Source organism: Amphibacillus xylanus NBRC 15112 (assembly GCF_000307165.1).
Taxonomy (GTDB): Bacteria; Bacillota; Bacilli; order Bacillales; family Amphibacillaceae; genus Amphibacillus; species Amphibacillus xylanus.
This window is the reverse complement of record NC_018704.1, coordinates 1-57,671: the sequence shown is the minus strand read 5'-3', so window position 1 is coordinate 57,671 and position 57,671 is coordinate 1. Positions and strand designations below refer to the sequence as shown.

The following is a 57,671-nucleotide window of genomic DNA, read 5'->3' as shown; positions in this document are numbered from 1 at the left end:
ACTTTCACAAATAACAAATACATCCGCTTCATTAGGATGATGATAATAAATCATCTCTCGTTTTTCCTCGTCAGTCAATTGATTGAATCCTAATTGTTCCAAATTTAACCGGTCATGACTTAATTCGGCTATTGTTGTATAACAATGCTTACACCGATAATGGATCAACACAAATAATGACCTCCTTATTAACAATACAACTATTATTTCCGATAAAAAGGTCATTATACATCCTATATAACTTAATTTTGCTATTATCATAAATTATGCATTTGTTTTAATTATATGCATTCATGACGTCAAGAAATGGTTTATCCATCCAGGCTTCACATGCATCAGCTGCAATACTTATGCTATCAGATACAAGGCCATTCTCTGCCTTGGAGAACTTGCCTAAAACATAATCAGTAACAGTTATACCTGTCTGTGGTCGATCAATCCCAATACGAATACGATTAAACTGTTTCGTTCCAACTGTCTGGATAATTGAGCGCATTCCATTATGGCCACCGTGACCACCTGTTTGTCTTAATCTCACTTTACCTATTGGCAAATCAAGATCATCATATATGACTAGTAATTGACTCGGTTCAATCTGATAAAAATCTAGTAACGGCTTTACTGAATCTCCCGACAAATTCATATATGTCTGTGGCTGTAGTAAAACGACTTTCTCTCCATGAAGCGATTCTAGACAATAGTGACCATTGAATTTTTTCTTATCTAGCGACCAACCATGGCGATTTAATAATTCATCAATTACCATAAAACCAACATTATGTCGTGTTTTTTGATATTTCCGTCCTGGATTACCTAATCCAACAATACATTTCATCATTTTCCCATCTTTCTATCAAGCGTATATATGCATCATATTTTACTTGCTTTTCAGCTAAAAATAAAGCAATACCATTTAAAATAGGCTAACGGGGATCTCCCATTAGCCTACTATTACGATATTATTCTGTTGCTTCTTCGCCTTGTCCACCTTTTTGGTCAACAAGTTCTGGTTCAACATCCCCATCTTCTGCTGGTTCTAGAGTTTCCTCAGCTTCAGGTGGTGTAATTGTAACGATTGTTGCATCAGGATCTTCAGTTATTTCGTAGCTATCTACTTTTTCTAAATCGCCAACTGAAATTGCATCACCTATTTCTAATTCCGCTACATTAACCGTAATAACCTCTGGTATATCAGCAGGCTTTGCTCTTACTTGTAATTCATATAGCGGTTGTTGTAGGACACCACCGTTAGATACTCCTACCGGCTCTCCTTCTAACTGAATAGAAACAGTAACATCCATTTCTTGAGACATATCAACAACATAAAAATCTGCGTGAATTAATTCATCACGGAGTGGATCCATTTGATATTCATGAAGCATGACTTGAACTGCTTCACCTTTATCAACGTCAAGTGTAATAACGGCGTTTCGTCCTTCATCACGAAGGGTTTTCAATAATTCAATGTTTTCTACCGCTATAGTAACTGGTTCTTTATCTTTACCATATACAACTGACGGAACAAAACCTTTATCTCTTAACTGTTTCGTGTAGGATTTTGTTAAATCATCTCTACGTTCTGCCTTTAACTTCACTGCCATAATTCCCATCCTCCATATTTAATTGATATTCATTCGCAATCATCATGTTATATAATAAGCGCGAAAATCTATTTTCTCACCAACAAGTTTGTCCAACTTGTCGATTGGTGAAAACTAATAATAATAACTGATGTTCCCGTTGCCTATATCTATTAAACAGGTTTTTGAGTAATTAATCAAATAAGACACTTACAGGTAACTGTTCGTGCACTCTAATAATCGCCTCGCTAATCAAAGGCGCCACTGATAATACCGTTACTTTATCTGTCAATTTCTCTTCTTGTAACGGGATCGTATTGGTTACAACTAAATCTTTTATTGGGGATTGTCCAATTCTCTCCATTGCTGGACCTGATAAAACAGCATGTGTACAGCAAGCGTAAACTTCTTTAGCACCATTTTTAATCAATGCGTCTGCAGCTAGACTAATTGTTCCAGCCGTATCGATCATATCATCAATTAAAATTGCTGTCTTACCTTGAATATCACCAACAATATTCATCACTTCTGCAACATTTGGTCGTGGACGTCTTTTATCAATAATCGCAATTGGGGCTTTTAGACGTTCAGCTAACTGACGTGCTCGTGATACTCCACCGTGGTCAGGTGAAACAATCACCAGTTCATCTAATTGCTTACTTTCCCAATAATCGCCTAAGATCGGTACGCCTACAAGCTGATCTACTGGTATATTAAAGAATCCTTGAATTTGTGGTGCATGTAAATCAATTGTAATGACTCGTGAAGCCCCAGCCACTTGGAGAATATCAGCAACTAGCTTTGCTGTAATTGGCTCTCTTGGCTTTGCCTTTCGATCTTGACGTGCATAGCCGTAGTATGGAATAACAACGTTAATTGTTGCAGCTGACGCTCTCTTTAAAGCATCAATCATAATGAGTAATTCCATGATGTGACGGTTAACAGGGGCACATGTTGATTGAACCACATAGACATCACAACCTCTAACACTTTCCTCAATATTAATTTGAATCTCGCCATCACTAAAGGTTGAAACAGAACACTCACCTAATGGCACACCTATTAGTTTTGCGACGTCCATCGCTAACTCCGGATTTGAATTTAGCGTGAAAACTTTCAACGTACGATCTTGATATCCCCTCGACATTTAGTCAAACCTCCATAATACTTATTTTGATGTTTTTTTAATTTTTTTCGCATAGTTTTCTTTATTTATTTGTTTTGATCTAGCAATTGATAGAGCGTCATCCGGTACATCTTTATTGATTGTTGATCCAGCAGCAACTAAAGCACCTTCTCCTATCGTTACTGGAGCAATTAAATTGCTATTACAACCAATAAAAGCACCATCTTTAATAGTTGTCTTGTACTTATTTTCCCCATCGTAGTTAACAGTAATCGTCCCACAGCCAACATTTACATCTTTACCGATTTCTGCATCGCCAATATAACTTAAGTGTGAAACTTTACTTGCATCTTGAATCAATGATTTCTTCACTTCTACAAAATTACCAATTTTAACATGATCATGAATTTCAGATTGCGGTCGTATATGAGCAAATGGACCAATGTGAACATTTGACCCAATTTCACTTTGGTGCACGACACTATGCTTAATCGTTGTAGAATTGCCAATGTGACAATCTTCTATCTCTGAATTTGGTCCAATAACAGTATCACTTGAGATCGTTGTCTCACCTCTAATAATTGATCCAGGTTCAATTATTACATCTGGGTCTATTTTAACAGAAGGGGAAATGTAAGTTTGATCAGGATCAACTATCGTTACACCATTCCTCATATGATACTCATTTACCCGTTTTTTCATAAGTTTTTCAGCATGAGCTAATGCGACGCGATCATTAACCCCGATTGTTTCATTAGCATCATCCGTCATATATGCACTTACTTTTTCATTTCTCATCTTAGCAATCTCTATTACATCTGGCAAATAGTACTCGCCTTGTGCATTCTCGTTAGTCACATCACTTAATGCATTAAAAAGAAATTGATTGTCAAAGCAATATGTACCTGTATTGATTTCCGTTACTTGAAGTTCTTCTGAAGAGGCATCCTTATGTTCAACGATTCTCTCTACGCCGCCATGTTGATTACGTAGAACACGTCCATATCCAGTTGGATCTGACATTTTAGCTGTTAAAACCGTTACCTTAGCTTCAGTTTGCTGATGGTAGGTATAAAGTTGCGCTAGAGTTTCCTTAGTTAATAAAGGTGTATCTCCACATACAACGAGCGTGATACCTTGTTTATCTTTAAGTAAGGATTCTGCCTGCTGTACAGCATGACCAGTACCTAATTGTTCAAGTTGATTTGCATAAAGAGTCCGGTCACCCAGTTGCTCTTTAACCTTCTCTGCTCCATGACCAACAATGGTAATAATTCTATCCAAATTTAAAGCTTCTAACTGATTGATCACATGCTCCACCATCGGAATCCCCATTACAGGATGAAGAACTTTATAAAGTTTAGATTTCATCCGTGTTCCTTGACCTGCAGCAAGTACAATTGCATACTTATTTGACATTCTAGGAAACCTCCATCAATTAATTTACTTCACACTAAACTTACTTAACTTCAAAACAACTAGATTACAGTCCATCCAACTGTAATTAAAGTAATTGTTAAATAAAATTATACCATTAAAAAATATATCTTAAAAGAACACGAATTTCAACAGCAGCTACAAATTATCTACTTTTTGGCATAGAAAAAGTCTAATCAAATTGATTAGACTTTTGTACAAATAAAAATTATGACACACTTGCTTCTTCATACTTTTCGGCTTGTTTGAGAACGCTCTCATATTTAGCCAATACAGCATCTTGAATTTTCGCTCGCATATTCGAATTAATTGGGTGAGCAATATCACGAAACTCCCCATCAGGCGTACGCTTCGATGGCATTGCAACAAATAGGCCATTGTTACCATCGATTACCCGAATATCATGAATAACAAACTCATCATCCAAAGTTATCGAGGAAATTGCTTTCATCCTGCTGTCACTTTTTACTGTGCGTAATCTTACATCTGTTACTTCCATTATGTTCACCACCCTTTTCTTTGCACTTGCAGTTCTAAAGTTATAGATTCAACAAGATAAGGCAAAAATCCTGCTTAATTTGATAATTTTGAAAAAAACTTTAATTTTTTCTCTCTTTTTATCGCTTTAATGGAATTTTCATACAAATCATTCAAAGGTTTGGCCTACATAATCGTTATTTGATTCGAACAGCACCAGTGATTAACACTAATTAATTGAAATAATTTCCTCTTACTACTTCGATCTCTTTATTTCGATCATCTACATGCGCAATCTTCAGTAATGAAGTATAATCCGTTACAACACGCTCATCTTCTTCGTCCTCTGCTTCAGCTAATACACCTATAGCAGCAACAGTTGCATCAAATTCCTTTAATAAACTCTTCATCCCATCAATCGTCCCGCCAGCTTTCATAAAGTCGTCAATAATACAAACTGTCGAGCCTTGTTTTAAACTACGGCGAGTTAAGACCATCGACTGAATTTTCCTTGATGAGCCAGATACATAATTGATACTAACTGTAGATCCTTCAGTTATTTTTGGATCCCTACGGGCAATGACTACTGGAACATTTAAAAATGAAGCAACGGCATAAGCTAGCGGAATACCTTTTGTCGCAACAGTAACGACCACTTCAATATTTAATGAGGCAAAAGCTGTCGCAAATAAACGACCAATTTCCCTTACTGTTGTAGGTTCGCCAAGTAAATCACTCATAAATAAGTAACCACCAGGTAATATTCTTGACGGGTCATTAAGTCTTTCTGCTAATGAATCGACAAATGCCATGCTCTTTTGTTGATCATACTTAGGTATATAGCGAATCCCACCTGCTGCACCAGGAATAGATTCCAAGTATCCAATGCCCTCAAACTTAAACATATTATCTATTATCGTTAAATCTTCGCTTATTGATGATTTTGCAGCATCATATCGCTCAGAAAAAAAAGGTAAAGAAACAAGATCTAGTGGATGTTCTAATAGATAGTTCGTCATTCCGACTAAACGATCACTTCTTTTCATTATTTCACCTCTCAAAACCGAATATTTTTTAATAAATATATCATTTTATTCGTATTTGTTCAAGCTAATAATCAAGTTACATCTAATATCTCCGTAACTGTTGAAAAATAAGCAAACAAAAAGAGCAGTAAATTTACTGCTCATTAGCTGGTACTGCTTTTTTCTCTTCAATGAAGTTTAATTCTACTGTCTCTGTTAAGATGTCTGCATAGCTATAAGACACACGTTCAAATGCATTCTCATCTTGATCTAAAGCAACGATGAAAACTGAAGGATATGTCTCCGCTAGAACTCCATGACGCTCTACTGTCTTTCTTCTTCCGCCATTTGCTATCAGTTTTAGGCGTTTTCCGATCTGATCATCTAAGGCACTCTTAATTTCAGCTAAAGTTTTTGCCACTATACTCCACCTCTCTGATCCAATTATAGCACAAAAAAACGTAATAGTCAATAAAATATTCAATTATAACAGGATACTATTTTGATTGTCAATACATTTTTTCATTTTGCTATAATTCAAAACTCTGGCGATTATTTGTTAGTATTATGGCTTCAGCTAGTTAAATTATTCATCAATCTGGTAAATCGCATTACAATTGTTCATTCTTCTGTCAAATATGGCATACCCGTCCGTAAAAATCCACGAGTCTCAATACCACCTAATCCCTTTTCTCCAGTTAGTGTATTTCTAAGCACATCAGACACTGTAACTTTATCCATAAATGAGGTATACGCAAGTTTAGCTGTTATATAAACCGGATCAAGTGCATGAATATTAACCCTTGAAGGTGAGCTGGCAAAATTTGCACCTGCTCGAATAATCGATTGAAAATGTGATTGACATGCTCCAGCAAAAATAACAAGCTGGTCTAGATTTGATTCAACTCGACGCGCCTCTCGAACTGCTTCAACAAAGTATTTAGAATGTCGGTAAGCTTTTAAATCCTTCTTACTACCCCTTTTTTCAGAATAAGCGTCATGACCAGTAATGACAAGTAAATCTGGCTGTATACGCTTAATTAAGCCAGCGATCTCTGCTGGCATATCTGCTTCTAAAATATGAAGGCCATGAACCTGCAAACCAATTCTTTGGTAAAGATCTATACATTTCTTTAAATAATTCCGATCTCCATCTAAGTGGAGCACGCGAGCAGGCAGTTGAAAGTAACTTTGCTTCTGATAGCCATCAGAAGCTTCGTAGTTGCGTTTTTCTTTCATCAACTGATAATCCTGTCGAAATAGTCGAAATGAATAATCGACCTGTTCTTTCTCGGTTTCCAGATACCTTTCAATTTCTCGATCTGCTACCTTTTCTAAATCCGATAAAGGTGCATCCGCCTCTAAACGTAGATCCTCACCATGAAGAATCGCTGTCTCACCTTCAATTGATCCGATCCGAAAGATAATATCGTGCTTGTGTGACCTGCGCGTAACAAGATCACCAATAATAAAGTCCATCCCCCAACGCCTCCTTCCCATCTAACCCTAGCTTATGTTAAAGATGAATACGAGGTGCATTGCCTAAGTCAAAATAATTTAATTAGTGGATCCCTTAAACTGATTCCTAATTTCTCTATAAAAGCTAAAACACCTCATTTAAACTATTGACAATAAATACCTAAAAGTTATAATGTCTATATATTACAAAAGGAGGGATAGTATGGGTAATTTGAGAAGAATCACCTTATTGCTATTAGTTATTGTATTTGCAACAAATATATTTAATTCAATTACTGTTGAAGCTGCTATAAGTAAACCAACAAAAACATGGGATTTAACAGAAGAGGGACAATATAAATTTTCAGGTAAAGCTTCTGGATCTATGCTTTATACAAATTACAAATTTACTAACGCATCTAAAGTGCGAATCCATGTAAATAACACGCACAAAACAAAAGACTTAGAAGTTAAAGTTGTTAAAGACAGTGGCTTGTTTCCAACTCAGAAAAAGGTTAAAGTTCCTTCTAACGGAAAAACAACATTTGATATTTCACTAACCAAAGCAGATAAATATTTCATTAGCTTTAAAGCACCAAGTAACTTTTCAGGATATATTAGAAAACAATGAGTTTAATCGCTACCTATTTACAAAGCATGTTTATATATAGCTTAATTGGCTTGTTTATATATGGGGTTCCTAGAATTATCCTCATTAAAAAGAAACAATTAAAAATCTATTGGCTCCGCGAAATAATACTATCTCTATTCGTAGCTTATCTGAGTGGCTTGCTTTCTCAAACAATTATGCCAGACTTCACATTTGGGGTAGATAGTCTTACTAGGGAACTGTACTTTTGGTTTAATTTTGATAATATAAATGCCAATATAAATCTTATACCGTTTAAGTCAATTACTGAATACCTTTATACGACTAACTCTGCAGTTGATGATTGGGGAGCAATATCCTCACTAAATCTATTAGCTAATTTAATGTTATTTTTACCTTTAGGTATTTTTGCACCACTTTTATGGATAAAGCTACGTTCATTTAAAAGCATTTTGTTATTAGGTATTGGCTTTGTTACAACAATTGAATTCATTCAATACTTTATTGGTCGTAGTTCTGACATTGATGATATTATCCTCAATAGCCTTAGTATCTTGATTGGGTTTAGTATCTTTAGACTATTACAGCTTGGATACGATAGGTACAATCAGAAAACGAGGTCAACGAACTTAGCAACAGACAAATCCTAATTGAGATAGGGGGAGGTGACTAACCTCCGTCCCTCTCACACCACCGTACATACGGTTCTCGTATACGGCGGTTCCAAATTATGTCGAACGCAGAATCTCATATCTTGCAGATATGATCTTTAACCCTAGGTTAGCCCAGTAGGCTTTGCCTAGGGTTCTGTGTAGTATTGGACTTTTCGCGATACGCCAGTATGCTTTTCGAGAGTTTCCCCATTCATAAGCTTTCTGTGGAGAAATCCCTAACGATATTAGATTCCTTACTTTCGTTCTGGGTAATTTCCATTCTTTCCAGCGTATCATTCGAAGTCTTCGACTTAGCCATGATTCTAATATTGTTAGATTGCTTGGTGTATCAATTAATTGATAATAACCCAACCAACCGACTAGATAGCTATTTAGTTTATCAATACGTTGCTCCATAGATATACGTTATTTCCTTGATGTTAATTGTCTTATACGAGCTTTGAACCGCTTGATGGTTTCTTCTGCTAATCGGATTTTAGGTTGCTTCTTATTCCATGTAAAGCTAAATCCCAAAAGTTTACGTTTCCATGGGCGGTCTACTGCGCTTTTCTCACGATTTACCTTGAGGCGTAGTTTCTTTTCAATGAAAGTCGTGATCGATTCCATCACACGTTCTCCTGCTCGGCTTGACTTCACATAAATATGGAAATCATCGGCATATCGGACAAATTTATGACCACGCTTCTCTAGTTCCTTGTCTAATTCATCCAGTACGATATTTGAAAGTAGTGGACTTAACGGGCCACCCTGAGGTGTTCCTTCTGTCATTGGGCTGACGAGCCCATTTTCCATTACACCCGCTTGTAGAAACTGACGAATGAGATGCAGTAATACTTTGTCCTTAATTCTAGTCGCAAGTCTCGCCATAAGGCGATCATGATGCACTTTATCGAAGAACTTCTCTAGATCCATATCTACAACCCAGCGATATCCTTCTTCAATGTAAGCTCTTGCCTGTTTGACCGCTGTATGCGCCCTTCTATTTGGACGGAATCCATAACTGAATTCTGAAAATGTCGGATCAAATACTAGCGTTAGTTGTTGGGCAATTGCCTGTTGGATAAGACGATCTGTCACTGTAGGGATACCTAATTTTCTAACTCCGCCGTTAGGTTTCGGGATTTCGACCCGTCGCACGGGTTGCGGTTGATAGGTACCAGATAACAGTTGTTCACGCATGGTATGCCAATTCTCCATCACATACACCCTTAGGTCTGTTGTGGGCATTTGGTCAATACCATGGCTTCCCTTATTCTTTTCTACGCGTTTGATTGCTTTTAAAAGATTTGGTCGTGACAGAATCTGTTCCATCATTTGATATTCCTCCTGCGTGAATCACGGTTCTTCTTGTGCCATTCCATTCTCCACCCTCTTTAAGTCCCTGATGGGATTCACCATCTCCTCCTTAAAGTAGGTTGTTATCTTTTACTGCTTCATTGAACGGAATGAACGCCTAGATGTGATTCTTCATACTTGGTTCAGTCCTTCCCTGTTTCCTTAAGTAAACAGGTACTATGACGTCTGCTGACGCCTGTTGTTCAACAACCCTTCACGGAGTTGCTTACCATGTGTGCATGGCGTTCCAACAGGTTCTCCCCAGGTAAGGGTACAGACTTTCCCTCCATGTCCCCGCCTCATTTACTCTATAATACCTTTGACAGTAAGGACTTTGTTTTGTGTTGCAAACTCATCCAGTATTACTTAGCCTTATATGAGGTTCGTGTTCCTCGGAGCGGAGGTTTGCCGCCGACTTCCTTCAGATATGACGGTCACTTGTCATATCCTTGTCTTAAGCTACAGCTACTACTGCCTTCACTGTTCGGGACTTTCACCCTAGAGTCTGCACCCATGCTGGGCACACAACAAAACGAGTGATCATTTAAAATGGTCACTCGTTTTATTTGCATTTATCATGGAAGATCGCGGATTAGAATTAACAAAAAGTATTTGCCAAATTTGCGAACTCCCCAATCGATAATGTTTCAGCTCTGCGATCGCCACTTATTTCAGCTTGCTTTAATTTTTCCTCAACCATTTCTTTATCATACTTGCCTTTAAAAAAGCTCACTAAATTATTTCTTAACGTTTTTCGTCTTTGTGCAAAACTCGCCCTAACAAGACTAAAGAAAAATGGCTCATCTTCAACATGGACTGGTGGCTCTTTACGGAACGTTAAATGTAAAACAGCTGATTCAACATTAGGTTGAGGCATAAATGCTGTTTTTGGTACATTAAACGTATGTATCGCCTCTGTATAATACTGAACCGCGATTGAAAGTGAACCATAACTTTTACTATTTGGCTCTGCCGCCATTCGCTCTGCAACTTCCTTTTGAATCATGACCGTAATACTTTCAAGTGGTAATCGTGACATTAACAATTGCATAATAATCGGTGTTGTAACATAGTATGGTAAATTCGCTACCAGCTTAATCGGCTGACTAGGTTTAAAGTGTTGATTAATTACTGCTTGCACATCTGCTTTTAGGACGTCTTCAAAAACTATTGAAATATTATCATAATCAGCAAGAGTCTCTGCTAAAATAGGCTCTAAACGTTGATCAATTTCAAATGCAACAACGTGATCAGCTGCTTGTGCAAGTTGTTCGGTTAATGCCCCCATGCCTGGACCAATTTCAATCACACCAACATCTTTTGTAACACCCGCAACGTTTAATATATTATTTAAAATATTGACATCAATAATAAAATTTTGTCCTAAACTTTTCTTAAATGAAAAACCAAACTTATTTAAATAAGCCTTCGTTTGGCTTGGTGTTGCAATTGCCTTTTCTTTACTCATTGTCTTCCTCCTGAAAAATAATCTCCATCTCAGCTTTTAATTGCTCAGGTGTAATATCGAACATCTGGAGCCTTTTTAGTAATTGCTTACCATTTGCGTAACCAATTCGCAACCGCTCGGTTAACTTTTCACGTCTAGCCTTAGCCTTTGTTCCACCAATTAAACCAAACTCAATTAAATCATCTCGACTAATTAATTGTTCGTCGGTTTGAACAAGTTCATATATATCAGCTAGAGCCGCTTCAAGTGATGCTTTAGTTGCATGTTCAATTCCAATCCCTTTATCAGATTTTGCTCTCGCTTCATCCTTCGTTAGAAAAGCATGCTTACATCCTGGTATAGCCTGATCAATAATATGACGAATCCGCTGTCCGGGATAGTCTGGATCAGTAAAAATAATCACACCACGCTTTTTCTTTGCATGCTGAATTTGATCGAGTACATATTGATCAATTGCAGAACCATTTGTTTCAATTGTATCAACATTAAAAAACTGTTTAAGTTTTGCTGTATCGTCTTTACCTTCAACGACGATAATTTCTTTGATTCGCATTTAAAAAAACTCCTGACCGTAATAAAACTTCTCCTGTATTATAAACTTCCGATTTTAACAAACGCAAGTAATCATCACAAATAAGAAAACCCTTGTTAATCTATTCATTAACAAGGGTCGTTATATTAATCTAAAATAGTGACTTTAACTGTCTTACGTCCCCAACTTTTAGCATCTGCTTTAGTTGGTACATGAACATCAATTTTATTTCCTTTAATTGATCCACCTGTATCACCGGCAATTGCTTCTCCATAGCCTTCTACATAAACGCGTGTTCCTAAAGGGATCACACTCGGGTCAACTGCAATAACTTTCATATTAGGATTGTTATTTAAGTTAATCCCTGTCGCTGTCACGCCACTACAACCACTGCAACCCGCTGTATAAGCAGTTGAAGACATGGTAAAAGTTTTTGAACCGCTCTTTGCACTTGTCGAGCTAGAGCTTCCACCACGAGAAACAACCTTTTGGATGACCTTAGTTCCAACAGCTACTACTCGTTGCTCACTTTGCTTTTTAACTTCTTCACTGACTAATTCACGAGACACTTCTTTACCATTTTCAATGATGACTTTATATTTCTTCTCAATTAAACCATCTGAACCAGATGCTATAACCTTCTCTTTACCTTTTTCAATTGATGCATCATTTCTACGAACAGTAGAAAACTCTATTTTTTCTTCAATGACATCTGTAACTTCTTCAACTCTTGTAATACTTACAGTCATGTCCTGTTCTAGTTCAGCCTCTTTCTTTGGCTCAAGACGATCAAGTTCATTTAATTCAATCGCCTCTGATTCTAATAATTCACCAACTGTATTCGCAGTTGTCCAGACAGACTCTTCTTCTGTCGCATCTTTAATTGTCACTTCAATCGCACGATTTAAAATAATATTAAGTTCTTCTACAATCGCTTGATTAGGTGATAAGTTTAAATCGTCGTGCTCATTTACAGTTACATTAATTGCATTGAAAAAGTCTTTAACTGTATCCTCAGTTGTATAATGAACTTCATCCACCGAATCAATCGTTAAGATGATCTGCTTTGCTTTTTCTAAACTTAAATTCATACCAGATTCTATTTCATCATCAAGTAAATGTGACAATTTATCATGCTCACTTACTTCAATACCCATTTCGGCTAAAAACTCGCCAACAGTATCCTCACGTGTGATGAAAGTTTCAGTTACATTATTATGCGTAAAGTTAATTTCAGCTTTTGTAATTTCTAGAAATGTAATATAACTAATAACAATGATAGCTATAACACTCACAAGTGAAATAAAAACCTTGTTTTTTAATACTGGCAATAGCTTAGATACTAGGTTCATGCTATTAAGCCTCCTTTTTGTTATGCGCCAGTATTATATAAACATTTAAAAAGGTTGTCAAATCGGGCTTTTTAAATTTGTTACAAATAAAACCCTTGATTTATCAAGGGTTTGACCGCAAAAATAGTGCTTATTTTACTGATATTAAGTAAAGGTTACAATTAAAGCATTCCGTTACATTGATGTAATATATACAAATATTGGAACGTTTCCTTTATATTAACCTAAATAGTTTATTTGCATTTTTCATCGTAACTTTAGCTACTTCTTCAACTGTCATTCCCCTTAACCGCGCAATTTCTTCTGCAACAAGTTTGACATAAGCTGGTTCGTTGCGCTTACCGCGATTAGGATGTGGTGCCAGGTAAGGGCTATCCGTTTCAATTAGCATTTTATCTAAAGGAACAACTTTCGCGCTTTCTTTCACATCAATCGCATTTTTGAATGTGAGTACACCACTAAAGGAAATATGCATCCCTAAATCTAAAAAGCGCTCTTGCCAATCTGGTGAAAGATTAAAGCTATGCATAATCCCACCTATATCCTCTACATGTTCTTCTTTTAATACTTGATATACATCTTCAGTACTGTCACGGTTGTGAATCACGATTGGAATATCTAATTGCTTGGCCACTCGAATTTGTCTTCTAAACACATCGATTTGAACTTCTTTAGGATCTTCCATCCAGTGATAGTCTAAACCCATTTCTCCCATTGCAACAATATGCTTTGATTGAATCAGTTGGATTAATTTTTCTTCTACTTGATCTGAATAACGACCCGCTTCGGTTGGATGCCAACCAATAATCGGATAAATACACGAATACTTTTCAGCTAACGCAAGCGCCTTTTCAATTGTTTCATGATCAAAGCCAACGACAGCAATCTTTGAAATACCTTGCTCGTTTGCTCGCTTGATAACTTCAGCTCCGTCCTCAGCAAATTGGTTAACATTTAAATGTGCATGCGTGTCAAATAACATGTTGACTGCCTCCTAAAATTAATCGAGATGACTTTTTCAATTATACTAGCACCGATTTTTCAAAAAAGAAACTCCTACACCTTTGTAACCGTGTAGGAGCAAAATTTAATGGTTCAATGTCAAATAATGTTGGTAGGTTTTATCATTAGCCGAGAATAAATGTATATTAATTTTAATTAAGTTTCAACTTGTTCACAGGGGGTGAAACACACTCGCTTTTCGCAGGCACGGCTTTTAGCTAACTAAGGTAAGCAAAGAGCGCTTGCCTGAGTGGATCTTCAGCTCGTACTGGGACTGCGATTACTCGTCACAGCGAAAAGATTTATTCCCACAGGAGTCTCGTGTATTTCACCTGCTGTTTTTCACTTCTTAATTAAATGGCTGCTATTTTAACTAAGCAGTTTCCTCTTGCTTTCGTTCCTCTATAAATGTAAGTGATCTAACCCTTCGTCTTTAATATTAAATGTTTTTCGTATACAATGAGCGTAGGCCATGTAGATTCTCCTTTAAATTGGTTTTCGTCGACTTAATGATAAAGGAATCTACTGGCCTTTTTCTATGAAAATACAAAAAAAGGTGTCAGCGAATTCGAAAAAAAGAACTCACCAACACCAAAAATTATAGAACCCTTGAAAGTTTATTCACGTTCACTAAAAAACGATTGTATCTATCTCTCTGATAGTCACAACCGTTTTTTATTTATAGTAATTAGTTTTTCCCAACCTCACCTATATAGTATAAATTAACCTACAATTGAGCCATTTGGCATATTTTGAGGTGCGTCTATTAGCTCTAACTTCCCTGATTCATCTTCAGCCGATAAAATCATTCCTTGACTGATTTCACCGCGCATTTTTCTTGGTTTTAAGTTCGCAACGATAATGACTTTTTTACCAATCAATTGTTCAGGTTCTGGGTAGTATTCTGCAACTCCAGACAGAATTTGGCGATGACCACCTTTATCACCAGCATCTAGACGGAACTTTAATAGTTTATCAGCGTTCTCAACTCGAGTACAATCGATTACTTCTGCGACTTTTAATTCGACTTGATCAAACTGCTCAAATGATATTTCAGCTTCTTTTACAGTGGTTAATTCTGTTGTTTCAGGATCCCACTCTACATCTTCTTCATCCTCATTTGGTATTGTCATCGATTGTTGAATAATCGCTGTTTCTTCTTTAACATCTAATCGAGGGAAGATTGGCTCTCCTTTTTCAACGACTTTTGTACCTTTTGGAAGCTTACCAAACGTTAGCTGATCCCAAGCCATATCTGTTTCTAGATCAAATCCTAATTGTGTCGCAATCTTACCTGGCGTTGCTACAAAGAATGGTCGTAGTAATAAGCCAATGATGCGTAAGCTCTCTGCTAAATGTGCAAGAACATTTGATAATTCAGCTTGTTTCTGTTCGCGCGCTAATACCCATGGCGTTGTTTCATCAATATACTTATTTGTCCGTGAAATAAGTGTCCAAATATTTTGTAGCGTCACATTAAACTGAAGATTATCTAATGATGACCTGTACTCAGCAATTACATTCTCAGCAGTTTCTCTTAACTCTGCATCAAATGGCGTTTGTCCTGCTGTTAAAGCTGGAATATGACCATCTAAATATTGATTAATCATCGCAACTGTTCGATTTAACAGGTTACCTAGGTCGTTTGATAAATCTGAATTTGCCCTTGTCACATAATCTTCTGGTGTAAAGATACCATCTGAACCAAACGGAATTTCTCGCATTAAGTAATATCTTAAACTATCTAGTCCATAACGATCGACTAGAAAATCAGGATAAATCACATTACCTTTTGATTTCGACATTTTTCCGTCCTTCATCAATAACCAGCCATGACCGAAGATTTGCTTTGGTAGTGGCAAATCTAATGCCATTAATAGAATTGGCCAATAAATCGTATGGAAGCGGACAATTTCCTTTCCAACCATATGAACATTCGCTGGCCAAAACTTACGGAATAATTCTGGTTGATTTTCATACCCACCTAAATCAGGATCATAGCCTAAAGCAGTAATATAGTTTGTTAGCGCATCGATCCATACATAGACAACGTGTTTTGGATCAGACGGGACTTTAACGCCCCAGTCAAATGTTGTACGTGATACTGCCAAATCCTCCAACCCTGGCTTGATGAAATTATTAATCATTTCATTCTTACGTGACTGTGGTTGGATAAAATCAGGATTTTCTTCATAATGTGCCAGTAGTCGATCTGCATACTTACTCATGCGGAAGAAATATGATTCCTCACTTACCCACTCAACTTCATGACCACTAGGTGCTTTTCCACCAATGACTTTTCCATTATCATCACGATAGACCTCAGCTAATTGTGACTCTGTGAAAAACTCTTCATCTGATACCGAATACCAGCCTGCATATTCATCAAGGTAAATATCGCCTTGCTTGAGTAACTTTTCAAAAATTTTCGCAACAACTTCCTTATGCTCCTGATCTGTTGTGCGAATAAACTTATCATTTGTAATCTCTAATTTAGACCACAGTTCTTTAATATCCTTTGCCTGTTGGTCGACAAATTCTTGTGGCGTTTTCCCTTCACTTTCTGCTTTTTCTTGAATTTTTAAACCATGTTCATCCGTTCCTGTTAAATAAAAAACATCCTTGCCTTGAAGACGATTATATCGCGCAAGAATATCACAGGCAATTGTTGTATACGCACTACCAATGTGAAGTTTCCCACTTGGGTAGTAAATTGGTGTCGTAATGTAAAATGTTTGTTTGTCTGACATTGTTAGTCCTCCTTAACATTCTGTTTCAATGTCCATCTATATCAGTTCAGCTAGACAATCTTTTAAGTCTTTATATATTGTAACGGTTTTTAATTCCCTTTTCCATCTATAGTGGAATATTTCAACGTTATTTCAATCAGCTTTTCCCAATACCCTTCTAACTGCTTTTCCAAATTTAGAATGATATACACAATTAGTAGTTGTTTACTATTAAATTTCCTTAATTATAATAAAAATGGATTTTTATTGTTGACACTTATTGAAATTACTGGTATATTCATTATAGGTGTTGTCGAAATATGCCGAATATAAATTAAAGGGGAGTTTTTAATGAAATCTACAGGTATTGTAAGAAAGGTTGATGAGTTAGGACGTGTTGTAATTCCTATCGAATTACGCCGTACTTTAGGCATTGCAGAAAAGGATGCTTTAGAGATCTATGTTGATGATGAGCGTATCATCTTACAAAAGTATAAGCCAAACATGACTTGCCAAATTACTGGTGATATCTCTGATGACAACCTTTCACTTGCAAACGGTAAGTTAATTTTAAGCCCTGAAGGCGCAAAACAACTAATCGAAGAAATCAACAAAACATTAAACAAATAATGTTTAAAAAAGCAGAGTCTTTCGTATTTGAATTATTGATAGGTTAATTCAATCGAAAGACTCTCTTTTTATTTGTCAATCTTATGATATATTTGATAAATATCTCTTTTCTGCAAGCCTCGATCCTTTGCAACCTTTTTAATTGCTTCTTTACTCATTAACTGTTCTGATTCAATATAATGATCAACATGTTCATTGATCGTCAACTCTTTCCACCATTCCGTATCATTAAGAACTATACCATCTGATCCTTCAACTACAAGACAAAATTCACCTTTAATGATACCCGTTTTTGCCCATTCTAATACTTCATCAACTGAACCCCTAATATATTCTTCAAATTTCTTTGTTAGTTCACGTGCTACTGCCATTCTTCTGTTACCTAAATGTTCTTTAAGCTCTTTTAATGTATCAACTAATCGGTACGGTGATTCATATAAAATAATGGTGCTTTTTTGCATTAATAATTCGTCCCAGGCTTGTTTTCGTTCTTTATTCTTACGTGGTAAAAAACCATAAAAGTAAAATTGATCTGTAGGTAGACCTGAACCAACAAGTGCACAAAGAGCAGCATTTGCTCCTGGTAAAACGACGACATTTATATCTTCTTCTATGGCTCTTTGAATTAGCACAGTACCTGGATCTGAAATACCAGGCATCCCTGCATCACTCACTATGGCAACTTGTTTTCCATTTTTCAATTCACTTACTAAATAGTCTAGCTTTGATTGTTCACTATGCTCATGATAGCTTGTAAGTGGGCAGTGAATCTCATAATGTGATAGTAATTTCCTCGTGTTACGTGTATCTTCAGCTCCAATTAAGTCGACTGTTTTTAATATATTTAGCGACCTAATAGTTAGATCCTCTAAATTACCAATTGGTGTTGGCACAACATATAAAGTTCCTGATTGATTGTGATCCTGACTACTATTCTCTAATGTCAATGACGTCACCTACCCTTTGCTTGGCTATAATTTGTTGTTTCTGAAATCTTGTTAGTTTTTTTATTCTGTATTCGATTTGCATCGCTTCTTGCTTTGTACTAAATACTTGATGAAAACGGAGCTTAAGAGGTCCTCTACCACGTGTGTATTTAGCCCCTTTACCTTGCTCATGCATTTTAAGTCGTTTAGCTAAATCATTGGTATAACCAGTATATAGCGAACCATCACTACATTCTATAATATAAACACAATGCTCAATAGACAAGTTCTTGCATCCCCTTTGTATAATTACCTTCTTCATCATATACATAAAGCGGTGGTAATAGCTTTAAATCTGGTTTCCCATCTCGAATTCCCTCAACAAGTAAAATATTCGCTTCCTTCCCGGATTTCGGATAAACAAATTGGATTCGCTTTGGTTCAAGCTTATATTGTCTCATTAAGTTAACAATATCAACTAAACGACCAGGGCGATGAACCATCGCAAATTTACCACCCGGCTTAACTAATTGACTAGATACATCAATGACCTGCTCTAAACTCACATATACCTCATGTCTAGCTATCGTTAAATGATCATTTTTGTTTAATTGCTTTTCACTTGTCGTCTTAAAATACGGCGGATTGACTGTTACAAGATCAAATTTATTATTACCAAAATAGGCTGGCATATCTTTAATATCACCGTGGATCATATTGATCTGATCTTGCTTTTTGTTATGCAAAATACTTCTACATGCCATATCATATAAGCGTTTTTGAATCTCAATACCTGTGATAGGAACTTCCGTAAACTTACTCATTAATAGCGGAATGACTCCATTACCTGTGCACAAATCAATGATTTTACCTCTTCTTAACGGCATCGATGCGAATCGCGCCAACAAAACAGCATCAATTGAATAAGAGAATACTGTTGGACTTTGAATAATTTGAATTGATTGATCAGTAAAGAGATGATCTAAACGCTCATCCCCAATTAAATCGACCATAACTAACCTCCACGACAATTTAATTACAAATACTAAAAAAGACTAGTTCCTGTGTTTAAAACGGATGCCCATCTCGTACGCATTTTTTCCTCGTATTAAATGAGCCGTCGTTTTAAACCCATAAGCTAGTCTTTCTCACTTATCAATACTATTTTTTATTTAAAAATTGCAAACAAAATAGGCAGTCTTCGTCCTGTCTAGGACTTCCAAAATGAACATTACAAATATGAAAACCTTCATCGTAGAGTCTCGCTAAATTATCATAGCCTTCACCAATTAAGCTTGATTGACCACTCTTATCACGATTCACCTGTTCAGTTGTTTTAACTTCTTGATCTAAACGCTGACGAAGATGATGATTTTCAATTGTGATTCGATGATTTTCTTTTAAAAGTTCCTTTATATGAACTTTTAAATCACCAAGCTGTTGGTAAAGTTGACCGATTTGTTCTTCCATATTTGATACTTGATCAAACATTTCTTTTTTGTTCATGGCACTTACCACCTCATTATTCCATGGTCATTATATCAACTACACCTTGTTCGATTAGTTCATCTAACGTGTATTCAACAACACGTTCCTTACCAATTATTTCTATTTGGATGACATGTTCGAGTATATTTAAGCCAACAACTTTACCTTTACCAATTGGCGTTTCAATAATCTCACCAAGATCAGGTAATTGTTTCTTAGCTTGCTCATAATCATCATTTTCATATTTTAAGCAACACATGAGACGTCCACAAAGTCCTGAAATTTTAGTAGGATTTAGGGATAAGTTTTGATCCTTTGCCATTTTGATTGATACTGGCTCAAAATCCCCCAAGAAGGTTGAACAACAAAGCATTCGGCCGCATGGCCCAATCCCACCTAATAACTTAGCTTCATCTCGAACACCTATTTGTCTTAATTCAATTCTCGTCTTAAAAATAGCAGCTAAATCTTTAACTAGCTCTCTAAAATCAATTCTACCATCAGCAGTAAAATAGAAAATGACTTTATTTCGATCAAATGTATATTCAACATCTACTAAGTTCATATCTAGATTATGTTCTTTGATCTTTTCATAACACGTACGATATGCTTCTTCAGCACTTTCTTTATTTTCTAAAACTGTTACTTTGTCCTTCTTTGTAGCAACTCTAATTACCTTTTTAAGTGGTAAAACAACATCTTCTTCATCAACTGATTTATTTGCGATGACCACTTTACCAAACTCAATGCCCCGAGACGTCTCAACTATAACATATTCATCTTTAGATATATCTAGTTGGTCTGGGTCAAAATAATATATTTTACCCGTTTTTTTAAAACGGACACCTATAACTTCTACCACCTATTATCACCTCTGCATTTGCAGTACTAATTTCTCCATCACTAAAGTCGGATGACCATTTTGCATTAGTTGTTTTTTAGCTTCTAAGATTAAAGCTAGAGTCTCCACAATATCAGCTTGTGACCAATGCCAACGGGCTTGCTCTAACTCTTTTAAATAACTTTGAAATACTACCTGGTCATCTTGGTCAAGGTTTAAATAAACAAGATCCTTAAACCAATATATTAATAGATCTAAACTAAAATTAAGCTTGTCACGATCTGAAAAATGATCGATCCATTGTTTCTGGATAAAAAGTAATGTTTCATCCGGATTGGATTGGAGTGTACCTATCAATTGTACCACTAAGCTTCGCGCCTGCGCAAACCACTCATCTTGATCCAATTCCCTTGCCTGTTGGAGATTAGGCATTATTACCGAAAATAAACGAGCGTTTTCCGGAGAGATACCCTCTTCTTCTAAGATTGACTGAACGTATGTCGGCGAAAGTGGCTTTAACATAATAGTTTGGCATCTAGACTTAATTGTATCCAAAATAGCTTGACTGTTTTCTGTCATTAATATTGCAGTCGTTTTTTGACTTGGTTCTTCTAAAAATTTTAGTAATCGATTGGCAGCATTTGCGGTCATTAAATCAGCATGATAGATAAGATAGACCTTTTGATTAGACTCCATACCCTTATAGGTAAATTCCTTTTGTAGCTGGGCTATTTGATCTATCTTAATTGAAGCGCCATCCGGCTGGATCCAATGGACATCTGGGTGATTACCTGATTCAATTCGATTACACTCTATACATTGATCACACGGCTCACCATCTCTTACTTGTTGACAAAATAAGCTTTTAGCGATAAGGTAACCAATCTCCTTCTTACCCGTTCCCTCATCACCTTGAATTAAGTAAGCATGAGCCACACGATTTCGAAGCAACATTTGCTTTAACATCTTAGTTGCAATGGGTTGTCGCTCGGTTAAATTTGACCATTTTGCCATGCCTGCACCACCATATTTTTTATCTAGTACGTAACAAATCAAAAGTAATTTATTAAAAAAGAATGAAATCATATAATTGATTTCATCCTTTTATTCCTACTATTATTTTATCATAGATCATTGGAATGTCACTGGTTCACGAATATAAATTAACTAACATTCCTTTAATTTCACCAATCATATCTAAAAGATCAATTGATCGACGTTCTTGTTCTACAATTGCATCTGTTAATTCGATTAATTTCTCATCAATTTGTTTAACTAAAGATAACCGACGACTATTATGGTTCATCTGAAATGTATGTGAGTGAGTAATATCAAGTCCATATTGGACTGCTTCTCTTAGAAACTCTTTTACATAGCGTTTAAACTTTGCTAACTCTCTAATTGTCCGATAGCGTGCAAGTCGTTCTCCTTGATCTGCTATCTCCTCAATTAATTGTTCAAGCTGTTCAACTTGTAGTTTTTCGCTTTGAGACATGACCATTGCATCAAATGATAGACCACTTTTCTTAGTTGTGGTTTTTTTCAGTTTTCTCGCATCGAGTTGCGAACGTATGTCTTTATTTATTTTCACAGCAATATTCACCTACTACTTGCTTAAAATTGATGAAACTGATCTACTGGTAATACAAATACTGTTGCTCCACCAACTTCTATATTAATAGGTTGAGGAATATATGAGTCTGTATTGCCTCCCATAGGAGAGATCGGTGCAACCATTTGTTCACGTTGGCTTGATTTTCTCTTTATTATTGCTAAAGCATCATCAACATATTCATCATCACAGCCAATAATTAATGTTGTATTACCCTCTTTTAAAAACCCGCCCGTTGATGATAATTTTGTTGTTTTAAAGTCCTTTTTATTTAGTGCATCAATCAAACGATTACTATCCTTATCTTGAATAACCGCTAATATTAATTTCATTTAATATCGCCTCCTAAATTGTTATTAGGTATTAATATGAGAAATAATTCTCTCATAAGAATCTTGAATCACAAGATCAAGTGATCGGCTTGCATCAATTGATTGTATCCTTAAAGGAAAGCGGTCTTTCAACAAATGATAACCTTGATATACCTTTTGGTGAAACGATACATGCTCAACATCTAATCGGTTTTTTTCACGATGTTGATTTGCTTGAATCCTAGCTAACCCTTCTTCCGGCTTTATATCAAAAAATAGCGTTAAGTCTGGCATAAAATGATCAATCGCAAACTGATTGATTTGAAAAATATGATCAATTCCTAAACCTCTAGCATAACCTTGATAAGCTAGACTACTATCAATAAAACGATCGCATAAGACTATTTTTCCTTCACTTAATGCTGGTTTGACCTTTTCTACAAGATGTTGACGTCGAGCAGCTGCATAAAGTAGCGCTTCTGTCCTTGCATCCATTTCGGTATTATTTTTATCTAATAAAATATTGCGAATTTGCTCGGAAATATTAATGCCTCCTGGTTCCCGCGTCATCAAAACTGAATATCCTTCCTCTTCCAGTTTTTCTGCAACACCGGATAAAGCTGATGATTTCCCCGCCCCTTCGCCTCCTTCAAATGTAACAAAATATCCACTCAATTTTCTATTCCCCTTTTGTTTCTGAAGCGAACCTATACAATAAGCATTTAGGCGATTCATCGTTATTAATCAAATTGCCTTCTGTTAATTCTTACTATTATTGTATCACGTTTATTCTAAAAGATTAAATTATCTTTAATTTAATTTGTCAGGTGATTTTTACTATTTAAAAAGAAGTCTTATACTCTTATTACTATAAGAATATAAGACTTTTAATATTAGCTTTTAAGTGCTAACTCTCGCATTTTCCTCATCTTATGAACAAAAACTCGGTAATCAGGGTCTTCTGGATCTGTTGCAACTATTTTCTCCTGACACGACTCACAAACATATAAGTAATAAATAAACATACCATCTGATTGATTCGACTCACAAATATGACAATAATGCATCATCTCCACCTCCGATTACTAGTTTTACCGATTTATAAAATACTTATACACTATATTTATAGATTTTAAGCATTTTTCACAAAAAAAATCCACCCTACTAGGATAATCTAATAGGGTAGATTAGTTTACTTATTATTCTGCATCTTCTGCTTCTTCTTCTACTGGAGTAATTTTATCTGCTTGAATTGGTTCGTCTTGTGTTACACCAATTTGATAGCGATACACACCAGTACCTGCACCAATTGCGTAGTTAACTACACGTTTGTTAACTGGTACGATTAATGAACGGTAAACTGTTGGGAATACTGGGATTTCCTCAACCATTAATTCTTGCCACTCACTATATACTGATTTACGGTAATCTGTATCAAATGCTTCTTCAGATAAACCTAATTCTAATAGACGGTCATTCTCTTCGCTAGCATAACGTGGATAGTTAAATGCTGCTGTACGACCATATAGACCTGAAGGGTCAACGTCAGAACCTACGCCCCATGCACCTTGGTATACGTCGATTTCTGGGTCGTCAGCTTCTACACGGTCATAGAATGTATTAAATTCTTGTAAACGACCATCTAGTAATTGAACTTTTAGGCCAACTGCTTCCCATGCTTGCATGTAGTATTGAGCAATTGGTTCAGCTGTATCTCCACCTGACATTGATGCAAAGTTAATTACTAACTCATTTCCATCACGATCTTCACGGAATCCATCTTCATCAACGTCGATATAACCAGCTTCATCTAAGATCTCATTTGCTTTATCTGGATCATATGTTGGTGCTTCAATTGAATCATCGTGATAATCTGGGTGTGAAGGTGGAATTAATGTTGTCGCATTCCAACGTAAACCATCATAGAATTGATTTCCGATTGTATCGTTGTCTACTGCATACCACATTGCACGACGTAGATTTACGTCAGACATCTTCATATCTGGGTCCATAACAACTTCGCCATCTTCCCAACGACCTAACTTAAATCCGATATACGTATAAGCATTATCAACCATACCTAAGAATTCTACGTTTGACATCTTGTGATTATCTTTATACTGATCAGCTGGGAATGAACTTACAACGTCCACACGACCAGTTTCTAGTGATTGAACAACAACGTTAGGGTTAATAACTTGAACAGTTACACCATCAAGTTGTGGTTCACCTCTCCAATAATCTTCGTTTTTAACCATTGTTACAGACTCACCTGGAACAATTGATTCAACTTTATAAGGACCATAACCAATTGGGTTACGACGAACTGCATCTGATGATGCCATGTCTGCAATTGGAATATCCTCAAAAATGTGTTTAGCTAAAGGATAAGCCCAAATACCACTTGATAATAGTGATGGTGTAAATTGGTGATAAGTAATCTTAAGTGTCTTCTCATCAATAATTTCAAGACCTGAAATTGTATCTGCTTCGCCTGCATGGTATTCTGGCATACCTTCAACACTACTCAACGCTTGTGTATAACGTACACCTTCATACTCTGGGTGTCCTACAACCTCATAGGCAAATGCCCAGTCTTCAGCTGTTACCGGCTCACCATCATGCCAGTTTAAGTTCTCATTAATCTTAAATGTGATAGAGTTTGTATCTCTGTCTACTTCAAAAGTAGCAGCTCCATCTTGTGTATAGTTATAGTTCTCATCAATTGCTAATAATGATTCATTAAACCAGTCAATAATCTGAACATCAGGGTTTCCTGAGTAGAAGTTATAGTTTAATGTTCCTTCAAATGGTGTATCCGATACAAGACCGAAAATTAATGTTCCGCCACCTGTTGGCTCCCCATCATTTGATGATACTTTTGAAAAATCATCGATTGAGAACATTTGATCAGATGACTTTTCACTACATGCTCCTAATACTAACAATGACAATAAGATAAGTGCAAATAAGCCTTTTCTTAAACTAAATTTTGTCATGTAATAACCTCCCTATTTTTTTATGTGTGTTATCAACTTACGTTGATGATATATACTAACATCTATTTTAGATGTAGGTATTAAAGTAAATTAACCGCGACGCTGTCTTGCGTCTGTTGCTCTCTTCAATGCTTCACCGACATTTCGGACACTAAGCATTAATAAGAAAATTAAGATCGCAGCTGGTAACCAAATCCACCAACGGTACTCTAATGTTTGTGGGTTTCTTGCATAGCTGAGTAATGTACCTAAACTTGGTGTTGATTCAGGGAAACCAAAGCCTAAGAAAGATAGACCTGATTCTAAACCAATGTTTGCTGCTAAGTTCAATGTCATTGAAACAATAATAATTGAACTAAGGTTAGGTAACACTTGACTAAACATAATCTTCCATTGTGGTGTACCTAACGTTTTTGATGCTTGCGCGTAATCTAACTCGCGCTCTTGTAATGCCTTTGAACGAATTAAACGGGCAATACCCATCCATAAAAAGGCGGTCATAATTAATGAAAAAGCTAATGTACTATAGCTTGGTACAATTGCAACAAATACGATAACGATCATCAAGAACGGTAAAATTTGAAAGAAATCTAAAATACGCATCATAACGTTATCAACATTTCCACCAAAGTAACCAGCAATTAAGCCATATGTTACACCGATAACCCCTGTTAAGAAGGTTACGACAAATCCGATCCATAATGAGTTTCGTGTACCGATGATTAACTGACCGAAAACGTCACGTCCACCGTAGTCTGTTCCTAACCAGAATTCACTACTTGGTGGTTCGTGAATCGCAAATAGGTCAACTTTTACAATTTCATTTAAATCTAATAATCCAGAGATTACAAACACAATGATAGTAATCCCAACAAAGAATATTAGAGAAAATAGCGCTAATTTATCACGCACAATTTCTCGCCAAAGAATGTTTAAACCACTTTGGCTGCGGTGTGCCTTTTTTTGTTTCTTAATATCTAAATTTACTGCCTCTACTTTTGACTCTTCCACTCCACTCACTCCTTTCTCGATTACTTAATTCGAATTCTCGGGTCAACTAAACTTAGGATAATATCAGAAAGTAGCGCTCCTAAGATAGAAGCAATTCCGAATAATAACACGACCGACGTTACGACACTATAGTCTCTCTGAATGATTGACTCCATAAATAGAAGGCCCATTCCAGGATAACTATAAATGGTTTCAATAAACACGGTCCCACCAATTAACCCTGTAATCTCAAATCCGAAAAATGCAGCAATCGGCAATAGTGAGTTTCTCAGCACGTGACGGTTATAGACACGTGATTCTGAAGCACCTTTAGCACGAGCAGTTAAGATAAAATCTTTTTGTTTCGTATCAATAATTTCATTACGTAAATATTGAACGGTACTTACCGTTGTAATCAATGCCATTGATAAAGATGGTAACATTAAGTGATGCGCTCGACTCAACACGTATTCAAATGTACCTGGTGTTAAACCTGCTTGCACACTTGATCCCGTTGGGAACCAACCTAAGTTGAAACCAAAAATCCATAAAGCAACAAGGGCAAAGATAAATAATGGTGTTGCAAAACCAACATACGTATAACCTGTAATCAACTGATCACGTAACGTATCATTGTAACGACCACTTGTAATACCAAGTGGAATGGCAATTAAATACGTAAACACTAACGTTGTTAGTGATAACCAAACCGTATTGTTTAAACGTTGACCGATTAACTCAGTAACATCCATTTTAAATCGGAACGATTGACCTAGGTCACCTTGTAACGCATTTGAAATCCAATTTCCGTATTGAATGTACCAAGGATCATTTAAACCAAGACGTTCTCTCTGTTCTGCAATTGTTGCAGGGTCAAGGTTTGGATCAATTAAACCTGTTAATGCATCACCTGGCATGAGTTGTGCCATTAAAAAGATCAGCACACTTAGTAAAAGAATTTGCGGTAATGTTGTGATTAAACGTCTAATAATAAATTTCCACATCTGTCATTCACCCTCTTCCTGGCAAAGCAACAAGATGAGTGTCTGAGAGTTGACGCAATGGATAAGCTAAGCCACTTTCATCAAAATATTTATCATAATCTTGTTCATATTCTCTTTGAACAGCTTTTCTAAATTCCTTTTGCTTTGCTCGATTATTTGGATTAATATCAGGAATGGCTGCAACTAAGCGCTTCGTATAAATATGTTGTGGATTAGAGAAGATATCTTCTGTATCCCCTTCTTCTACAAAACGACCTTTATACATAATGCCAATCCGGTCACTCATATGTTTAACAATACCTAAATCATGACTAATAAATAAGTACGTTAAATTCAGTTCTTTCTGAATATCTTGCATAAAGTTAAGCACCTGTGCTTGAACTGATACGTCAAGTGCAGATACAGGCTCATCAGCAATAATCAGTTTTGGCTTTAAAGCAATTGCACGAGCAATCCCTATACGTTGGCGTTGTCCACCTGAGAATTGGTGAGGGTACTTATAAATACTCTCTTCAGATAAACCTACCTTTTCTAATAAACTGATAACCTCAAAAACTTCTTCTCTCTTCGTCATCTTTTCATAGTTTCTAAGAGGTTCAGCAACAATATCAAGGACACGTTTTTTCGGGTTAAGTGATGAATATGGGTCTTGGAAGATCATTTGAATATCTCGTCTGAAATCCAACTTCCTATTTTCTTTAGCATATAAATCATTACCCTCAAAAATGACTTGACCGGATGTAATATCATTTAAACCAATGATAGCTCGACCTGTCGTTGTTTTACCTGAACCTGATTCACCAACAAGACCATAAGTCGTTCCTTGTTCTATTTGAAATGATACCCCATCGACTGCACGAACTACATCAATCTTACGATTCAAGATTCCTCCCCTAATTGGGAAATGAACTTTTAAATCTTTTATATCAAGAAAGGTCATTTCTTTTCGACCTCCTCTTTATCTGGAAAATAAAAATGTTGATAACATAAGCAGCGGACAAAATGGCCTGGCTCAATTTCATGAAGTTCTGGATGTTCTTCATGCACTGAATCATCAATCCAAGGAATCCGATCTTTAAAGCGACAACCTACCCGTGGTAAGTGAGCTAGTGATGGTACAACACCTTGGATAACATGAAGTTTATCCTGCTTCTCCATTGACGTAGAATTTGGCACAGAATTTAATAATGAACGTGTATATGGATGTTTTGGATTTTCAAACAATGTTTTTACATCGGTAATTTCAACAATTTCCCCTGCATACATTACCGCTACACGGTCTGCCATCTCCGCCACAACCCCGAGGTCATGAGTAATTAAAATAATACCTGCATCCATTTTTTCCTTTAGGTCTCGAATCAAATCGAGAATTTGCGCTTGAATTGTTACGTCAAGAGCAGTAGTTGGTTCGTCTGCAATTAGTAGTTCTGGATCATTTGCAATCGCAATTGCGATCATCACACGTTGGCGCATTCCACCTGATAATTCATGTGGATATTGATCAATCACATAATTTGGTCGAGGAATACCAACTTGATCTAGCAATTCAATTACTCGATCTTGAACGTCCTTTTTCGTTAATTTGCGGTCGTGTAAAAAGAGTGCCTCACCGATCTGTTGCCCTACTGTCATTAATGGGTTTAATGCAGTTAAAGGGTCTTGGAAAATCATTGCCATATCCTTACCTCTCACCTCATTTAGACGAGATGGTGACATGTCAATTACATTTTCACCTTTAAATAAGATTTCCCCTTCAGTTTTCGCGCGATTATGCAGGCGCATGATTGAGAAAGCTAACGCACTTTTCCCTGACCCAGATTCTCCCACAATGGCTAAGACCTCATTCTTTTTAACACTTAATGAGACATTGTCAACTGCCGCATAATAATCATCACGAATTCGAAAGGAGGTATACAACTGATTTATTTCTAATAATTTATTATCCAACGTTATCCCCCTATGCATCCGTTTGTAAATTTAAATAAATCTAAATAAAACAATTATTCTGATAATTTAATATATACTAACTTCTTGATTTACTCCTTCATGATTTCGAGACTGAAGAAAGTAGGTTAAAAACATTATAGTTAATAAGTTATAAAAAAGCAATAACTAATCTAATTATTTTATCAATCTCTTCTAAATTTTTTGACTAATTGCAATTTTTAAAACCGTAAGACTATATTAATGGGTTTTTTATTTTTTTGCAACGTTTCTTTTCCTACATATATAATATCCTTAGATATTTGGGTGTTTACTTAAGCTTTTTAAAGTAATTTAATCATTTATTAAAACTTTATGAACATTTTCTATGTAACGGATAATTTTAAAAAATATTTATCTACTAATCTACATTTATCCAATTAGAAAAAATTGGCCTAGAGAATTTATGGTCCCTAGGCCAATTTGTAATTATTCAGCATTATAAGATAAACAAAAACAATGAACCTATGGCAATAATACCTGGTAAACCACAAAAACCGACAGTGATTGAGGTAAATATATTAATCGGTATATGTAATCCAAAGTTATTGCCTATTAGATTTAAGAAAAATATTACTAATGCCCCAATTACAAGTCTAGTGAGTGCTGACGGTATCCACTTTAGTGATTTCGCATTAAATAATATGAATAGAATAGTTATTATCAATACTATTGTTAGTAGTGTCTTCATAAACCTCCACTCCTTTACCCTAAATATATGTTTAGCGAAAAAAAAAAGAACGTTCAACTTATTGAACATTCTTTGAAATTACTTATTCGCATTTAAATGATAATATTTAGCTTCTCTTAATAAATAGAAATACTTTATTTCAGCAACTCTCAAATCAACTCGACCTACATCAGACGGGTCAACACTTTGATCTAAAATAGATTTTAGCTGTTTCCACTCTTTTTGGAGCTGAAAAATTTGTGTTAAGAGCTTCTCTTTTTCTTTTTTCCAACTTTTCTTACCAAACATGAGTTTTCACATCCTTTTTTACAGTTCGCGTCTTCCTTCTAATGCTTTAGAGAGAGTCACTTCATCAGCGTATTCTAGATCGCCACCCATTGGTAGCCCATGAGCAATTCGAGTTGTTTTAATTCCTGACGGCTTAACGAGTCGAGAAATGTACATTGCTGTTGCTTCTCCCTCTACATTAGGATTAGTTGCTAAAATCAACTCTGTAACACGCTCATCCTTTAGTCGATCTAACAAGCTCGGTACATTAATGTCCTCTGGGCCAATACCATCAATAGGTGAAATCGCACCATTTAAAATATGATATAGACCATTATATTCACGCATTTTCTCCATTGCAATCACATCTTTAGGATCTTGAACAACACAAATTACAGATTGATCTCGTGATTGATCCTGACAGATGAAGCATGGATCTTGATCAGTAATATTACCACAGATATGACAGTGTGTAAGTTCACGTTTAGCACTTACTAACGCTTTAGCAAAATCTAATACATCTTCTTCTTTCATATTTAGTACAAAAAAGGCCAGTCGAACCGCCGTTTTTGGTCCTATACCTGGCAATTTTGTAAAGCTATCAATTAGCTTTGAAATCGGTTCTGGATAGTACAAGACATTAACCTCCTAGAACAAGCCTCCAGGTAAATTCATGCCTTGAGTAAATTTACCCATTTTCTCATTTGTTGTATCTTCTATTTTTGTTAATACTTCATTAGTTGCTGCAATAATTAAATCTTGTAGCATCTCGATATCATCTGGATCAACAACTTCTTCACTGATTTCAATATCAAGAATTTCCTTTTTACCATTTGCAACTACTTTAACCATACCACCACCAGAAGAAGCTTCAAAAGTCATTTCTAGTAGTTCTTCCTGTGCCTTCATCATATCTCTTTGCATTTTTTGCATTTGCTTCATCATTTTATTCATATTACCCATATTTCCACGCATTGTGATTTCCTCCTAATATAAAAAATTATTATTCATGTATTTCTAATAAATCATCACCAACAAGCTTTCTTGCTTGAGCAACAATTGGGTCTTCCACAGTTTGATTTGAAGAGACTTCTTGAGATTGCTGGCGCTGTTTTTCAACATATTCTTGGCGCAATTCAACCCAACTTTGTTCTGGTATTGGGATAAATGTTGTCACTTTACCAAGTATCTCTAGTAGTAGTGATTCAATCAGTTGTTGATGATCTAAAGCTAATGAACAGTGAATATCGTATCTAAATGCTATTACCAATCTATCCGCTGAGGCAGCACTTGGTTTTGCATCTTGTAAAACCGCATGTGCTGGAGCGCTCTGCTGTTTTAACATATTCATAAAAGTAGGCCATTTTTGTTGAACGTCTGTTAAATATTGCTTTTCTGCATGAGCTAACACATCTCTTATTCGTTCATACGGAATTTTATACTTATTTTTTGTCACTCCAGGACTTCTACGATTACTTGGAGCACTTGCCTTCACAGGTTCAGAAGCTTTATGATAATTTTGTTTTACTGATTGCAATTCTTTTTCTAGTTTATCAAGCTTTTCTGTTAACTGCAAAAGTTGTTTATCATCAAGTACCGAGCTTTTTGATTCTGCTTGTTGATCTGCAATTTTTAAAACTGTAATCTCAATAAATACTTTCGGCGTATTCGTCCATTTCATTTCTTGTTGACATTGATTCAATTCGGTAATTGAATTTTGAATCCAATTACTAGTGAGCTTCTGCTGTAATTCTTTGAATGCCTGATCTACAATTGCTCGTTCGAGTAAATCTTCAGAATCCGTTGTGTCCTGATAAATTAATAGGTCTCTTAAAAAATAGATCAGGTCATATACAAGCCTTCCAGGATCTTTTCCTTCTTGAATAAATAAATCAACTAATTTTAATGCAGTTTTTGCATCTTGATGATATAGTGCGTCAATTAATTCAATTAAATTACTTTGAGAAACTGAGCCTGTAATAGCCAACACATCTTCTAACTCAACCACATCTTGACTATATGAAATAGCTTGATCAAGTAAGCTTAATGCATCACGCATACCACCTTCTGCTGCAAGCGCAATCGCATGAAAGGCTTCATCTGTTACACTAATCTTTTCTTCGTTCATAATTTGCTTCATTCGTTCAACTAAAAATGAATGACCAATTCTTTTAAAATCAAATCGCTGACATCTCGAAATAATCGTTAGTGGGATTTTGTGTGGTTCAGTAGTTGCTAAGATAAAAATAACATGTTGAGGTGGCTCTTCCAATGTTTTTAATAATGCATTAAAGGCACCAATAGATAACATATGCACTTCATCAATAATATACACCTTGTAATCGACGACGCTCGGTGCATACTTTACTTTATCACGAATATCACGAATCTGTTCTACACCATTGTTAGATGCCGCATCAATTTCAATAACATCTGAGATAGTCCCATCTTGAATACCAATACATGCATCACATTTCCCACATGGCTCTTTAACAGGAGCTGATTGACAGTTAACTGCTTTAGCAAAAATCTTCGCTGCACTTGTTTTCCCTGTCCCTCTTGGACCAGAAAATAAATATGCATGTGAAAACTTATTTTGGTAAATTGCGTTTTGCAAAGTACGCGTAATATGTACTTGTCCTACTACATCATTAAATGTTTGTGGTCGCCATACTCGATAAAGTGCTTGATAGCTCATTTTAACTTTGTCCTCCCAACATGGAATTCCTTTCTATTATAACTGAATTTGCAGCTAAATGGGAACGATAACAAATCATTCTTTATCTTCATTTAAAAAATAAAAAACTCTTACCTATCTAGGCAAGAGCATTTGTTTATTATATAGACGCCGTGCACCTATCGTCGATCACATAACCCTAAGCGTTACTTAAGTTCTTGGCTCAATTCAGGCTTCCCTACGGCACACATGAAAGACCGCTTACTGCTGCTTTCTTCCGAACCTGACAGGGTTCACGGGTTCACGTTGCGCAGGACCCAAACTTCAACACCAGTCCGTTAAGGCAGACCTTATTGCTCTGCACCTCAGATAGGAATTCAGTCTCGCTATAGCGGATTGCGAGTACAGGGCACCGCTACCTCCCCACCTAGCACGGCAAGTTTGATAACATGTTTAAAGCGCTTATTAGCGCACTTACTAGTATAGTCTGTTTTTAGGAAAAAATCAAATCTTTATAGCTGTTATTTTTTTCCTTTCCGACTTGCTCGGAGCCTTCTAAAAAAGTCTGTTAAAAGTGCTGAGCATTCTTCTTCTCTCACGCCTCCGACTAAATCCACTTGATGGTTAAATCGTTGATCTTCAAATATATTAATGATAGAACCTGCACAACCTGCTTTAGGATCATAAGCACCAAAAACAACCCGCGGAATTCTGGCTTGCAAAATCGCTCCTGCACACATTTGGCAAGGCTCTAACGTTACATATAACGTACAGCCTTCTAAGCGCCAGCTATTAAATAATTTATTACCTTCTTCTATTAAATACATTTCCGCATGTGATGCTGTTGTTTGACGTGTTTCCCGTAAGTTATATGCACGTGCTACAACTTTATTTTCATAAACAAGTACAGCACCAATCGGAACTTCCCCTAATTGCTCTGCTTTTAATGCTTCTTTAATTGCGAGATCCATATATTCTTCATCTGTCATTTTAAGTACTCCTTAATTCAATCTCTCATGACTTAAGTGTATCAATATTATATGTAAAAATGAACTAAATTTCATGTCACTTGCCTAATGTAAATTGCATATGATAACACGAAAGTAAAGTTAGGAGGATGAGTTGTGCAAATTTATACTGTAAAACCAGGGGATTCTATTTATAAACTAGCAAATAATTTTGGAATATCTGCTTCTGATATCGAGCAAGCTAATGAGTTGGAGACCCCTGAATCTCTTGTAGTCGGGCAAACCATTGTCATTCCTATTGTTGGACAATTCTACTATGTTCAGCCTGGAGATAGTCTATACACAATTGCCCAAAGATTCAATTTAACAATTGATGAATTAGCTCGAATTAACGCGCTTAATCCCAATCTTCCACTACCGGTCAATTTAAGACTTTATCTTCCGGAAGAACCCAAAACAACAATTGAAGCAAATGCATATGTTGAACCTATGGGTGATACAGTTTCACCGGCATTAATTAATGCCGCTGAAAAATATGCTGATCAACTGACTTATTTAGCACCATTTAGTTATCAAGTTAATCGAGATGGCAGTTTGCGAGCACCATTATTGAATAACTTTGCTCAAATTGCAAAAAACAATCAAGCATCACTCATGCTAGCTGTAACAAACTTAGAAGACGGTGCATTTAGCCAGGAACTCGGGAGTTTAATCGTTAATGATCACAACATACAAAATCGACTATTTGATCAAATTATAGCAACAGCAAAGGAAGTTGGTTTCCGTGATGTTCACTTTGATTTTGAATTTCTTCCAGCTACTGATCGAGAAGCTTATAATCAATTCCTACGTCGTGCTAAGACCCGTCTAAATCAAGAAAATTTATTAATGTCAACGGCATTAGCACCAAAAACGAGCGCAACCCAACAAGGTCAGTGGTATGAAGCACATGATTATAGAGCACATGGTGAAATTGCTGATTTTGTCGTGTTAATGACTTATGAGTGGGGTTATAGTGGTGGCCCTCCAATGGCTGTCTCGCCAATCGACCAAGTTAGACGTGTAGTTGATTATGCTTTAACTGAAATGCCCGCAAATAAAATAATGCTAGGTCAAAATTTATATGGCTATGATTGGACATTACCATACGTACCTGGAGGGGAGTATGCACGTGCAGTAAGTCCACAACAAGCCATTCAACTAGCTCGTGAAAACAACCAAGCCATTTCATATGATTCAACTGCACAAGCACCTTACTTTAGGTACATTGATGCAAATAATAAACAACATGAGGTATGGTTCGAAGATGCTCGCTCAATCCAAGCTAAATTCGATTTAATTAAAGAAAAAGGATTACGTGGTATTAGCTATTGGAAACTAGGTTTAGCCTTCCCGCAAAATTGGTTACTCTTAGACGATCAGTTTACAATTAAAAAGTACTAAGATCACCCCACTTCTAGTTTGAAGTGGGGTAAACTATTATCCGAATAAATACATCAATATTCAATTTTACAGCAATATAACTCGATATTTTAGTATAAAAACCATTGGAACCACTCAAACTAATGTCGTAAATGAGGTGGTTTCTATGCTAAGAAATAAAAAGACACATAACACAATAAGTGAAGACTTATCTGTAAATATTGATAAAATAAAAAATCATTTTAGTTATCAAGTGAATAATGATTTTGCTATTAGAATGATAGAAGCAAAATATAATCAAAAAACAATTGCTCTCTGTTATTACGCCTCTCTTGTTAATAGTGATAAAATTGAACGCTCAATTATTCAGCCTCTACTTGAACAGGACGGTAAAACAATTATTAATATTGTAACAGCTGAATCTATCGAAGTTATCACTAATCACGATGAGATTAGTCAAAATGTGACGAGCGGAAAAGTCATCCTTTTTATTGATGGTTCAAAACAGGCGTATACAGTTGATGTTTCTGACTTTCAACATCGTAGTATTGGTCAATCTGAAAATGAAAGTGTCATCCGTGGGCCAAAGGAGGCTTTCACTGAATCAATTCATGTTAATATTTCCCTAATTCGAAAACGAATACGAAATGAAAATCTCGTTATAGAAGTACAACATGTAGGCGAGCGTTCAAAGCAAGATGTTCAACTCATGTATATTAAAGATTTGGTTAATGAAGATTTATTAGCTGATATTCGCTCACGTATTAATGATATTAAAGTAGACACTGTTCAAAACATTGAATTATTAGAACAGTATATTGAAGAACGCCCTCTTTCTCTTTTCCCTACAATTTTATATACCGAAAGACCAGACAATGCTTGTTCGTATATTAATCGTGGTCACGTCATTATCTTAATGGAGAGCTCGGCAGCATGTTTAATTGTTCCAATCACATTCTGGGATTTCTTTCACAATATCGAAGACCGTTATTCGCGTTTTCTCTTTAGTAACTTTGCTAGATTAATTCGATTTATTTCTCTTTTTATTACTACTATGGTGTCAGCCAGTTATATTGCATTAGCAAATTTCCATAGTGAATTGATTCCAGTTGATTTATTATTAGCGATTGCTTCAGCAAGAGATAAAGTACCATTACCTTTGTTTTTAGAAGTTTTAATTATGGAGCTGGCATTTGAATTGATTCGAGAAGCAGGAGTGCGAATCCCTAATCCTTTAGGGCCTACAATTGGTATTGTAGGAGCTTTAATACTGGGACAAGCTGCAGTAGAGGCAAATATTATAAGTCCGATTATTGTCATTATCTCCGCATTATCTGGGTTAACATCATTTGCAATTAGTGATCCTAGTTTTAACTTTACCGTTAGAATGACCCGTTTTGTGCTTATCTTTGCTGCAATCATTCATGGCGTATACAGCCTAGTACTAGCACTGACCATATTATTAATGTACGCTGCTTCCATAAAATCATTTGGTGTCCCATACTTCGCACCATTAGCACCAAGCTATCAATCAAATGCGGACACATATTTTAGAAAACCACTAAGAGATGAAAAGTGGAGACCACACTACCTATTACCAAAAGATTTAAAAAAGGGAAGTCACAATAAGAAGGAGTGAAAATATAATTGAAAGTAAATAGCAAACTCTCTTCATTTGAGGTGTTTTGTCTAACCAATATCTTAATCTCCATGGTTATTACTGATACGACACCTTCTTTAATTGCACAACAAACTAAAAATGCCTTTTGGTATGTACCACTCATATCATTTATTAGTATGTTACCGCCTATCATCATTCTGTTATATCTCATGCATCGCTATGAGGCAGAGCATCTCGTTGATCTATTTGAAGAATTGTTAGGTGGATTTTTCGGGAAAATATTAGGAGTTATGTTATTTCTTTTAGCCTTCTTTATTATTGCATTTGAAAAGAGGAGCTACGTGGGACAAATTAAAATACTTTACTTTGAGCAGTCTCCAATTGTCGTGATATTCGCTTTATTAACAATTGTAAGTATTTATGGATCAATAAAAGGAATTAAGGTTATCGGCTACACAGCAAAATTATTTTTACCTTTTTTCTTAGTATCAATAGCGATATTAATAATTTTAATTTACCCATCAATTGTACCAGATCAAATTTTTCCTATTTTCGGTACAGGTATGTCCCAAGTCTTTCGTGAAGGATTTCTAAAAAGCTCACTATTTTCTAGTTTTATTCTACTTCTAATGATGTTACCAGCTGTTCGAAAACCTAAAGATTTCTATAAAGGAGGTATAATTGGTCTTATCATATCAGTCATTCAAATAATATTTGTATTTTTTATTTACACAAGCTTTTTTGATTATAATTCTATTGAAACAACCCCATTCCCATTTCACGAAATTACGCAATATGTTAGGATTGGTGATTTTTTCACCAATATTGAAACATTTTTCTTGTTCTTTTGGTTATTAGCGTTATTTATACGCGTTATATTATTACTTTATTTAATTTCCTGGTTATTTGGTGCTGTTTTTAATATTACACAATTTGAATTGCTTATCTTACCTATTGGTTTTTTACTCATGATCATTGGTTTATTACCATCAAATGCAACGATTGTCGAGTCTCTTTATCATGATGAATATTACGACTTATTAACTATTTTCATGTGGGCTTTTCCTTTTTTATTATTATTCTCTCACTTCTTTAAAGATAAAAAGGGGGGCTCAAAATGAGAAGTCTCACATTACTTAGTCAATTATTTTTAGTTATTTTACTAGTTGGTTGCGAAGACATAATTGAATTAGAAAAACAATCATATGTCATTGCGATTGGAATTGATCAAACGGAACAAGAAGGAATATACCAATTTACATTTCAAATTGCTAATCCTATCTCCTCTGATCCTGCTGAAGGAAGTGGTCAGACACCGGATCAAGTCGTCTCAATTCCTAGCACAGATATTATTACCGCAACTGATATTGCAAATGACTTCTTAACAAAAAAGGTTAATTTAGATCATACATTAGTTATTGTTGTCTCAGAACAACTTGCTAGGGCCGGTGATTTTATTCGCGTTATTCAACCTGCCACAAGAACAGCCAAAATCCAGCGTAATATCCAAATTATCGTTTCAAGAGAGAATGCCGAGCAATTTTTAAGGAGTATTGATCATGGACTTGAATCAAAACCAAATCGGTACTTCCAGTTTATGATCTCCCGAGTTCAGGAAACTGGTGTGACAGCTTTTGCTGATTTTCATCGTTTTTTCCAGGTTACTGAAGGGAAGGATAGATTATTCTTAGCAATGTACGGGACAACAATTCAAGAACAAGAAGACCTTAAGAAAAAATCAATTGAAAAAATTGCTGGAGAAATTGTTCAAACTGGGGGAAACCCAGCACAATTTATTGGTTCAGCTGTTTTTAAGAATGGTAAGATGATTGATGTTTTAACTGGAGAAGAAACGAGAATAGTTAATATTTTAAATAAAACAACTAAGATGGATGATTTAATTGCAGCAATTGCTGATCCAATAGAGCCAAATTACTCAATCTCTGGGAGTTTTGTTAAAAAGAAAGATCCTAAGGTTTCAGTATACTATGATGCAAATACTAATCATGCAAAATTTGATATCCTTGTTCCTTTTGACTTTGAAGTTCTCGCTGTACCTAGTATGGTGAATTATTCATCAAATGGTGAGTTAGAGTTGATATTATTAAAAGCATTAGAAAATTATTTCACTACAACTAGTCATAAATTTATTGAGAAAACACAAAAAGAATATAAAGGTGATCCATTTTATCTATCACTATATATTAGAAGATTATTCAAAGACATACCTAGCTATGAAAAGGCAGATTGGCAAGGCGAAATTTATCCAAACGCTGAGATTAATGTCCGTTTTAAAATAGAGAGGCTTGAGTTTGGAAAATCAATTTATGATACTAATCTTAATGAATTGAGTGATTAATATGGTTTCCTTTTTATTTATCATCGCAACGATCTATTTAACCTATTATTGTATACATCTATGCTTACACCTTAAAGATAATAAAAACAAATTAGGAATATCAGCCGTTATTGTACTCAATCTAGCTGTCATACTTGCGACATTAAGTTTAATATTCCTACATTATTAAACAAAAAAACTTAGCTAAATGATCTTAGCTAAGTTTTATTTATATCGTCTAATAAATTGTATAATTATGGCGGAGGAAGAGGGATTCGAACCCCCGCGGGCCGTGAAGCCCCTGTCGGTTTTCAAGACCGATCCCTTCAGCCGGGCTTGGGTATTCCTCCGTGAACTGACGACAAAGTTTATATTATCAGTTCTAATTATACTTGTCAATATTTATTAGCAATTTTTTTTACTTTTTTTCATATTCTTATCTTTTTATTAATATGGAATAGATTTATGGTAATCGATTACCTGCAGCACGATAAAGATCATACCATTCTTCTCTAAGCAAGTTAATGTCAGATGCTTTAGCAATTTCCTTTAGTCTATCTGTATTCATTGTACCAACGATTGGTTGCATTTTTGCAGGGTGACGTAATAACCAAGCAGTAGCAATCGTCGTTTTCGTAACACCATATTTATCTGCATAGTGTTGAAGTTTTTGATTGACTTCAGGGAATTTTTCATGATCGATAAATACACCTTCAAAGAAACCATACTGGAATGGGGACCAAGGCTGAATGGTCATATCATGAAGTCGACTGTAATCTAAAATGCCATCAGTTCTCACATATGCTGGTTTATCTTCCATGTTCATATTGATTCCCTCATCAATCATTGGGGTGAACATTAAACTTAGTTGGAGTTGATTCGCAATTAAGTCTTGATTAAGATATTTTTTTAGCAATTCTATTTGATAAGGCGTATGGTTACTAACGCCAAAGTGACGAACCTTACCACTTTGATAGAGCTCATCGAATGCCTCTGCTATTTCTTCTGGTTCCATTAATGCATCCGGGCGGTGTAATAAAAATACATCTATATAATCTGTTTTTAGTCGTTTTAAACTACCTTCAACAGAATTTAAAATATGTTCTTTTGAAAAATCATAGTAACCATTACGAATCCCACACTTCGTTTGAATAACCATTTTTTCGCGAATTGATGGATTCATATCGATGGCTTCTGCAAAAATTTCTTCAGATTTTCCTTGTCCATATAGATCTGCATGATCAAAAAAGTTAATCCCTAAGTCTAGTGCATTTTGAATGACACGATTTGCTTCTTGATTCGACAATCCGTTCATTCGCATACAGCCTAAACCAATAACACTTACGTCTAAATCACTTGTTCCAAGTTTGATTTTTCTCATGATCGCTTCTCCTTTATTGAATCAGTCATTGCAGCTACATAATACTACATTCACATCCAATATTAGCACAATTAAGTATAAATTACTTAATGACTTCTTTCCCACCCATATACGGTTGTAACACTTTTGGAATGGTCACTGATCCATCAGCGTTTTGATAATTTTCTAAAATTGCAGCTACTGTTCGACCAATCGCTAATCCAGAACCATTTAATGTGTGGACAAATTCTGGTTTACCATTGTCTTCACGGCGAAAACGAATATTTGCTCTTCTTGCTTGGAAAGCTTCAAAGTTTGAACATGATGAAATCTCCCTATACGTATCATTACTTGGCATCCATACTTCAATATCGTATTTCTTCGCTGCTGTAAAGCCTAAGTCTGCTGTACACATACTCATCACGCGATAAGGTAATTCTAGTAATTGTAAAACTTTCTCAGCGTGCCCTGTTAATTCTTCTAGTGCTTTATATGAATCCTCGGGTTTAACAAATTGAACGAGTTCAACTTTATTAAATTGGTGTTGACGGATTAAACCTCTCGTATCACGACCAGCTGAACCTGCTTCAGAACGGAATGATGCACTATAGGCTACAAATTTTTGTGGTAAATCATCTACAGATAAAATTTCCTCACGTAAATAATTTGTTACCGGTACTTCTGCAGTCGGCACTAAGAAATACTCCCAATCTTCGATTTTAAATGCATCTTCTTCAAATTTAGGTAGTTGTCCTGTACCAATCATGCTTGTACGGTTTACCAGATAAGGTGGAAGCATTTCTTGATATCCATGTTCATCTGAATGAAGATCCATCATAAAGTTTAACAATGCACGCTCTAATCGAGCACCTAAGCCTTTATAAAATACAAATCGACTTCCAGTTGTTTTTGCAGCTCGTTCAAAATCTAAAATGTCTAAATCTGTTGCTAGCTCCCAATGTGGTTTTTGCTCAAAATTTGGTTTAACAACGTCTCCCCAGGTTCTTGTCACAACGTTATCATCTTCCGTTTCTCCAATTGGTGTTGATTCATGTGGGATATTAGGGATTGAATACATGATTTTATTTAGCTTTTCATCTAAATCCTTTAATTCGTCGTCGATTGTCTTGATTTCATCACCGACAGTACGCATTTCTAGAATCATCGCTTCAGCATCTTGTTTTTCTCTCTTTAATTGAGCAATTTCCTTTGACACATCATTTCGTTTTGCCTTTAGTACTTCTGATTTTGCAATTAATTCTCTTCGTCTTTGATCAACCGCTTCAAATTGCTCTAAATCAGATAAATCCTCTCCACGAGCCTGTAGTTTTTGTTTCACTTCTTGAAAATTTTGACGTAATAACTTAATATCTAACATCAGATTTCCTCCTTTAATATTGATGTTGTTTTATTAAATAAATAGACAAAAAACTCTCGTCCCTAAATAAATATAGGGACGAGAGCTACTCCCGCGATACCACCCTGATTGGAGATAAAAAAATCCCCCAGCTTGATTTCAGATAACGGTGATTAAACCGGACATGTTTTTTACCACATATCACTCAAAGGACGGATTCACTATTTTTCCACACTGATTTTCACCATCCATCAGCTCGCTAAAGTTGAAAAAATAATTACTACTTCCTCTCAACGCATTATATATATTAAACAATTTTAATTTATCATAACTAAAAGTAGTGCTAGATGCAAGTCTGTAATAAAAATTATTCACTACGATCTTGCATTCTTTGGTCGACAGTTAATGTGCTCATTTCAAGTCCCTTCATAGCTTCACCTAATCCTTTAGAGACATTTGCAATTAACTGATAATCTTGATAATTTTCAGTGGCTTGAACAATTGCCTTAGCAAATTTTTCAGGGTTTTCCGATTTAAATATTCCTGATCCTACAAACACACCATCTGCACCTAATTCCATCATTAGTGCCGCATCAGCTGGAGTAGCCACACCACCTGCCGCAAAATTCGCAACTGGTAAGCGTCCTTCTTCTCTAATTTTTAGTAACACTTCATAAGGAGCTCCGAGATCTCTTGCGTATACCATCACTTCATCAATTGACATATGAATTAATTTGTTTACCTCTGCATTAACCTGTCTTAAGTGACGAACCGCTTCGACAATATTACCTGTACCTGGTTCACCTTTCGTTCGTAGCATTGAGCTACCTTCACCAATTCGACGAGCTGCCTCTCCCAGATTTCGACATCCAGTAACAAACGGTACTGAAAAATCTCGCTTATTTAAATGAAATACGTCATCAGCAGGAGTCAATACTTCACTCTCATCGATGTAATCAACGCCTAGTGCTTCTAATACACGTGCTTCAACAATATGACCAATTCGAGCTTTAGCCATTACAGGGATCGAGACAGCATTGACAACCTCCTCGATAATTGTTGGATCAGCCATTCGGGCAACACCACCTGCAGCACGAATATCTGAAGGTACCCTTTCTAATGCCATAACAGCTACCGCTCCTGCTTGTTCTGCGATTTTTGCTTGCTCTGCATTAACAACGTCCATGATGACGCCACCATTTCTAAAATCAACTTTTCCTGCCATGTTTATTTTCCCCCTAAATTATTTACTAACTACTAAATTATTTAAATTAATTGAAATTTCAAATTTTTAGTTAGCTAATATTTTATATTACCTTCTGTATGAACGCAAGTTAATAAATTTGTTTTAATAAAAAGGTCCAAGAGTAAAGTATAATTGCTACTCTTGAACCTCTATTAATTAAAACCAATTAGATACTGATTCAGCAACTGATGAGAATAGCTCACCAAAGAAATCGCCAATTGCTCCAATCATTAACATAAACCAATTATTTTTTTCAATGCTATCTGACGTAATCAAATCAACTGTCTGTCCATCATGATCTGATAAGATATTGCCATAATCAGCATTTCCGTTATAGTTTAATTTAGCTACACCAATTTTCTCACCTTTTTCAATTGGTGCAACCAATTTTCCATCTTCATTTAATTTTGTCTCATCTAAAATATACTCAATTGAATAAGATTCTTCTTCACCAAAACGAACTAAAGTAGACATTGGATCAGCTAACTCAATATTAACAACATCCTCTTTTCCTTTTGCTACTTCTACCGTTTCATAATCAGCCAATTGATAACCAGCTTCATATAATTCAAGTTTCTCAAACTCTCCAAATCCGTAGTTTAATAGCTTAGCTGTTTCTTTAAAGCGTGAACCATAACTATCCGCACGCATCACAACAGTAATTAAACGACGTCCATCTCTAATTGCGGTACCAGTAAAGCAGTAACCAGCTACATCTGTGTAACCTGTTTTCAAACCGTCTACGCCTTCAACATAATATTGAGCGAAGTTAGTATTATTCCACGGAAGCATCCAGTTTAAGTTTTCAAGTGGTTGATCATCTAATTCTGATGTAATCGTACTTGAAAAGTCTAATACTTCAGGATAATCATTAATTAAATGATAAGCTAAAAGTGCCGCTGAACGAGCAGACATTAAATTATCACCATTTGGATCTGTGCCCTCTGGATAGTTTTCTCCTAAGCTAGAATTCGGTAATCCTGTTGAATTAACAAATTCAAAATCAGTTAATCCTAGTTCTTGACCTTTTGCATTCATCATTTTAACAAATTCGCCTTCTGAACCAGCAATCATCTCTGCAAGTGCAATAGTCGTCGCATTATCAGAGATAATTGACATTCCTTCATACAATTGACGAACTGTATAATCTTTATTTTGTCTTAAACCAATTCCTGAAAAAGAGTTATTAGCTGAAATCGAATAGGCATAGTCACTAATCCAAGTTGTTGTATCCCAACTAATTTGGCCAGTCTCTATTGCTTCTAAAACTAAATACTCAGTCATCATTTTTGTCATACTTGCTGGTGGTAACTTTAAATCGGCATTTTTCGCAAAAAGGATTTCACCAGTCTCTGCATCTACTAAAATAGCTGATTCTGCTTCTATATTAAGTGATTGTGCATTCACTTTTAATAAATTTGGTTGAAAAATACTTAATAGAAATGTTAAAATAATTAATTTTACAATAGTTTTCTTAATATATCTCAATTTTTTACCCCCCATTAAAATCTTTTACTCTAGTATTTTAACATATCATAAACTATTTAGGTATGTTCTTTAGTTGGAATTCTAACCCATTATTAACTTTTCTAACGTTATATAATGGTAAATAACTATATGATTTTTAATATGTACATTCGTTTTACAGTTATATTGCGATGATTTTTATAGAAAAATACAAGGTAGGATACATTGCATCCTTCCTTGTATATGAGTAGTTTTATTGAACTGAATAGTTTGGTGCTTCTTTTGTAATTTGAACATTATGTGGGTGTGACTCGCGCAGACCATTACCAGTCATGCGAACGAATTGTCCCTCTAAGCGTAATGTTTCAATATCTTTAGATCCGCAGTACCCCATACTTGCACGTAAACCACCGACAAGCTGATGGATTGTGTCTGCAAGTGGGCCTTTATAAGCTGTTCGACCTTCAATACCTTCAGGAACTAATTTCTTAGTATCATTAGTATCTTGGAAATAACGGTCTTTTGAACCAGATTTCATTGCTGATACTGATCCCATACCACGATAAACTTTATAACGACGGCCTTGGAATATTTCTGTTTCACCTGGGCTTTCTGTTACCCCTGCAAGTAAACTACCAAGCATAACTGCTTTAGCCCCTGCTGCTATAGCTTTAGCTATATCACCAGAATACTTAATACCACCATCAGCTATAACAGGTACTCCATATTCATCAGCAACTTTTGCACAATCATATACTGCTGTAATTTGTGGAACGCCAACACCTGCAACGATACGTGTTGTACAAATCGAACCAGGTCCAATTCCAACTTTAATTATTGACGCACCCGCTTCAATTAATGCTCTTGTTGCTTCACCTGTTGCAACATTACCAGCAATAATATCTAATTCAGGATACTTTGCGCGTACAAGTTTTACTTGATCAATTACGCCTTTTGAATGACCATGCGCAGTATCAATAACGATACAATCAACGCCTGCTTCAACCAATTTATCAATACGAGTCATTGAATCAGCAGTTACTCCAACTGCTGCGCCACACAGTAAGCGGCCTTGACTATCTTTAGCTGCATTTGGGAACTCAATTACTTTTTCAATATCCTTAATGGTGATCAAGCCTTTTAGTACGCCTTGATCATCTATTAATGGTAATTTTTCAATTCGATGTTTTTGTAAAATTTTGCTTGCCTCATCTAGAGTAGTGCCTACTGGAGCAGTAATTAAATTCTCACTCGTCATAACATCAGAGATTTTAATTGAATAATCTTCAATAAAGCGAAGATCACGATTTGTTAAAATACCAACAAGGATCTTATCTTCAGGATTATTAACAATTGGTACTCCTGAAATACGATATTTACTCATTAAATGTTCTGCATCAAATACTTGATTATCTGGCATTAAGAAAAATGGATTTGTTATAACACCACTTTCAGAACGCTTTACTCGATCAATCATTTCAGCTTGTTCTTCAATCGACATATTTTTATGGATAATCCCTAGTCCACCTTGTCTTGCCATAGCAATTGCCATTTCAGCTTCGGTTACCGTATCCATACCAGCACTTAAAATTGGAATGTTTAATGTCAGATTTTTAGTTAATTTTGATTGAATAGATACATCTCTCGGTAAAACTTCAGATGCCGCAGGTATTAATAACACATCATCAAATGTAATACCTTCTTTTGTAAACTTGTCCTCCCTCATTGCTCTAACTCCTCCTTCAATTTTGTCAATTGGTTGTTCTATTTCTATTGTTAAATACAATACGATAACCGACGATTAAATTCAAGTATATTTCAACTGTTTCGTTAAAATTTATGCTCAAAACATCACTATCTATAAATTTATCTTAACAAAAATAGAGTTGCATAACAATGACAACTCTATTTGATTCAAATGATCAATTTAGTTTTAAATGATTGACTTAACTTTAATATCCTTTTGATCTAATAATGAAATAATTTCATATGTGTTATCAATTTGAATGATCACTTCGGGTATATTAGTAAATCTTAACGCAACAATTGTACCTGATTGTTCGTTTGATAAGTAAACTTTCTTATCTAATAATGCATCTTCTAAACATGTAGTAAATACTTTTAAGTAGCGTTCATCAAATTGTTTACTAGCTAACTTTTTCATCTCTATGATCGCTTCAAAAAAGGAAACTCTCTCTTGATATAAGCGATTTGATGTCATCGCATGAAAAGCAGCAGCTATTGCTATGATCATTGCATATGGATTAATTCTCTCTTTTGGTAAGCCTAAAGGATACCCTTTACCGTCAACACGTTCATGATGCTGCAGTACAGCTAATTTAGCAGAACGCGTTAAAGCAGCATTTTTTTCAATTAGACGATATGAATATGTTGTGTGTTTCTTTATTTCTTTTAATTCTGCATGAGTTAATTTACGACTAAGATTTAATATACGTTGATTGATTTTAGACATACCACTATCAGCAATAAATGCAGCAATACCTATTTGAATTGATTCTCTTTCAAAACCAAGGCGTTTAGCTAAAATTGTACTTAGCAAACTAACAGCTACGCTATGCTGGTATAAGTACTTATCTTTTTTTGTATATTTGCCTAATAGAAAGATCAACCCTTGATATTGGTCAACTCGCTCTAATAAAGGGACAATTATTTGTCTAACTTTATTAATGTCTAACGGTGATCCACTTTGCCATTGTAGAAATAGTTTTTCATATTCTGATACAACAGATTGATAGTGTTCAAAGAAAGGCGACTGATTAACCATAGTCACCTTTCTTTTCTTGATAGGCTTTTCTTCAACTTTAATAACTTGATTTGGTTTAAATGGTTGACCATTAACTAAATTAGGATCAACCTCAACCCGATCAATTAAAAAACTTTTTAATACTTTAATATGTGTTGCAGTGATGACGGTATCTTTTTTAATGATTGGATAATTAGATGGACCATATACATCACTTACGATTAAACACTTTTCGACAAGTTGATTAGGATGAACAAACAATTTGTTACACCTACCTAGAATTAATATAGTAGTAATTAATTATCTTCTACGTCTTCTTGTTCTGATTCTTCTTTTTCTACACAAGCAACTGTAGCAACTTTTTGATCTTCTTGTAGGCGAATTAAACGCACACCTTGTGTATTTCTACCTGTAATTGATATTGCCTCAATTGGTGTTCTGATTAAGACACCTGAATCAGTCATAATCATTAAGTCTTCGTCTCCATTAACAGATTTAACGGCAACAACTGAACCTGTTTTATCTGTAACATTGGCAGTAAATACACCTTTACCGCCTCGATTAATCATTCGATAATCTGATTCTGGAGTACGTTTACCATAACCATTTTCAGTGACGTTTAATATATAGTCATTCTCTTCAACTATTTCCATTGAAACAACTTCGTCATCATCACGTAAGGAGATTCCCTTTACTCCAGCTGCTGATCGTCCCATTGATCGAATTTGTTGCTCATCGAATCTAATTAGGTAGCCATTTCTTGTTGCGATCATAATATCCTTACTTCCATCAGTTAGTTGAACAGAGATCAATTCATCTTCATCACGTAATGTCAGTGCAATGATTCCATTACGGCGAATATTTGCAAATTGATTTAATGATGTTCGTTTTGAAATACCGTGTTTTGTTGTGAAGAAAAGGAATTTATCCTCATCAAATTCTGGAGCTGAAATAACGGTATTTACCCATTCGTCTTTTTCAATTTCTAATATATTTATCACTGGTAAACCTTTTGCAGCACGGCCATATTCAGGAATTTGATAACCTTTTAGACGATAGACCTTTCCTTTATTCGTAAAGAAGAGAATCGTATCGTGTGTAGAGGCAGTCACAAGATGTTCAACAAAATCATCATCGTGTGTACTCATACCTTGTACTCCTCGCCCACCACGGTTTTGCGTTCGGTAAGTTGATGATGGAAGTCGTTTAATGTAACCACGGTGTGTTAGGCAGACAACAATATCTTCTTCTGGAATTAAATCTTCATCCTCAAAGAAATCTACTCCACCCATCACTATTTCTGTTCGACGTTCGTCATTATATTTCTCTTTAATTTCAATTAATTCTTCACGAATAATATCTAGCAATTTATTTTCATTTTCTAAAACTGATTTTAGCTCTTTAATCAATTCTAATAATTTTTCATATTCTTCTTCGATTTTTTGACGCTCTAAGCCTGTTAATCTTTGGAGCCTCATATCTAGAATAGCTTGAGCTTGCTTTTCAGTTAATTTAAAGTTTTGAATTAATCCTTCACGAGCAATATCAGTAGTGTTAGATGCACGAATTAATGCAATAATTTCATCGATGTAATCAAGTGCAATTCTTAATCCTTCTAAAATATGAGCTCTTTGTTCGGCTTTGTTTAATTCATATTGTGTTCTTCTTCTAATAACATCTTTTTGGTGATCCAAATAATGAGTCAATGTTTCCTTCAAACTCAATACTTTAGGTTGGCCATTAACTAATGCTAGCATATTAATCCCAAATGATGACTGTAAAGCGGTTTGCTTATATAAGTTATTTAATAATACATTTGGATTGGCATCGCGACGTAGCTCCATCACAATTCTCATTCCATTACGGTCAGATTCATCACGTAAATCTGTGATACCATCAATTTTCTTATCACGAACTAATTCAGCAATTTTTTCAATTAGTTTTGCCTTATTCACTTGATAAGGCAATTCACTAACAATAATGGTTGATTTTCCATTCTTTTGTTCTTCAATTCTTGTTTTAGCTCGAATAGTAATTGAGCCTCTTCCTGTTTCAAATGCTTTTCTAATCCCTGATCGCCCTAATATGATTCCACCAGTAGGGAAATCAGGACCATAAATATAATTCTCCATTAATTCATCAATTGTAATGTCAGGATTTTCACTAACTGCTAGAATTGCATCAATCGTTTCTCCTAATTGATGTGGTGGTATATTTGTTGCCATACCAACAGCAATTCCCGAAGTACCATTGACAAGTAAATTAGGAAAACGTGCAGGTAAAACTTTTGGCTCACGTTCAGAACCATCATAGTTATCTTGATAATCAACTGTATTTTTGTTGATATCTCTTAATAATTCCATTGAAATCTTCGACATTCTTGCTTCTGTGTAACGCATTGCAGCAGCTGGGTCACCATCTACAGAACCAAAGTTCCCATGACCATCTACTAACATATTGCGATAACTAAAATCTTGCGCCATTCTTACCATTGCTTCATAAACAGCTGAGTCACCATGTGGGTGATATTTACCGATTACATCACCGACGATTCTAGCTGATTTCTTATAAGCTTTATCTGCATGCATACCTAAATCATTCATAGAATAAAGAATTCGACGTTGCACAGGCTTTAAACCATCACGAACATCTGGAATAGCACGTGATACGATAACACTCATTGCGTAATCTAAAAAAGATGTCCGCATTTCCTTACCTATACTTATTTCTTGAATTTGGGGACGTTGATTATCCGCCATTAAATTACCTCCTATCAAACTGAGGACCTATTTGATCTATTTGAAAATAACAAAATACTTAATCGTACTACTTATTGATAATCTTACATTTGTTTTATTGAAAAACTATGATCTCACTACATCACACGTCTAGGTTTTTCACATAGACTGCATTTTCTTGAATAAATTCTCTTCTAGGCTCTACTTTATCTCCCATTAACATATCAAAGATTTGATCTGCTTCAATCGCATCATTTAGCTTAACCTGAAGTAACGTTCTATTCTCAGGATCCATTGTTGTTTCCCATAATTGTTCTGCGTTCATTTCACCAAGACCTTTATATCGCTGTAAGCCTGGTTTTGGTTGTTTCGGTAATTCTCTTAAAATCAATTCTAATTCACTATCATCGTATGCGTACCTGATCGTCTTACCTTGTTGAACTTTATAAAGTGGTGGTTGTGCAATATAAATATATCCTTCTTCAATTAATGGACGCATAAATCGATAGAAGAACGTTAACAATAATGTCCGAATATGAGCACCGTCAACATCAGCATCAGTCATAATAACAACTTTATGATATCTTGCTTTGGTAATGTCGAATTCTTCGCCTATACCCGTTCCCATTGCCGTAATCATTGATCTAATTTCATTGTTAGATAAAATTCGGTCAAGTCTAGCTTTTTCAACGTTAAGAATCTTTCCACGAAGAGGTAAAATCGCTTGGAAATGACGATCTCTACCTTGTTTTGCTGAACCACCCGCTGAGTCACCCTCCACAATGTAGAGTTCACTAATTGATGCATCGCGTGATGAACAGTCAGCTAATTTACCAGGTAAACTTGAAATTTCTAAAGCACCTTTTCTTCTTGTTAATTCTCTCGCCTTTTTCGCAGCCATACGTGCACGAGAAGCCATGACACCCTTATTAACAATAATTTTTGCTGTATCTGGATTTTCTACTAAGAATTTATAGAACATTTCACTAAATGCTGAATCCGTAATTGTTCTTGCTTCACTGTTACCAAGCTTAGTTTTTGTTTGTCCTTCAAACTGTGGATCAGGGTGTTTAATAGAGACGATTGCTGTAATCCCTTCTCTAACATCATCACCTGTTAAATTCTCATCATTGTCTTTGAAAATTTTAGTTTTTCTTGCATAATCATTAATCACACGAGTCAGTGCTGTTTTAAAACCAGATTCGTGCATACCACCTTCATGAGTGTGAATATTATTTGCAAATGAATAAATATTACTTGAATAACCGCTATTATACTGAAGGGCTACTTCAACAATAATATCTTCTTCTTCTTTTTCAGCGAAAAACGTCTCATGTAAAACTTCTTTTGATCTATTCATGTACTCAACGTACTCTTTAATACCACCTTCATAGTAAAACGTTTGTTTACGCTCTTTACCTTTTCTTTTATCTTCTATACTAATCTTGATTTTTTTATTTAAAAATGCCAGTTCTCTAATCCGATAAAGTAAAGTTTCATAGTCAAATTCTGTTGTTTCAGTAAAAATATCTGGGTCTGGACTAAAGTGGATTTTCGTCCCTGTTGTATCCGTTTGTCCGATCACTTTAATTTCTGTATTTAATACACCACGTTTAAAATCTAAGTAATAAATATTATTATCGCGATGAACGTATACTTTTAATGATGTAGATAAAGCATTTACAACAGATGCACCTACACCGTGTAAACCACCAGAAACCTTATAACCTGAATTATCAAATTTACCACCTGCGTGTAATTCAGTCATAATAACTTCAACAGCTGGTCGTCCTGTTTTCTCATGGATTCCTACTGGGATACCTCGGCCATTATCCGTAACAGTAATACTATTATCCTCTTCAATCGTAACTTGAATTTCATCACAATATCCAGCTAACGCCTCATCAATACTATTATCAACGATCTCCCAGACCAAATGGTGGAGTCCTCTAGAGCTTGTAGAGCCAATATACATTCCTGGTCTCTTTCTAACTGCTTCTAAGCCTTCTAAAACTTGAATTTGATTTTCATCATATTGTTGCACATTTAATGAATTATCTTCCATAACCAATTGATTCACCTACACTTTTCCATAAAACTTAGCCTTTAAGTTTTATTATTTTCTATTTGAAATCGAATATGATCTATTAGTATATTGACTATTAAAATTTCACTAAGTAAACGTATCACCATCAGTATAGTCATCAAGGTGATTAATCATCATTTGTAAACTAGACCTTTTTTTTAATGTTGTAATAGATAGAGAGCTATAATAAATGTTATCTTTTGTGACAACAATTGTTTTTGGTTTATCAGTTTGATTCTGCTTATCATTTAAATTCTGTTGATATTCAATCATTTCACCGTTAATGACTGATGAATCGACATATTGTTGATCTATCATCATCACAATATCGTCTGATTTAACAAATTGTTGGTCACCTATATCAAAAAACATTCCTTAGCCTCTTTTCTGTTCTATAATCGTACCGCTCTTAACATAAAAAAGATCAGCTTTTTCAATTGTCTCGTGTTTAATATCACTTACACTAGTTGTTGATACAAAAGTTTGAACTTTACCTTGAATCGTATCAAGTAAATGCGATTGACGGTATTGATCAAGCTCACTTAACACATCATCTAACAGTAATACCGGGTATTCACCGACCTCTTGCTTGATTAATTCAATTTCAGCTAATTTCAATGACAATGCGGTTGTTCGTTGTTGACCTTGAGAACCAAACTTCTGTACATCACGATCATTGACGTAAAATGATAGATCATCACGATGAGGGCCATATAACGTCGTTCCACGTTCAATTTCTTTATCACGATTTTGTGTGAACTTTTCTAAGTAGATACTGCTTATTTTTTCCTTATTATCTGATTCTAATACATCAATTGAGGCTTGATATTGAATCTCTAGTGTTTCTTTACCTTGACTAATTCGTTTATGAATTGGAATTGCCCAACGTCTTAATAATTCCAAAAACAAAAATCGTTTTTCTAAAACGACACTGGCATGTCCTATTAGTTGATCAGTTAAAACATCTAGCATCACTAAGTCATTTGTCTGTTTTCGTTGTAGACTTTTTAACAAGTGATTTCGTTGTTTCAAAATTTTCTGGAATTGACCGAGATGATATATATAAACAGGTTGGATTTGTCCAATCTCCATGTCGACAAATCTCCTTCTAACTTGTGGACTACCCTTTACTAGATTGAGATCTTCAGGCGCAAACATGACAACATTTAAAGCCCCAATATAATCACTTAAACGTTTTTGTTCTAAATGATTTAGTTTGGCTTTTTTTCCTTGATTAGAAAGCTGAATTTCTACAGGGAATTGTTGATTCCTCTTACTTATTAACCCTTCTATTTTAGCATAGTTTTGATCCCATTGAATTAATTCTTTATCTTTTGACGTTCGATAGGAGCGTGTAAAAGCTAGAAGATAGATAGCTTCCATTAGGTTTGTCTTTCCTTGTGCATTTTCGCCAATAATAACATTAATGCCATTATCAAAAGATAAATTTAATTGTTCATAATTTCGATAATGTGACAATTTAATATGTTTTATATACATTTAGATCATGCCTACCTTTTGTTTAAGAAGACCAGGTAGTCTACTCTTTTACTATCTGAAATTGACCGACTTCTTCTACCTCAATTATATCACCAGGATACAACTTCTTGCCTCTGCGCTGATCTTGGTCTCCGTTAACAAAAACAGCATAGTCATTTAAAAAGTACTTAACACTACCACCTGAATCAACAATATTCGCTAATTTTAAAAATTGGCCTAACTGAATATAGTCCGTTTTAATTTGAATTTTTTCGGGTTTCATTTTTTTACTCCTTCTTTTACTAAACATCATGTAATCCGTACATGTCCCTCTATCTATTTTACTAAAGTTCACAAGATAAGCAAAGTGTCGATTCTTATCAAGTTTTCTAGCTAATAAAAAAAGAAATAGAGTGTTATTACACCCTATTTCATCTCACTTAAAAAGTTCTTACAGGTAAAATTAATTGAAGTATATCATGATCATTTTCAGGCTTAATAATGAATGGTCTCATAGCACCTGTAAATTCAATCTTAACATTTTCACTTTCAATAATTTTAAGTGCATCTAACATATATTTTGCACTAAATGAAATTTTTAATTCTTCGCCGTCAATCGCTTCAGCATTGACTTCTTCAATTACTTGACCAACCTCAGGTGTGTGTCCACTTATTTCTAAGCGATTATTACCTTTTGTTTCAAGCTTTACAACATTATTTTTATTTTCTCTAGCTAATAATGATGCACGATCTATCGCATTTAATAATTGTTTCGTATTTGTTAATATTGTCGTTTTACTATGATCAGGAATTAATCGTGATGTTTCAGGATAATTACCGTCTAGTAAACGTGATAAGAAGTACAGGTTTTTAGTTTGGAACAGTATTTGATTTTCCGTCACGCTAATTGAAATTGGATCATCGTTTTCTTCAATAATTTTATTTAACTCACCAAGACTCTTACCAGGAATTACAACATTTTTTAGATTTAATTGATTTTCTACTAATTCAATCGATAGATGACGAGAAGCTAATCGATGGCTATCTGTAGCTACAAAATTTAATGCATCATTGTTTAATGTCATATTAACACCAGTTAAAATAGGGCGAGTTTCAACTGTTGAGACTGCATAGACAGTTTGTTTAATAATTTCTTTTAATACACTATTTGATAAAGTAAAACTATTTTCAGTATATAAAACAGGAAGTTGTGGATATTCATTTGGATCTTGTCCGTTTAAATGAAATTCTGAACCACCTGAAATTATATTAACTTTATAATCTTCTGTTGTATTAATTTCTACAGTTTTCAAAGGTAGTTTACGTATAATGTCAGGGAAATATTTAGACTGAACAACAATGCTTCCTGGTTCGATATTTTCAACATGAATGATTCCATCTTCTTCGCTAGGTATAAATGATTCAATTGAAATATCTGAGTCACTTCCAGTTAATTTAATACCTTCATAACTTGCTTCAATTTTAATTCCTGTCAAGATTGGAATTGTTACTCTAGAAGAGATAGCTTTCATAACATGTTGAATGCTTTCTAGTAACAAATCTTTTTGAATTGTAAATTTCATAAAAAATCCTCCTAATGAGAGTCTATTATATATTAATTATTAATAAATATAGTAATCATAGTAATAGGGCCTGTGAGTATGTGGATAACATAATGTATAACATCAAACCATTAGTTATCCACTTGTTGATAAAATGTTTATAAAGATAAAAACAAATTAACAATATCCACACTGTGTATAAATAGAAAAAGCTTATAGAGTTTTTAATTGTTCAATTAATTCATCGATTTCCTGGCTGAATAATTGATCATCGGTAATTAATTTTGAGATTTTTTCATGTGCGTGTAAAACAGTTGTATGATCTCGTCCTCCAAATTCTTCTCCGATTTTAGGTAAAGAGAGATCTGTTAATTCTCGGCTTAGATACATAGCTATTTGACGTGGAAATGCAACTGAGCGCGTTCGCTTCTTAGCTGCAAAATCTTCTAGCTTAATATTATATTTTTTCGAAATTAATTCTTGAATTGTACTAACGGTAATACGCTTTGGACGAGAGTTAGGAATAATGTCTTTTAGGGCCTCTGCAGCCAATGCTGCATCAATATCTTGATTAATTAGTGATGAGTAGGCTACTACACGAATAAGTGCACCTTCTAATTCTCTGATATTCGTATCAATTTGATTAGCGATATATAACATAACTTCATTAGGTATATCTAATCCTTCTGCTTTTGCTTTTTTCCGTAGTATTGCAATTCTTGTTTCTAAATCTGGTGGTGTAATATCTGTAATTAGCCCCCACTCAAATCTAGAACGTAATCGGTCTTCTAAAGTTGGGATTTCTTTAGGTGGACGATCACTAGAAATAATAATTTGTTTACTTTCCTCATGAAGTGTATTAAATGTATGGAAAAATTCCTCTTGTGTTTGTTCTTTTCCTGCTAAGAATTGAATATCATCAACTAATAAAATATCTACATTACGATATTTATTTCTAAATTGTTCTGTCTTATTATCACGAATCGAGTTGATAAATTCATTTGTAAATTTTTCTGAAGATAAATAGACAACATTAGCATTCGGATTATTATCAAGAATATAATGGCCAATCGCATGCATTAAGTGTGTTTTTCCAAGACCAACTCCACCATATATAAATAAAGGGTTATAGGCCTTTGCTGGTGCTTCAGCTACAGCAAGTGAAGCTGCATGGGCAAATCGATTACCAGACCCAATAACAAATGTATCAAAAGTATATTTATCATTTAACATAGTTTTTGATCTTTGTTCTTGATTATTGTTGACAACAGCAGGCTTCGGCTTCACTTTAGTAATATTTTCTTCATTTTTATCTTCTTCAGCTGAAATGAAATGTGCGTTTAATTTTGCTCCAGTTACTTCAAAAATGGCGTCAGAAATAAGCTCTGTATAACGATTTTCTAACCAATGCCGTGCAAATTCATTAGGAGCGGAAACGACCAACTGATCGTTGTCTAGATGATGGGCTTTGGTATTTTTAAACCAAGTTTCAAAACTTTCATTAGCAACTTTCTGTCTAATATTATTGAGAGTTCTCGCCCATAAATCATCAATATTTTCCATTATAGTGCCCCTTTCTTTGTAAAATTAATGATTTCCATACAATTGAATATAATTTTGAATTTATAAAAAAAAATGAGGAAAAAAAACCTCTCGCAATCTATCTTTATCAATAAACACAAATAGATCGAAAGGTTTAAACTTTGCGGGAGTGTATAAAATAGATTTATATAGTATCATAAAACTTATACAGTTATCCACATATATGTTAATCATTCAATCTACACAGATGTGAACAACTGTCCACAAGTTATTCACACCCTGTGGATAGTCACTCACTGTTTGTAAAAGTTATATTAATTATTAACAACGATTTTAGCAAAAAAGAATTGATTTTGCAAGGTAATTCGACACTTATCCACATAAAAACACAAGTGTTCACAAAGATTATCCACAAGTAGTTGATTTGTGATTAATTTGTCTATATGTAGTGTGGATAAAAAATATTAAAAAAATTAAAGAGAATAGATTGTGGACAA

General features: G+C 35.1%; 55 protein-coding genes, 1 tRNA gene, 1 other RNA gene, 1 pseudogene and 1 other annotated feature (1 of these 59 running past the window's edge). Of the genes and pseudogenes, 7 read left to right on the top strand and 51 right to left on the bottom strand.

All coding sequences use genetic code 11. The features are described from left to right. From AXY_RS00285 to yabG, 9 genes are all read right to left on the bottom strand, one after another. Positions 1-171, bottom strand: partial view of an anti-sigma-F factor Fin family protein gene (locus AXY_RS00285; RefSeq protein WP_015008796.1) — the 5' portion only. The gene continues 60 nt to the left of window position 1, outside the view; only the first 171 of its 231 coding nucleotides appear in the window; its start codon is at positions 169-171; the stop codon falls past the left edge of the window. A 106-nt stretch (positions 172-277) separates the two neighbouring features. Then, positions 278-835 carry an aminoacyl-tRNA hydrolase gene (gene pth / locus AXY_RS00280; protein ID WP_041450057.1) on the bottom strand — a complete coding sequence of 186 codons (558 nt, stop codon included), beginning with the start codon at positions 833-835 and terminating at the stop codon, positions 278-280. 124 nt (positions 836-959) lie between these two features. Next, the gene (locus AXY_RS00275; RefSeq protein WP_015008794.1) at positions 960-1,601 is read right to left on the bottom strand and encodes a 50S ribosomal protein L25/general stress protein Ctc; all 642 of its coding nucleotides are present in this window, start codon (positions 1,599-1,601) and stop codon (positions 960-962) included. A 172-nt stretch (positions 1,602-1,773) separates the two neighbouring features. Continuing rightward, the gene (locus AXY_RS00270; RefSeq protein ID WP_015008793.1) at positions 1,774-2,727 is read right to left on the bottom strand and encodes a ribose-phosphate diphosphokinase; all 954 of its coding nucleotides are present in this window, start codon (positions 2,725-2,727) and stop codon (positions 1,774-1,776) included. A gap of 21 nt (positions 2,728-2,748) precedes the next feature. Next, positions 2,749-4,125 carry a bifunctional UDP-N-acetylglucosamine diphosphorylase/glucosamine-1-phosphate N-acetyltransferase GlmU gene (glmU, locus tag AXY_RS00265; RefSeq protein ID WP_015008792.1) on the bottom strand — a complete coding sequence of 459 codons (1,377 nt, stop codon included), beginning with the start codon at positions 4,123-4,125 and terminating at the stop codon, positions 2,749-2,751. A 226-nt stretch (positions 4,126-4,351) separates the two neighbouring features. Beyond that, positions 4,352-4,642 (bottom strand): septation regulator SpoVG, encoded by a 291-nt coding sequence (gene spoVG / locus AXY_RS00260; RefSeq protein WP_015008791.1) that lies wholly within the window; start codon positions 4,640-4,642, stop codon positions 4,352-4,354. 211 nt (positions 4,643-4,853) lie between these two features. Continuing rightward, on the bottom strand, positions 4,854-5,666 hold the full coding sequence (purR, locus tag AXY_RS00255) for a pur operon repressor (RefSeq protein WP_015008790.1): 813 nt from the start codon (positions 5,664-5,666) through the stop codon (positions 4,854-4,856). 133 nt (positions 5,667-5,799) lie between these two features. Beyond that, positions 5,800-6,066, bottom strand: a complete 267-nt coding sequence (gene veg / locus AXY_RS00250) for a biofilm formation stimulator Veg (protein WP_015008789.1) — start codon at positions 6,064-6,066, stop codon at positions 5,800-5,802. Positions 6,067-6,266: 200 nt separating this feature from the next. Continuing rightward, positions 6,267-7,124: a sporulation peptidase YabG gene (gene yabG, locus AXY_RS00245; RefSeq protein ID WP_015008788.1), complete on the bottom strand. Its 858-nt coding sequence runs from the start codon at positions 7,122-7,124 to the stop codon at positions 6,267-6,269. Positions 7,125-7,326: 202 nt separating this feature from the next. On the opposite strand from yabG, the gene AXY_RS00240 reads away from it, so the two are divergent. Both AXY_RS00240 and AXY_RS00235 read left to right on the top strand, forming a co-directional pair. Further along, positions 7,327-7,734, top strand: coding sequence for a hypothetical protein (locus AXY_RS00240; protein WP_041450056.1), 408 nt, complete (start codon positions 7,327-7,329; stop codon positions 7,732-7,734). Positions 7,735-7,760: 26 nt separating this feature from the next. After that, positions 7,761-8,363, top strand: a complete 603-nt coding sequence (locus tag AXY_RS00235; protein ID WP_172634996.1) for a VanZ family protein — start codon at positions 7,761-7,763, stop codon at positions 8,361-8,363. A gap of 78 nt (positions 8,364-8,441) precedes the next feature. On the opposite strand, the pseudogene ltrA reads toward AXY_RS00235, so the two are convergent. The 6 genes and pseudogenes from ltrA to metG all read right to left on the bottom strand — a co-directional run bounded on the left by ltrA (position 8,442) and on the right by metG (position 16,826). Then, positions 8,442-9,701, bottom strand: a pseudogene (ltrA, locus tag AXY_RS00230) (group II intron reverse transcriptase/maturase). Positions 9,702-10,320: 619 nt separating this feature from the next. After that, positions 10,321-11,190 carry a 16S rRNA (adenine(1518)-N(6)/adenine(1519)-N(6))-dimethyltransferase RsmA gene (gene rsmA, locus AXY_RS00225; protein WP_015008783.1) on the bottom strand — a complete coding sequence of 290 codons (870 nt, stop codon included), beginning with the start codon at positions 11,188-11,190 and terminating at the stop codon, positions 10,321-10,323. After that, positions 11,183-11,743 (bottom strand): ribonuclease M5, encoded by a 561-nt coding sequence (gene rnmV / locus AXY_RS00220; protein WP_015008782.1) that lies wholly within the window; start codon positions 11,741-11,743, stop codon positions 11,183-11,185. The genes rsmA and rnmV overlap by 8 nt, the downstream gene beginning before the upstream one ends. A 125-nt stretch (positions 11,744-11,868) precedes the next feature. Then, a complete protein-coding gene (locus AXY_RS00215) occupies positions 11,869-13,074 on the bottom strand; it encodes a G5 and 3D domain-containing protein (RefSeq protein WP_015008781.1) in 1,206 nt (401 codons plus the stop codon). Between the two features lie 214 nt (positions 13,075-13,288). Further along, a complete protein-coding gene (locus AXY_RS00210; RefSeq protein ID WP_015008780.1) occupies positions 13,289-14,056 on the bottom strand; it encodes a TatD family hydrolase in 768 nt (255 codons plus the stop codon). A gap of 742 nt (positions 14,057-14,798) precedes the next feature. Next, entirely contained in the window at positions 14,799-16,826 is a 2,028-nt protein-coding gene (gene metG, locus AXY_RS00205; RefSeq protein WP_015008779.1) for a methionine--tRNA ligase, read from the bottom strand. A gap of 330 nt (positions 16,827-17,156) precedes the next feature. Here metG and AXY_RS00200 point away from each other — a divergent pair, with 330 nt between their 5' ends. After that, the gene (locus AXY_RS00200; protein ID WP_015008778.1) at positions 17,157-17,435 is read left to right on the top strand and encodes an AbrB/MazE/SpoVT family DNA-binding domain-containing protein; all 279 of its coding nucleotides are present in this window, start codon (positions 17,157-17,159) and stop codon (positions 17,433-17,435) included. Between the two features lie 68 nt (positions 17,436-17,503). Here AXY_RS00200 and rsmI read toward each other — a convergent pair whose 3' ends face one another. The 22 genes from rsmI to tadA form a co-directional block, all read right to left on the bottom strand. Continuing rightward, positions 17,504-18,382, bottom strand: a complete 879-nt coding sequence (rsmI, locus tag AXY_RS00195; protein ID WP_015008777.1) for a 16S rRNA (cytidine(1402)-2'-O)-methyltransferase — start codon at positions 18,380-18,382, stop codon at positions 17,504-17,506. Beyond that, positions 18,366-18,647 carry a GIY-YIG nuclease family protein gene (locus AXY_RS00190; RefSeq protein ID WP_015008776.1) on the bottom strand — a complete coding sequence of 94 codons (282 nt, stop codon included), beginning with the start codon at positions 18,645-18,647 and terminating at the stop codon, positions 18,366-18,368. Before AXY_RS00190 ends, rsmI begins: the two co-directional genes overlap by 17 nt. Further along, positions 18,637-19,374 carry a tRNA1(Val) (adenine(37)-N6)-methyltransferase gene (locus tag AXY_RS00185; protein WP_015008775.1) on the bottom strand — a complete coding sequence of 246 codons (738 nt, stop codon included), beginning with the start codon at positions 19,372-19,374 and terminating at the stop codon, positions 18,637-18,639. Before AXY_RS00185 ends, AXY_RS00190 begins: the two co-directional genes overlap by 11 nt. Before the next feature lie 148 nt (positions 19,375-19,522). After that, positions 19,523-19,867 (bottom strand): DNA replication initiation control protein YabA, encoded by a 345-nt coding sequence (yabA, locus tag AXY_RS00180; RefSeq protein ID WP_015008774.1) that lies wholly within the window; start codon positions 19,865-19,867, stop codon positions 19,523-19,525. Between the two features lie 16 nt (positions 19,868-19,883). After that, entirely contained in the window at positions 19,884-20,711 is an 828-nt protein-coding gene (locus tag AXY_RS00175) for a PSP1 domain-containing protein (protein ID WP_015008773.1), read from the bottom strand. A gap of 6 nt (positions 20,712-20,717) precedes the next feature. Further along, positions 20,718-21,704, bottom strand: coding sequence for a DNA polymerase III subunit delta' (gene holB / locus AXY_RS00170; RefSeq protein ID WP_015008772.1), 987 nt, complete (start codon positions 21,702-21,704; stop codon positions 20,718-20,720). 136 nt (positions 21,705-21,840) lie between these two features. Beyond that, positions 21,841-22,281: a YaaR family protein gene (locus AXY_RS00165; RefSeq protein WP_015008771.1), complete on the bottom strand. Its 441-nt coding sequence runs from the start codon at positions 22,279-22,281 to the stop codon at positions 21,841-21,843. 23 nt (positions 22,282-22,304) lie between these two features. Beyond that, complete coding sequence (locus AXY_RS00160) at positions 22,305-22,634, bottom strand: cyclic-di-AMP receptor (protein WP_015008770.1); 330 nt, start codon at positions 22,632-22,634, stop codon at positions 22,305-22,307. 24 nt (positions 22,635-22,658) lie between these two features. Continuing rightward, complete coding sequence (tmk, locus tag AXY_RS00155; protein ID WP_015008769.1) at positions 22,659-23,288, bottom strand: dTMP kinase; 630 nt, start codon at positions 23,286-23,288, stop codon at positions 22,659-22,661. A 218-nt stretch (positions 23,289-23,506) separates the two neighbouring features. Next, positions 23,507-23,680 (bottom strand): sigma factor G inhibitor Gin, encoded by a 174-nt coding sequence (locus AXY_RS00150; protein ID WP_015008768.1) that lies wholly within the window; start codon positions 23,678-23,680, stop codon positions 23,507-23,509. Positions 23,681-23,812: 132 nt separating this feature from the next. Continuing rightward, complete coding sequence (gene opp4A, locus AXY_RS00145) at positions 23,813-25,612, bottom strand: oligopeptide ABC transporter substrate-binding protein (RefSeq protein WP_015008767.1); 1,800 nt, start codon at positions 25,610-25,612, stop codon at positions 23,813-23,815. A gap of 90 nt (positions 25,613-25,702) precedes the next feature. Beyond that, a complete protein-coding gene (locus AXY_RS00140) occupies positions 25,703-26,623 on the bottom strand; it encodes an ABC transporter permease (protein WP_015008766.1) in 921 nt (306 codons plus the stop codon). A gap of 20 nt (positions 26,624-26,643) precedes the next feature. After that, positions 26,644-27,606, bottom strand: a complete 963-nt coding sequence (gene opp4B, locus AXY_RS00135; protein WP_015008765.1) for an oligopeptide ABC transporter permease — start codon at positions 27,604-27,606, stop codon at positions 26,644-26,646. A gap of 7 nt (positions 27,607-27,613) precedes the next feature. Next, a complete protein-coding gene (locus tag AXY_RS00130) occupies positions 27,614-28,546 on the bottom strand; it encodes an ABC transporter ATP-binding protein (protein ID WP_015008764.1) in 933 nt (310 codons plus the stop codon). After that, entirely contained in the window at positions 28,543-29,553 is a 1,011-nt protein-coding gene (locus AXY_RS00125) for an ABC transporter ATP-binding protein (protein WP_015008763.1), read from the bottom strand. The genes AXY_RS00130 and AXY_RS00125 overlap by 4 nt, the downstream gene beginning before the upstream one ends. 475 nt (positions 29,554-30,028) lie before the next feature. Further along, positions 30,029-30,280 carry a pro-sigmaK processing inhibitor BofA family protein gene (locus tag AXY_RS13150; protein WP_015008762.1) on the bottom strand — a complete coding sequence of 84 codons (252 nt, stop codon included), beginning with the start codon at positions 30,278-30,280 and terminating at the stop codon, positions 30,029-30,031. A gap of 78 nt (positions 30,281-30,358) precedes the next feature. Continuing rightward, a complete protein-coding gene (locus AXY_RS00115) occupies positions 30,359-30,568 on the bottom strand; it encodes a YaaL family protein (protein ID WP_015008761.1) in 210 nt (69 codons plus the stop codon). A gap of 18 nt (positions 30,569-30,586) precedes the next feature. Next, on the bottom strand, positions 30,587-31,183 hold the full coding sequence (gene recR / locus AXY_RS00110) for a recombination mediator RecR (RefSeq protein ID WP_015008760.1): 597 nt from the start codon (positions 31,181-31,183) through the stop codon (positions 30,587-30,589). A 12-nt stretch (positions 31,184-31,195) separates the two neighbouring features. Further along, positions 31,196-31,522 (bottom strand): YbaB/EbfC family nucleoid-associated protein, encoded by a 327-nt coding sequence (locus AXY_RS00105; RefSeq protein WP_015008759.1) that lies wholly within the window; start codon positions 31,520-31,522, stop codon positions 31,196-31,198. Positions 31,523-31,550: 28 nt separating this feature from the next. Next, on the bottom strand, positions 31,551-33,245 hold the full coding sequence (gene dnaX, locus AXY_RS00100) for a DNA polymerase III subunit gamma/tau (protein ID WP_015008758.1): 1,695 nt from the start codon (positions 33,243-33,245) through the stop codon (positions 31,551-31,553). A 150-nt stretch (positions 33,246-33,395) separates the two neighbouring features. Further along, positions 33,396-33,660: signal recognition particle sRNA large type (ffs, locus tag AXY_RS12375), an RNA gene on the bottom strand. An 85-nt stretch (positions 33,661-33,745) separates the two neighbouring features. Further along, on the bottom strand, positions 33,746-34,213 hold the full coding sequence (gene tadA / locus AXY_RS00095; RefSeq protein WP_015008757.1) for a tRNA adenosine(34) deaminase TadA: 468 nt from the start codon (positions 34,211-34,213) through the stop codon (positions 33,746-33,748). Positions 34,214-34,348: 135 nt separating this feature from the next. Between tadA and AXY_RS00090 the strand changes: the two genes are divergently transcribed. From AXY_RS00090 to AXY_RS00075, 4 genes are all read left to right on the top strand, one after another. Then, positions 34,349-35,635 carry a glycoside hydrolase family 18 protein gene (locus AXY_RS00090; RefSeq protein ID WP_015008756.1) on the top strand — a complete coding sequence of 429 codons (1,287 nt, stop codon included), beginning with the start codon at positions 34,349-34,351 and terminating at the stop codon, positions 35,633-35,635. Positions 35,636-35,780: 145 nt separating this feature from the next. Then, entirely contained in the window at positions 35,781-37,253 is a 1,473-nt protein-coding gene (locus AXY_RS00085; RefSeq protein ID WP_015008755.1) for a spore germination protein, read from the top strand. Positions 37,254-37,261: 8 nt separating this feature from the next. Continuing rightward, a complete protein-coding gene (locus tag AXY_RS00080; protein ID WP_015008754.1) occupies positions 37,262-38,356 on the top strand; it encodes a GerAB/ArcD/ProY family transporter in 1,095 nt (364 codons plus the stop codon). Further along, positions 38,353-39,594 (top strand): Ger(x)C family spore germination protein, encoded by a 1,242-nt coding sequence (locus tag AXY_RS00075; protein WP_015008753.1) that lies wholly within the window; start codon positions 38,353-38,355, stop codon positions 39,592-39,594. Before AXY_RS00080 ends, AXY_RS00075 begins: the two co-directional genes overlap by 4 nt. Before the next feature lie 236 nt (positions 39,595-39,830). Here the strand turns inward: AXY_RS00075 and AXY_RS00070 are convergent. The 14 genes from AXY_RS00070 to dnaA form a co-directional block, all read right to left on the bottom strand. Further along, positions 39,831-39,923, bottom strand: a tRNA-Ser gene (locus AXY_RS00070). Between the two features lie 113 nt (positions 39,924-40,036). After that, positions 40,037-40,954, bottom strand: a complete 918-nt coding sequence (locus AXY_RS00065) for an aldo/keto reductase (RefSeq protein ID WP_015008752.1) — start codon at positions 40,952-40,954, stop codon at positions 40,037-40,039. Positions 40,955-41,036: 82 nt separating this feature from the next. Next, positions 41,037-42,311 carry a serine--tRNA ligase gene (serS, locus tag AXY_RS00060; protein ID WP_015008751.1) on the bottom strand — a complete coding sequence of 425 codons (1,275 nt, stop codon included), beginning with the start codon at positions 42,309-42,311 and terminating at the stop codon, positions 41,037-41,039. 71 nt (positions 42,312-42,382) lie between these two features. After that, positions 42,383-42,593: a binding site (T-box leader), on the bottom strand. Between the two features lie 64 nt (positions 42,594-42,657). Further along, positions 42,658-43,515, bottom strand: a complete 858-nt coding sequence (gene pdxS, locus AXY_RS00055; protein WP_015008750.1) for a pyridoxal 5'-phosphate synthase lyase subunit PdxS — start codon at positions 43,513-43,515, stop codon at positions 42,658-42,660. Positions 43,516-43,692: 177 nt separating this feature from the next. Beyond that, complete coding sequence (locus AXY_RS00050; protein WP_015008749.1) at positions 43,693-45,024, bottom strand: D-alanyl-D-alanine carboxypeptidase family protein; 1,332 nt, start codon at positions 45,022-45,024, stop codon at positions 43,693-43,695. A 232-nt stretch (positions 45,025-45,256) separates the two neighbouring features. Then, positions 45,257-46,729 carry an IMP dehydrogenase gene (gene guaB, locus AXY_RS00045; protein WP_015008748.1) on the bottom strand — a complete coding sequence of 491 codons (1,473 nt, stop codon included), beginning with the start codon at positions 46,727-46,729 and terminating at the stop codon, positions 45,257-45,259. 207 nt (positions 46,730-46,936) lie between these two features. After that, entirely contained in the window at positions 46,937-48,028 is a 1,092-nt protein-coding gene (locus AXY_RS00040) for an HD-GYP domain-containing protein (protein ID WP_015008747.1), read from the bottom strand. Between the two features lie 35 nt (positions 48,029-48,063). Further along, entirely contained in the window at positions 48,064-50,526 is a 2,463-nt protein-coding gene (gene gyrA, locus AXY_RS00035; protein WP_015008746.1) for a DNA gyrase subunit A, read from the bottom strand. A 121-nt stretch (positions 50,527-50,647) separates the two neighbouring features. Beyond that, positions 50,648-52,570 carry a DNA topoisomerase (ATP-hydrolyzing) subunit B gene (gene gyrB / locus AXY_RS00030; protein WP_015008745.1) on the bottom strand — a complete coding sequence of 641 codons (1,923 nt, stop codon included), beginning with the start codon at positions 52,568-52,570 and terminating at the stop codon, positions 50,648-50,650. Positions 52,571-52,678: 108 nt separating this feature from the next. Beyond that, positions 52,679-52,963 (bottom strand): extracellular matrix regulator RemB, encoded by a 285-nt coding sequence (gene remB / locus AXY_RS00025; protein WP_015008744.1) that lies wholly within the window; start codon positions 52,961-52,963, stop codon positions 52,679-52,681. Positions 52,964-52,966: 3 nt separating this feature from the next. After that, on the bottom strand, positions 52,967-54,091 hold the full coding sequence (recF, locus tag AXY_RS00020) for a DNA replication/repair protein RecF (protein ID WP_015008743.1): 1,125 nt from the start codon (positions 54,089-54,091) through the stop codon (positions 52,967-52,969). Positions 54,092-54,131: 40 nt separating this feature from the next. Further along, positions 54,132-54,353 carry a S4 domain-containing protein YaaA gene (yaaA, locus tag AXY_RS00015; RefSeq protein ID WP_015008742.1) on the bottom strand — a complete coding sequence of 74 codons (222 nt, stop codon included), beginning with the start codon at positions 54,351-54,353 and terminating at the stop codon, positions 54,132-54,134. Between the two features lie 157 nt (positions 54,354-54,510). Beyond that, a complete protein-coding gene (gene dnaN, locus AXY_RS00010; protein WP_015008741.1) occupies positions 54,511-55,653 on the bottom strand; it encodes a DNA polymerase III subunit beta in 1,143 nt (380 codons plus the stop codon). Between the two features lie 192 nt (positions 55,654-55,845). After that, the gene (dnaA, locus tag AXY_RS00005; protein ID WP_015008740.1) at positions 55,846-57,195 is read right to left on the bottom strand and encodes a chromosomal replication initiator protein DnaA; all 1,350 of its coding nucleotides are present in this window, start codon (positions 57,193-57,195) and stop codon (positions 55,846-55,848) included. Positions 57,196-57,671: the final 476 nt, after the last annotated feature.

Coding starts and splice junctions, on each gene's coding strand:
- rnmV (WP_015008782.1), bottom strand. CDS start 11,743: ATGCGAATCAAAGAAATTATCGTCGTTGAAGGTAAAGACGATACAGCA.
- remB (WP_015008744.1), bottom strand. CDS start 52,963: ATGTTTTTTGATATAGGTGACCAACAATTTGTTAAATCAGACGATATT.
- dnaA (WP_015008740.1), bottom strand. CDS start 57,195: ATGGAAAATATTGATGATTTATGGGCGAGAACTCTCAATAATATTAGA.
- AXY_RS00130 (WP_015008764.1), bottom strand. CDS start 28,546: ATGACCTTTCTTGATATAAAAGATTTAAAAGTTCATTTCCCAATTAGG.
- AXY_RS13150 (WP_015008762.1), bottom strand. CDS start 30,280: ATGAAGACACTACTAACAATAGTATTGATAATAACTATTCTATTCATA.
- AXY_RS00065 (WP_015008752.1), bottom strand. CDS start 40,954: ATGAGAAAAATCAAACTTGGAACAAGTGATTTAGACGTAAGTGTTATT.
- glmU (WP_015008792.1), bottom strand. CDS start 4,125: ATGTCAAATAAGTATGCAATTGTACTTGCTGCAGGTCAAGGAACACGG.
- AXY_RS00075 (WP_015008753.1), top strand. CDS start 38,353: ATGAGAAGTCTCACATTACTTAGTCAATTATTTTTAGTTATTTTACTA.
- AXY_RS00185 (WP_015008775.1), bottom strand. CDS start 19,374: ATGGTCGATTTAATTGGGGATGAGCGTTTAGATCATCTCTTTACTGAT.
- purR (WP_015008790.1), bottom strand. CDS start 5,666: ATGAAAAGAAGTGATCGTTTAGTCGGAATGACGAACTATCTATTAGAA.
- AXY_RS00160 (WP_015008770.1), bottom strand. CDS start 22,634: ATGAAATTAATATTAGCGGTTATTCAAGATAAGGATAGTAATCGTTTG.
- AXY_RS00210 (WP_015008780.1), bottom strand. CDS start 14,056: ATGTTATTTGACACGCATGCACATTTAAATGTTAACCAATTTGCTGAG.
- rsmA (WP_015008783.1), bottom strand. CDS start 11,190: ATGAGTAAAGAAAAGGCAATTGCAACACCAAGCCAAACGAAGGCTTAT.
- recF (WP_015008743.1), bottom strand. CDS start 54,091: ATGTATATAAAACATATTAAATTGTCACATTATCGAAATTATGAACAA.
- yabG (WP_015008788.1), bottom strand. CDS start 7,124: ATGGACTTTATTATTGGTGATCTTGTTACGCGCAGGTCACACAAGCAC.
- AXY_RS00115 (WP_015008761.1), bottom strand. CDS start 30,568: ATGTTTGGTAAGAAAAGTTGGAAAAAAGAAAAAGAGAAGCTCTTAACA.
- yaaA (WP_015008742.1), bottom strand. CDS start 54,353: ATGAAACCCGAAAAAATTCAAATTAAAACGGACTATATTCAGTTAGGC.
- guaB (WP_015008748.1), bottom strand. CDS start 46,729: ATGAGGGAGGACAAGTTTACAAAAGAAGGTATTACATTTGATGATGTG.
- pdxS (WP_015008750.1), bottom strand. CDS start 43,515: ATGGCAGGAAAAGTTGATTTTAGAAATGGTGGCGTCATCATGGACGTT.
- serS (WP_015008751.1), bottom strand. CDS start 42,311: ATGTTAGATATTAAGTTATTACGTCAAAATTTTCAAGAAGTGAAACAA.
- yabA (WP_015008774.1), bottom strand. CDS start 19,867: ATGAACAAAAAAGAAATGTTTGATCAAGTATCAAATATGGAAGAACAA.
- AXY_RS00275 (WP_015008794.1), bottom strand. CDS start 1,601: ATGGCAGTGAAGTTAAAGGCAGAACGTAGAGATGATTTAACAAAATCC.
- holB (WP_015008772.1), bottom strand. CDS start 21,704: ATGGCAAAATGGTCAAATTTAACCGAGCGACAACCCATTGCAACTAAG.
- opp4A (WP_015008767.1), bottom strand. CDS start 25,612: ATGACAAAATTTAGTTTAAGAAAAGGCTTATTTGCACTTATCTTATTG.
- AXY_RS00215 (WP_015008781.1), bottom strand. CDS start 13,074: ATGAACCTAGTATCTAAGCTATTGCCAGTATTAAAAAACAAGGTTTTT.
- AXY_RS00105 (WP_015008759.1), bottom strand. CDS start 31,522: ATGCGTGGAAATATGGGTAATATGAATAAAATGATGAAGCAAATGCAA.
- AXY_RS00270 (WP_015008793.1), bottom strand. CDS start 2,727: ATGTCGAGGGGATATCAAGATCGTACGTTGAAAGTTTTCACGCTAAAT.
- gyrB (WP_015008745.1), bottom strand. CDS start 52,570: ATGGAAGATAATTCATTAAATGTGCAACAATATGATGAAAATCAAATT.
- dnaN (WP_015008741.1), bottom strand. CDS start 55,653: ATGAAATTTACAATTCAAAAAGATTTGTTACTAGAAAGCATTCAACAT.
- AXY_RS00085 (WP_015008755.1), top strand. CDS start 35,781: ATGCTAAGAAATAAAAAGACACATAACACAATAAGTGAAGACTTATCT.
- spoVG (WP_015008791.1), bottom strand. CDS start 4,642: ATGGAAGTAACAGATGTAAGATTACGCACAGTAAAAAGTGACAGCAGG.
- tadA (WP_015008757.1), bottom strand. CDS start 34,213: ATGACAGATGAAGAATATATGGATCTCGCAATTAAAGAAGCATTAAAA.
- metG (WP_015008779.1), bottom strand. CDS start 16,826: ATGTCAGACAAACAAACATTTTACATTACGACACCAATTTACTACCCA.
- opp4B (WP_015008765.1), bottom strand. CDS start 27,606: ATGTGGAAATTTATTATTAGACGTTTAATCACAACATTACCGCAAATT.
- dnaX (WP_015008758.1), bottom strand. CDS start 33,245: ATGAGCTATCAAGCACTTTATCGAGTATGGCGACCACAAACATTTAAT.
- AXY_RS00150 (WP_015008768.1), bottom strand. CDS start 23,680: ATGCATTATTGTCATATTTGTGAGTCGAATCAATCAGATGGTATGTTT.
- pth (WP_041450057.1), bottom strand. CDS start 835: ATGAAATGTATTGTTGGATTAGGTAATCCAGGACGGAAATATCAAAAA.
- AXY_RS00235 (WP_172634996.1), top strand. CDS start 7,761: ATGTTTATATATAGCTTAATTGGCTTGTTTATATATGGGGTTCCTAGA.
- AXY_RS00240 (WP_041450056.1), top strand. CDS start 7,327: ATGGGTAATTTGAGAAGAATCACCTTATTGCTATTAGTTATTGTATTT.
- AXY_RS00200 (WP_015008778.1), top strand. CDS start 17,157: ATGAAATCTACAGGTATTGTAAGAAAGGTTGATGAGTTAGGACGTGTT.
- gyrA (WP_015008746.1), bottom strand. CDS start 50,526: ATGGCGGATAATCAACGTCCCCAAATTCAAGAAATAAGTATAGGTAAG.